The sequence below is a fragment of the Candidatus Viridilinea mediisalina genome (assembly GCF_002532535.1).
Classification (GTDB): Bacteria; Chloroflexota; Chloroflexia; order Chloroflexales; family Chloroflexaceae; genus Viridilinea; species Viridilinea mediisalina.
The window spans coordinates 11,525-69,195 of sequence record NZ_NQWI01000018.1; the positions used below are offsets into that span (position 1 = coordinate 11,525).

Here is a 57,671-nt window from a genome sequence, read left to right on the forward strand (position 1 = left end):
ACCGGCTTCAGCGTGACCGCGAGCAACGCGGGCGGCACGAGCCCGGCGGCCAGCGTCGAAGCCACCGTGGAGCACGCCCCTGAAGCGCCCACCGTCACCAGCCCGGCCCCCGGCAGCACCGTCGGCCCGCGCCCGACCTTCAGCGGCAGCGCTGAACCCGGCAGCACCGTGGTGGTCACCGACGCGGAGGGCAACGCGGTCTGTCGCGCCACCGCGAACGCTCAGGGGGCTTGGAGTTGTACCCCGGCGGACGATCTGCCCGAGGGGGCCACCAGCTTCAGCGTGACCGCGAGCAACGCGGGCGGCGAAAGCCCGGCGGCCAGCGTCGAAGCCACCGTGGAGCACGCCCCTGAAGCGCCCACCGTCACCAGCCCGGCCCCCGGCAGCACCGTCGGCCCGCGCCCGACCTTCAGCGGCAGCGCCGCCCCCGGCAGCACCGTGGTGGTCACGGATGCCGAGGGCAACGCGGTCTGTCGCGCCACCGCCGATGCCAATGGCAACTGGCGCTGTGCCCCCAGCAGCGATCTGCCGGAGGGAACCAACCGCTTCAGTGTCACCGCGACCGATCCGCAGGGCCGCACGAGTGAGGCGACCACCCACGAAATCACCGTGGATACGAGCGATCTGCCCAGTGCGCCCACGATTGAACGCCCAGCCGCAGGCGCGACCACCAGCCCGCAGCCGATCATGAGCGGCACGGCGGCCCCCGGTAGCACCGTGATCGTCGAAGATAGCGCTGGCAACGAGTTGTGCCGCGCCCGCGTCGGGGCCAACGACACATGGGCCTGTGGTTCCAACGTCGTCCTGCCCGACGGCCCGCAACGCATCCATGCCCGCCGCATCGATCCGCAGGGTGTCTCTAGCCCGCAGACCACCCGTGAACTCACGGTGGATGCGGATGCCGCGCCGGATCGCCCGCTGCTGCGCCAGCCCGCCGCTGACAGCACCGTCGGCCCGCGTCCGCGCTTCAGCGGCGTGGCCGCCCCTGGTACCACGGTGCGCGTGCGTGATGCCGAGGGCAATACACTCTGCAGCGCCTTCGTCGGCAGCCATGGCATCTGGAGTTGCACCGCCAGCCAAGATCTGCCCAACGGCCCACAGAGTCTTGCGGCGACCGTACATGATACGGCGGGCAAGACCAGCCCGGCCACATCCCGCGACGTGACCGTAGATGGCGTGCCCCCTGAGCCCCCCATTGTGACCCAGCCCGCCGCCGGGGCGACCGTGGGCGAGCGCCCGACCTTCAGCGGCACGGCAGAGCCGCAGAGCACGGTGGCAGTGCGTGATCGTGCAGGCAACCTGCTCTGCAGCGCAACCGCCGACGCAGACGGTGCCTGGGCCTGTGCCTCCAACCGCGACCTGCCAGCGGGCGAAGGTGGCGTCGAGGTCACCGCCACCGACCCAGTGGGCAATCGCAGCACGGCCAACACCCGCGATCTCGTCGTAGACCCCAGCCACGACCCGGATGCCGCCTGGCTCAACAGCCCCGCCAGTGACGGAACCGTCAGCCCCCGTCCAACCATCAACGGCGTCGCCGCACCGGGGAGTACGGTCACCGTGCAGGATGCGGCCGGCACTACGCTCTGCAGCACCACCGCAACCACCAACGGGGTCTGGGCCTGTGTGCCAAGCACACCGTTGCCCGAAGGCGAGCAGAGCCTGCGCGTCGTCGTGACCAGCCCCAGCGGCGCGACGAGTGCCGCCACGACCCGCAGCTTCACGGTGGATCCGACGGCTGGCCCCACAGCCCCCATGCTGATCAGCCCGAGCCCGGGCAGCAGCAACGCCCTCCGCCCGATCTTCAGCGGCAACGCCGAACCGGGCACCACCGCCAGCGTCGAGGATAGCCTGGGCAATCTGCTCTGCCGCAGCATCGTGGCGAACGATGGGACATGGAGTTGTCAGCCAAGCTACGACCTTGAGCTGGGCTTCACGCAGGTCATCATCAGCGTCAGCGATGCAGAGGGCCAGCACAGTCCCACGATCACCCGCAGCTTCATGACCTTCTTCCAGGTGATCCTGCCCATCGTTGTCGTCAGTTAGCTTGGATGGAGATGTGGCGGCAAGGCCGCCACATCCCAACCGGATGGGAACAAGGGGGTGTGGGACTTCGTCCCACACCCCCTTCGTAGTGCCGACGTTCGTCGGCATCCGGGGGTTAGCGACGACCTCAGCCGACTAACGTCGGCACTACCCTAATGGCGCACACCACAGGAAGATCCCGTTGTAAGCCCCTTCTCCAAGCTCCTTAAGTTTAACTTAAGGTTGAAGTGCTTGCGCTTAAGGTTGACTTAAGCTTGCCGATCCATACTGATGTGATTGAAGATTCTCTGTGAAGGAGTGAGTAGTTTATGAGTGAGGAACAGCATGACCGGCTCCATCCTGGTATTGTGCAGGCTCAGGAGCAATTGAGGCAGGGACGGATTAGTCGGCGTGAGTTTTTGCGCGTGGCTACCCTGTTGGGTGCAGGGCTTTCGACCGCTACGGTGCTTGCGGCCTGTGGCGGGCAAGAGGCAGCCCCGCCGCCGCCGCCCCCGCCAGGCGATGAGGAAGTACCCATCGATCCCGCGCCCGCCCCAGCGCCCGGCGCGATCCGCCGTGGCGGTACGCTGCGTGTCGGGGTGAAGACCCAAGCGGTTGACCATCCCGCCCGCTTTTCGTGGACGGAGTCTTCCAATGCCTTCCGTACCGCTTTTGAGTATCTGACCGAAACCGATGAGGAGAATATCACCCGCCCCCATCTGCTCGAAAGCTGGGAGGCTAGTGATGATCTGACGGTCTGGACGCTCAAACTGCGTGAGGGCATCTTCTGGTCTAATGGCGATGAACTGGTTGCCGACCATGTGATCTACAACTTTGGTGAGTGGCTCGACCCCGACGTTGGCTCTTCTATTCTGGGCCTCTGGGAGGGTTCACTGACCATTGATAGGGTCGAGAAGGTTGATGAGTATACGATACGCCTCAATCTCGATCAGCCCAAGCTGGATGTGCCAGAGAACCTCTACCACTATCCGGCGCTGATTATGCATCCGAGTTTCAATGGTGACATCAGTTCGGGGGCGAACCCCTTTACCGGCCCCTATCGCATTGTTGAGTACATTGTGAATGAGCGCGCCCGCTTCGAGCGCCAAGAGAACTATTGGCAGATGGGCGAAGACGGCGAACCCTTGCCCTATCTCGATGCGATTGAGCTGATTGGCCTAGGTGACGACCAGACCGCCTATGTTTCGGCGCTCCAGACGGGTGAAATCCACACCTTCTACGAGCCGAGTGCCACCAGCTTCCAGGCGTTGCGTAACGATACGCGCCTGAAGATTTACTCAGTGGACACCTCGCAGGCCCGTGTGTTGCGGATGCGCGTGGATCAGGCCCCCTACGATGATGAGCGGGTACGCAATGCGCTGCGCATGGCTCAGGATCGTGAGATGATCATGGATATTGCCGCCTTTGGTGAAGGCATGCTGGCCCATGATGTCCACGTTTCGCCGGTACAGCCTGAGTTCGCACCGATGGATCTGCCCCTCTACGATCCCGCTGGGGCCCGCGAACTGCTGGCCGAAGCCGGCTACGCCGATGGCATTGATATGAGCATCGCGGTGGGTACCGGCTGGAGCGATGTGGTGGCCTATGCCGAGAGTTTGCAGCAGACCGCTGAGGCCGCAGGCATTAACCTGACGCTCAACACCATGCCCAACACCTCCTATTGGGACATCTGGACCGAGACGCCCTTGGGGATTACGCCGTGGACCCATCGCCCACTGGCGGTAATGCTCTTGCCCCTCGCCTACACCGCCGATTCTGCGGGCGATCCCGTGCCCTGGAACGAGACCCGCTGGGTAGACGATGAGTTCAGTGAGCTCTTGAGCCAGGCCCAGGGAACCCTCGACATTGAGGCCCGCCGGGTGCTCATGGCCGACCTGCAGCGCATTATGCAGGAGCGCGGCCCCGTGGCGATTGCATGGTGGCAGCGCGTCTGGGAGGTCTACAACCCCGGCTTCCAAGGCGTCTATGCCCACCCGACCCTCCACACCATCTACTTCCGCGACATGTGGTACGACCCGGATCTAGACCCCTTTGTGTAAGCGTTGCAGCTATTGGGGCAGGCAAAACCTGCCCCAATCCTCACTTTAGTGCCTCTAGCGGGTTGTGCGGGCGGCTTGGCCGCCCGCACAACCCGCTAGAAAATGAAAACTATGATCGCCTTCTTGCTCCGCCGCGTTCTCTTGCTGATCGTGACCCTCTTCGTGGTCTCTGCGGTCATCTTTGCGATCTCGGAGCTGGCCCCAGGGAACATTGCGATCAACGTGCTGGGCAATACGATCACGCCTGAGCAAGAGGCTTCGTTCAATGCCCAACACGGCCTTGATCAGCCCGCCTTGGATCGCTATCTGCGCTGGATGATTGGTAGTGATTGGCAGGCCGCACGCTTGATTGGTGCCCCCCTCGACCGCATTGTTGAGAGTGCAGAACTCAACCGGACGGGCTGGTGGGCCATTGCTGAGGATGGAACGCCCTTCCGCCACCGTTCCGACGATGGCGAGACCATGCTCCGGCTTGACCGGCAACCCGATGGTACTACCGTGGAGGTGCCGCTTGGCCCGGAAGTGTGGCAGACCAACGAGGATGGGATTGATGTCTTTTGGGGCGTTGATACGGGAGGCCGCGCTGCCATGTGGGTGCGCGGCAGTGACCAAGCCTCGTGGGTCTTGACCATGGCGGGCTGGACATCGCAGGCTGGTGCGCCTCGGGCCTACATTCCGCTCCAAAAAGGTATTCTGCGTGGCGATTTTGGAGTCTCAATCATCACGAAACGCCCCGTCGCCGAAACGCTCATCCCCCGCTTGATCAACACGCTCTTCCTCGCCGGCATCGCTTTCGTCCTCATTATGCCCATCGCGCTCGCCGCTGGCATCATCGCCGGTTTGAACCAGGGCCGCCCCATTGATCGTGTCCTCTCAGTCTCAAGCTTGGTGGCAACCTCAACGCCCGAATTTGCCAGTGGAGTCTTCCTCATCCTGATCTTCGCGGTCTGGCTCGGCTGGTTCCCTGGCGCGGTTGTGCTACCTAGTGGAGTGAGTATCTTCGACCGGCCACAAGCCCTTGTGCTGCCCGTCCTAACCCTGACCCTGATTGAATTGGGCTATGTGCTGCGCGTCACGCGGGCCAGCATGGTTGAAGTGATGCAGACCAACTACATCCGCACCGCCATCCTCAAGGGCCTGCCCTACCGACGCATCGTCCTGCGCCACGCCCTGCGTAACGCCCTACTCGCCCCGATCACCGTCATTATGCTCCACGTCAACTGGCTGATTGGTGGCATCGTCGTGGTCGAAGCCCTCTTTGGTTTCCCCGGCTTGGGGCGCTTCATCCTCGATGCAGCACTGACCAAAGATGTCTTTGCGATTGAGGCCGCAGCAATGGTTCTTGTCGTCATTGCCGTTACGACACAGTTGATTGCGGATTTGATCTATGTCTATTTAAATCCAAGAATTCGGTTTACGTAAATATGGCAACAATCGATCAAGCAACAGAAGAGACCATTGTCGCACAGCCACCAGTGCAGAAACGACGCGAGGCGACCCTCTGGTCGGCCCTGGTACGCTCGCCGATCTTTGTCGTCGGCATGCTGCTCGTCAGCTTCTGGGTGGTGGTCGCCATCTTTGCCGATGACTGCCTCATCCGCCCAACCTGCTGGACTGGCGAGGCGCGGCCCCAGGATAGTACGCCATGGCTGGCCCGCTATTCACCCTACGAGCAGTTCCGTGGTCAGATCCGCCAGCCACCCTCAGCCGAGCATTGGCTTGGTACCGATTCACGCGGACGCGACATCTGGGCCCGTTTAGCCCATGGCGCTCGCCCCATCCTCACCCTCGCCCCCCTCTCTGTCCTCTTGGCCCTGATCATCGGCGGTAGCTTAGGGCTAATGGCCGGCTACTATGGTGGCATCGTTGATGAAGTGGTGATGCGCATTCTCGATGGGATGATCGCCTTCCCCCAAATCCTGATCTACCTGGTGATTATCGCCGCCTTAGGCGCCTCAGCGGTCAATGTCGTCCTGGCAATTACGATTGCCGGCGCCCCCGGCATTGCCCGCTTAGTCCGAAGTCTGGCCCTTGACATCAAGACCCGCGATTACATCGCGGCGGCACAGACACGGGGCGATCCATCCTGGTACATCATGTTGGTTGAAATCCTACCCAACGCCCGTGGGCCAATCATCGTCGACTCGATGCTGCGCGTGGGCTACGCCGTCTTTGCAATTGGCACCCTCGGCTTCTTGGGCCTGGGCCTGCCACCGCCCTCCCCCGACTGGGGCAGCATTGTCCAGGTTGGCCGCACCGCAATCCAAGCGGGCCACCCCTGGGAAGCCCTCTTCGGCTCAATGGCGATTGCCATGCTCGTGGTCGGGCTGAACCTCATTGCCGACGGCCTCTCGGAGGAATTGCAACGCTATCGGTAATATTTGGGGAACCATGTTCCCCAAACCCCTTGCGGGGGAACTCGGTTCCCTGCGACCCCGCCGAGATGGGGGTGCGGGGGAACTCGGTTCCCCCGCCCAACCTAAACACCAGGTGAAAGACGACATATGAGAGAAACTTCCCACCCTAAGCAGCCAGTTGTGCGCGTCGAAGAGCTGGCGATTGGCTATGATACCCGCCAAGGGCTTGTGCGTGCGGTGCGCGATGTCAGCTTTGAGATCCGCCGTGGCGAGACCCTGGGCATTGTGGGCGAGTCGGGCTGCGGGAAGAGTACCGTAGCCTATGGCTTGGTCAACTACCTGGGGAAGAATGGGCGTATTGTCCATGGCGATATTGTCTTCCAAGGCCAATCGCTCGTCGGACGTAGCCCCGAGGAGTTGCGCCGCTTGCGTGGCGACCAGATCTCGATGGTCTACCAAGACCCTATGACTTCGCTCAATCCGGTTATGTTGATTGGCGCTCAGATGACCGAGGTGTTGACCGTTCACCGCAAGATGGACAAGCAAGAGGCGCGTAAACGCTGCCTCGATATGCTCCACAAGGTCTCGATGCCCGATCCGGAATCGGTCTTTGAACGCTACCCCCACCAGATTTCGGGGGGCCAGCAGCAGCGTGTGGTCATCGCAATGGCACTGCTCAACGACCCGGCGCTGCTGATTATGGACGAGCCGACGACCGCTCTTGATGTCACCGTTGAGGCCGCAGTGCTCGATCTGGTGGTGAAACTCCGCAAAGAGTTTGACACCGCCATTCTCTTCATCAGCCACAATTTGGGTGTGGTGGCGCGTGTCTGCGACCGCGTGGCGGTGATGTATGCCGGCGAAGTGATCGAATTAGCACCCGTGCGCGAGATCTTTGCCAACCCACGCCATCCCTACACCCAAGGACTGATCCGCTGCGTCCCCAAGATTGCCCATACCAAAGGCGAGAGCGTCCTCTACCCGATTCCGGGCCGCGTACCTGCGCCGAGCAACCTGCCGCCCGGCTGCACCTTTGAACCGCGCTGCCAGTATGCGGTTGAAGCCTGCCACCAAAAGCGAGTGCTGCTCGAACCAATTGGCCCCAACCATGCCAGCCGCTGCCTACGCTCCCACGAGATCGATCCGCGTGAGTGGGTGCCCCCCGATGTGGACGTGCCCAGCCTCACCCCCGTGCAACTCAGCGAAGCCAACGGGCCCGTACTGAACGTCGAGACACTCAATACCCACTACCGGCAAGGCGGCGGCGGGTTTCTGGGCCTCATCAAACGCCAGCCGGTACGCGCCGTAGACGGCGTCAGCTTTCGTGTCAGCCGAGGTGTAACCCTGGGCATCGTAGGCGAATCGGGTTGTGGCAAAAGCACCTTGATCAAGACGGTCATTGGGCTTGAAGAGCGCACCTCTGGTGCGATTGAGCTCATGGGGGTAGACATCGGGCGCTTAGGCCAGCGCAGCCTCAATACCATCCGCGAAATGCAGATGGTCTTCCAAAACCCCGACTCGACGCTCAACCCGAGCTATGTCGTCGGCCAACAGATCGCCCGCCCCCTACGTCGCTTGGCGGGCGTACCCAGAGCAAAAGTACGCGAAGAGGTCATCAAACTACTCCGTGCGGTCAAGCTCGACGAACACTACTACGACCGCTTGCCGCGTCAGCTCAGTGGCGGCGAAAAGCAGCGCATCGGCATCGCGCGCGCCCTAGCCGGGCAACCCGACGTGATCCTCTGCGACGAGCCGGTCTCGGCACTCGATGTATCGGTGCAGGCCGCAGTCCTCAACCTGCTGGGCGAACTGCAACAGGCCAACCAGATGACCATGATCTTCATCGCCCACGACCTGAGCGTAGTTCGCACCATTACCGACTATGTTGCGGTGATGTACTTAGGGCGCATTGTAGAGATCGGCCCCTCAGCGGCCATCTACGCACCGCCCTTCCACCCCTACACCGAATCGCTGCTGGCAGCAGTGCCCGTGCCCGATCCCACCGTGAAACAGACCCACATCCGGCTTGGCGGATCGCCTCCAAGCCCCGCCAACCCACCCACAGGCTGCCGTTTCCACACCCGCTGCCCTCGTCGCGCCTTGTTACCCGAAGGTGGTAAAATCTGCACCGAGGAGGAGCCACCGTGGCGCAACCCCGCCAGCGATCACCAGATCGCCTGCCACCTCTCGCTGGAACAGCTTGAAGCGATTGAGCCCGTCTTCCGTTTTGGATCGGGATAACCTTTTGCGAGGACGCGAGGACGCGAAGACGCGAAGACGCGAAGACGCGAAGACGCGAAGACGCGAGGACGCGAGGACGCGAGGACGCGAAGACGCGAAGACGCGAAGACGCGAAGACGCGAAGACGCGAAGCCCTCGCCGCTGCGCCTCACGCATCCTCGCAAAGCAGAAGAAAACCATATGCTAGTAAAAGATTACATGCTACGCCATCCTGCCACGATCGAGCCGCACAAACGGGCGGTCGAAGCTCGCCGCATTATGACCGAGCAGGAGCTTGATTTCTTGCCGGTCGTAGGTGATGGCCGCCAACTCCAAGGGCTAATTACGCCCGCATGCCTCGAAATCTCACCTGAACGCCTTGCCAGCCTTGACGTTTGGGAGATTACGCGCTACCTCTCGAAGCTTACCGTGGAACGGGTGATGGTCAAGCGCCACGATTTGCACTACACCTACCCAGAGACAACGCTTGAGGACGCCGCATCGCTGATGATTCGCCACAAGATTGGTGGCTTGCCCGTAGTTGAAGGCAAAGACCTTGTGGTGGTCGGGATGATCACCAGTGCCGACCTGCTCACTGAGTTGCGCAACATTCTCGGCGCGGTTGAACCGGGCTGGCGGATCACCTTGCGCGTACCAGGCAACCACGGCGAGTTGGTGCAACTCACCCGCGAAATCTCGGAACGGGGCTGGAGCATTATGGCCATGGGCAACGTGCGCGCCCTACGCGCCCCCGACCACTGGGACATTGTGCTAAAAATCTGGGGCTGCACCCGCGAAGAGTTGCTCGCCGTGATTGCCAAGAATGATAGCCAAGAGCTGTTAGACATCCGCGAGACAACCTATGTGACGTAGGGGGCTTATACCATTTACGATTGTAGATTGCAGATTGCAGATTGCCGAACATAGCGTCCCAATGGGCGTTAGCGTTCTTGATCATGCGGCATGTTCAAGGGTAATTGGTATAACTGTTCAGACCTCTCCAGCTTTTGTTAGCGCGAAGAAGCCCTGGGCCGCGCCGCTTGGCTTCGACAGGCTCAGCCAGCGGCGCGGTGGATCGGGGGTTGAGCCTGCCGAAACCAGCGGCGCGGTGGATCGGGGGTTGAGCCTGCCGAAACCAGCGGCGCGGTGGCGCGGTTGGTGAGCCTGTCGAACCAGAGCTTGCCGAAGGGGGTAGGGGGTGAGGTGCCAGCCTGGGCATCCCAAAGCCCTAGCGGTCGCTCCTGAAGCAAATGTTCTGTCCGCCCTTAAACCCTTGTGGGGGGAGGGCTGGGGAGGGGGGAAATAGCGCAATACTTCGTTCACAGACTAATTACGTCTGCAAAAGGTTAGCTGTCGTTGGATCATACTGAAATTGATCAATGGTGTTGGTCTTTATTCTTTCAATAACCTCCTCGATCACATCTAAGGGTACCAGAAACCATTCGCGTGGTTTTACGGCGCTGCCGAAGCGATCCTGTAGTGCTAGATCCAAGCGTGCGCTACTAAAAAACTGCTGGAGCAAGGTTTCAAATTTCTTCCGGTTGATGTTTGCCAGCTTGAAGGTTGCAACGATCTCGACCTCTGCGAGGAGGTAGGTTGGATCTGTCCGGGCGTTGGCGATGCGGCTCTTTACGTCACCAGCAGTGACGCCGATTTTGTGAATGACCGCTCGGTTTTGCACAATGAAGGGGTCTGCTGAGTTGCTCCTGAGTACGTAGATGTAGCCGGTTGGCAGGTCGTCTTCTGTGGCAATCGCAGAGAATAAGGGGCCGTAATCGGCTTTGGTGATGCGGCGGCTGGCTTTGTCTTTATTCAAGGCGCGTTGCAGCGAGCGGAGCAGGATGTCGCTCTCTGTGGCGTTCTCGTATACCACGCGCAGGCGGCGATCAGGGCGGCCATGATCGCCAATAAAGAGCTCGCCCATTTCGGCGACAATCAGCTTTTGTCCACCAAGGATGAACATGTGGCCCGCTTCGACGAGCGCGTTGTCTTGGTATTTGACCGTTTCGCGTTCGCCGGTCGCTAATTGACGCTGTACGTTGTCGAAGATTGGTTTGAAGAGCGCAAAGTCTTTGCAGGCGCTCCGTTGCGCGATCTCTTCGGCAGCTTTGATCGCTGTGCGCGATCGTACATGCACCAGTCGGGTGATGTCATCTGCGGCGGAGGCTTCACTGCCCAGCGCGGCCAGTAGTGCTGCATCACTCAGCGCTGTCTCCGGTGGCGCGTCGCCAGCTAAGAGCCCGCGTGAGTCGCGGGGCATCAGGATGTGGCGACACTCCTCCGAGGCGCGTAGTCGTTCGAGACGTACCGCGTAGAGCCGCTCGAAGATGTCGTGCGCTTCGCCGTGCTGCGGAAGCCGCCCGTGTGTTTCGACAAAGCGCTCGATCTCCTCGAAGCCCGCGATGATCCGCTGCTCTCTGGCTGAGTGTGCGCTGGGCTGGTCGGGCGCAATCTCGACACCTAGTTCGCCCAGTAGCTCCAGATCATCATCGGTCAGCCGTTCAGCCACGGGCATCCTCCTTCGCCCTGCGCTGGAGCAAGGCGACCCCTTCGGCCATGCGGCGCTCCCAGGGATCGGCTGCCGTCAGCGAGGGTAGGCGACCACGCTCCTGCTTGAAGCGTAGCGCCCGCTGCGCTAATTCGCGCGCCTCTTCCAGCGTGAGCTTGATGCGTTTGGCGGCGATCACTTCGGCAACCTGCCTCAGCCGTTCTTCGCTCATGGCTTTGGCGAGGATGGCATAGGCTGCCCCGAATGGGTTAATACGGTCAATTAAATCAATGTCAATTTCGGTCACCGAGAGCGCAAACTTCCGCACGCCGTCGAGCAGCGCCGTGTTCTTCGCAGTCTCACCACTAGCTTCGTTGGCTTCACTCTTGGCTTGTTGCACAAAGGCGAGCGCGGCGACCGCGTGTTGGCGGATGGCTTCTTGATCTTCATTTTCAAGATGGGCATAGCGCTCTTTGATGATTTTGCCCATGCGTACCTGGGTGATCTCTTCTGGTACCAATTCTTCATCAAACAGGCCACGTTCGATGCTGGGCTTATCCTGCACAAACGCGGTGATCAACTCGGTCAGATCTTCACGACAGATGCGCGTCGCCTCGGGGCTTTTGGGTTCGACTAGGCCCTTGATCTCAACCTGGATCATGCCGTTCTGCGGATCGTAGCCAACATTGGTCTGCTGCGAGTCGTAGCCGCCCTCCCCATAGTCAAAACCGGGGCTCGGCTGGTTGTGCGGGTGCTTGGGCTTGAACGCGAAGCGCGGCGCGAGCACCTGCTCCATCAGCAGGCTGGCGGCAATCGCTTTGAGCGTATCATTCACCGCCTCGGTCACGGCAGACTCGCTGGCATCCGGCTCGGCAATCAGGTTGGTGAAGCGGGCGCGGGTCTTACCGGGTGCATCGCGGGTGGCGCGGCCAATGATCTGCACAATCTCGGTCAGGCTAGAGCGATAGCCAATGGTCAGGGCGTGTTCACACCAGATCCAGTCGAAGCCCTCTTTGGCCATGCCCAGGGCGATGATCATATCAACATGATCGCGGTTCTGCTTCTGGGCCGGGTCTTTGAGCGCGGCAGCGACCTTCTCGCGCCTGCTGGGATCGTCGTCTACCAGATCGGCAATCTTGAGGATTGCGCCTGAAGCCGTTTGCACCCGTTGAAAGCCGGTGCTTGGATCAACCCCCTGCCATTCACCCAGTTCGTTGATGATCTGCTCAACCTCGCGGATCTTATCCTTCGTACTCTCCCGCGAGTTGACGTTGGGGATATGCACGATAGTCTTCTCAGCAGGGTTCAACACCTGTAAAATCTGGTCGGTATAGCTACCTGCGTAGAAGCAGTAGCCAATCTCGAGCTGCTTAAGATACTGGTAGCCATTGAGTTGCTCGTAGTAGGTGTAGGTGACCGTCTCGAATTTGGCCTCATCTTCAGGATGCAGCACCGCCTCGGCATCGCCGCGAAAATAGGAGCCCGTCATGGCGACAATGTGGGTCTTATCGCGGGCGACGAGTTGGCGCACCTGATCGCCGAGCTTATTGTCGGGGTTAGCCGAAACATGGTGAAATTCGTCCACCGCAATCAGGCGCTCATCGAAGGCCGCGACGCCAAACTTGTCGAGGGCAAAGCGGAAGGTAGCGTGGGTGCAGACAAGGATACTAGCCGTACTCTGCAGAAAGGCGTTGACCGCATCCACCTTGCCACCGTTGTCGCCACCGGGGGCATCGCAGAGATTCCAGCGCGGCTCAACCTGCCAATCGGCCCAGAAGCCAAACTGGCTCAGTGGCTCATCGTGGAAACTAGCCCCAATAGCCTTCTCAGGCACCACAATGATCGCCTGCCTAAGCCCCTGATTGGCCAGCTTATCGAGGGCAATAAACATAAGCGCCCGGCTCTTACCAGAGGCAGGGGGCGACTTAATCAGCAGATACTGCTCACCACGCTTCTGGTAGGCCCGTTCCTGCATCGGGCGCATGCCGAGCGCATTGGGCCGGATGGAGGTGCCAGCCTGGGCGTAGGTCACCGTAACGGAAGGCATGGTGCTGGGGTTGCTCATCTGGTCATTTGTTCATGTGATCAGGCATTGATTCCGCGTCTGGTTCGGCGATTGTTCGCAAAAAAGTATCGGGCGACACTATGGGGATTCCCCGAAAGGGATGAAGCACCAGGAGATCAGGATCACCCGTAACAAGGTATGTGGCTGCACCATTAGCTGCAATCTCGAGGAACTTATCGTCTTTTGGGTCACGGCAAAGCTGAATGGTTTCGATGATGTCAATCATGGTTGAAGAACGCGTATATTGGTCAAGAAACTGATCACGCTCATCAATAGTAATATAGGTGTCAAACTTCTTGCGATGTAGAACCGTGCTCAGTTCATGCAGGGCAGCGAGCGATGTCAAGAGCGAACCCGCCCGGAGCGCCAGAAAGAATGCTTGGGCAGGTTTTGATTCGGCGAAGAGTAAGCTGCTTACTAGTACATTCGTATCAAAGACAAAGCGCTCATTCAGACTCATGGAGAATAGCCTCCAATAGCTCAGGAGTGAGACCACGTTGTTGTGCATTATGGCTGATGCGCCGCATGAGTTGCTCCAGCGACTCGGTTGATTGCGCGGCCTCCAGTAAACGCAAGCTCAGGAGTGCTTCAAGTTTCTGACGCTCCTCGTTGGACGCCGTTTTGAATGCTTGTGCAGCTCGTACATCAACGCGAATGGTAATTGTTTCGGTTGTCATCAGCTTTACCCCGCTTGCTTGCCCTAAGAGAATATACAATCTCTATTGTAACATTACCACGAACCATGTCTTAGCAAGTAGATCTCGACTCGTCGCTGTTGTAGCATGGCGGCTACATCCTGATCGGTGGGGGCAGGCTGATCTGTTTGGAGCAAGCCCCGCATTCTTTGAATAGCGTCGGAACGCTCAGATCTGGGTACCAGCGTGTCGTGCAGAGATTCTACGATTGTGGCGACAAGGACAAGCCGATCACGCGGTGGTAGCTTTAAGGCTTCCGCCTTGAGTTCTGACAATACCATAAGATGGTACTCCTTAATGTAACGGCTGATGCCCTTGAATACGAATGAGCGCGTCTCCTACTGGTATTATACCAGTTACCATATGACATTCAAGCTCATTGAGACGCCATGTCCGGCTTTCGGCTATCGGCTATCGGCTTTGGGTTGCGCCGCTGGTTGCTTCGTCATTTTGCTATACAGATCAAAGAGTTTCTCGAGGCGCTCGCTGTCGTTCTTGAAGCGGCGACCAATATAGATCCGTTCGATCACCTCGTCATTGCGCTCGTGAGCCTCGCGGACAAGCGGGAATTCGCTCGCCATGCGCTGCGGGTCGTACATGTCGGCGATGGTGGCCGGGAAGTAGTGCTCACGCGCCAGCAGAATCTCCTCAGCACAATAGGTCATGTCGGCCTGGTTCTGCGCCGTGAGCGTAGGCACCGGGAAGGTGTTCCAGCCGAGGGTGTTGGAGTAGGAAAAATCGGTGCGCATCCGCACGCACACGGTACCGATCCAGACCCAATGCAGGCGTGAGGCGATCAGCGCCATGTTCCAGAGTGGGGCGTCGTACATAGCAAACGCTTTTTCCTGGATAATGCAATCTGGCTCAAGCAAATCCACAGGCAAATAGGGGCGATTTTCTGAACTGACACGCGGAATAACTAAGGTGTGATAGCGTGCTGTCATCTGCTCCCGGAATCGGTAGGGCACGTCAGCAAGTTTTTGAGCACTAGCATCTTTAGATGCAGATATGCGGGCGCGTTTTACAGCCTGTACTTTGTGGGCGATAGCCTCGATTGACAAAGCACGTTTGGCTTTATCATCTGGAATCCAAAGACAAGCGCGTGGTGCAGCATCAATAAGTTCTTTTGATCCGTAGAGCGGACGGATGAATTCAGCCGCATCTGGCGCTATCCGCAAAAGCGATCGTGCCTCATCTCTAGAAAATATCAAAGCTGAACCATAATAGGGGTGGTTGCCAAATTGCATAGCATTAAGGCCATGCAAAGGCTCTGAAATGGGCCGTATTTCCACATTGGCAGCACCAACTAAATAAGCGTTTATTTGCTGAACCTCTTTAATCTCTACTATGCTTTCATTTTGAGTATACAAACGTCGTATTGAGGTTGTGGCAGTTGAGATACCCACAATCACCACCGTCACTCCTGCATTATGACTGGCTAAATTCGCCCATTTGAAACTGGTATGTGCAAAAGCAATCTCATTTCCGGTCTTAAAAATAAGCGGCCAAAGAATCGGCACCTGTTGCCCTTGGCATATCGAATTGGTAGACACAAATGCTGCGGCAGAGTTCGTTTTTGTGCCATAGTCGGCTGCTTTCATGAACCAGCCAGCGACATAGTCTAGTGATTTCCAGCTTTTAGTACGCCCATCAAAAATAGCTTTCAAATCTGCTTTCTGCTCGGACGTTTGCCATTTGCTCCCCCTATACGGCGGATTGCCACAAATATAGGTCTCGCCGCCCTCATTCTCAAAATCGATCTCGGTCTGGTCGTGGCTACTAAACATATCGCTGGCATAGACCTTGACATCGGTGCCGGTGGGTGGGCAGAGGCTGAGCCAATCGAGGCGCAGAGCGTTACCGCAGGTGATCCAGTTCTCTTTTTCCAACGGCAGCAGAATGAGTCTGGCCTCCTGTTGACCTAAGTACAAGACATCGCATTGAAACTTGGCAATCACAAGGGCGAGGCGGGCAATCTCGGCAGCGAAGTGACGCAGTTCAATCCCACGAAAATTGGTCAGCGGGATAGCAGAACGGCGCTCGGGCTCGCCCCGGCGGCGGTTGATCTCGGCCTCAATCGCGCGCAGCTCCTTGTAGGCAATCACCAGGAAATTACCCGAACCGCAGGCCGGATCAAAGACACGGATGCGGCTCATGCGCTGACGCAGATTCAGCAACTTACGCACATTCTGCCCGGCGGCGGCCAATTGCGCGCGCAGATCATCGAGGAAGAGCGGATTGAGCACCTTGAGAATATTGGGCACACTGGTATAGTGCATACCCAGGGCGCCACGCTCTTCATGATCGGCCACCGCCTGGATCATCGAGCCAAAAATATCGGGGTTGATCTTCGTCCAATCCAACGCACCGACATGCAGCAGATAGGAGCGCGCCATCTTGTTCAAGCGGGGCACCTCCACAGCACCAGAAAAGAGCCCGCCATTCACATAGGGGAACGCCTTGGCCCAAGGCCGGAAGGGAGCGTGCGCGCGCTCGGCAATTGGAGTACGCATCGCGCGGAACAACTCAGCCAAGACCGCAGCGGTATGCGAGGCATCGCTAGCACTCATCTGCTCAATCGTCTTGCTAAACATGCGCTCGCCGGGAAAGATACCCGTATTTTCGGCAAAAAAACAGAAGATCAGCCGCGCCATAAAGTGATTAAGATCTTCCTGGCGCTCAGGCGTATCCCAACCCGGATTCTGCTTAAGCAATTCGATATAGAGGCGATTGAGGCGGCCTGTAGCCTTAATATCAAAAGCATTCTCACGGATCTGCTTCACAGTAGTGATGCCCGCAAGCGGCAAAAAGAAGCCGAAATGCTCATGAAAATTGACATAATCACAAGCAACCGTCTCACCATCAAGCAGATTCTCGGCCTCGAAATCATGGCCATCGGTGGCAAGGATAAACTTCGCCTTATAGCGCAGCGTAGCCGGGCTCGCACGCAAAGCCGCGAGGGTGGCAGGCACCACACCTTCAGGGCAAACCTTCATATGAATATTATTACGCTGAAGCAGCCCCCCAGGCAGATCGGATTGATTCGAACTACCACTCTGGAGCTTCTTGATCGTCGTCGGCTTATTGCCAAAAGCCTCAAGGAAGGCAAACGGGAAGGTCTGCGGATCAAACGGCAACTCGGCAAGCCGCGCAACAGCCTCTTCGATCTCAACGGGATTCATAGGGTGTTCTACCAGTTACGAGTGATGAGTGGCGAGTGACAAGCAGGGTATACCTCATTGCAATGCGGTCTGATGTAATCTGCAATGCGGCCTGTTCAATGGTAATTGGTGTTATACCGCTGCACCTTGCCCCTTTATTTTAACATTTCGGCGACCCCAGCCGACGCAAGTCGGCACTCCCTCATGGCGCAAACAGGAACGTTCCTACGAACCTTTTGGGAAATTGAACGCCTCCCCTACCCGCGTGTCCGCACGCCCAGCACCAAGAGCAGCATAATCGTCTCGACCAATGAGCTGATCACATGGGCAATCGGAATCGCACTGGGGCCCAGTGGTTCAATCAGGATGGTCAGCAGCACAATGCGTAGCACCAGTTGCAGCATATTGGCCAGCATAGCCGTCAGGGTGTCGTAGCGGGCTACCAGGGCGCGGGCTGCCACTTCGGTAAGGACATAGGCAGGCAGGCCAATGGCGTAGAGCGCAAGCAGTTGGGTGGTCAAAGCCGCCGCCGCACTATCGAAAGCGCCCCGCTCAAAAAGCACTTGGATGACAGGTCGCCCCAGGCTAATCAGGACGAACATGGTTAAAATGGAAGCACTACTCACCACGAGCATGATGCGCCGCACTTCGCGCCGCATGGCACGCAGATCGCCCCGGTTGCTCAGGTGCGCGAGGCGCGGCAGGGCGGCCTGGCCGACCGCCACGCCCAGCAGGCGCACGGGTAAGCCGATCAGCAGCCAAGCGTTCGCCAACGCCCCCACCGCTGCGGTCAACTTGGTCAGGCTTACAAACGCGGTATCCACGATCCCGCCCGCCGAATTGCTGACCCCGCCAAGCGCATTGGGCCAAAGCAGCCGTCCAACCAACCAGAGGTCGCGGTCGTGGGGCTGCCAGACGATCTGCGGGCGAAAGTTGCGCTGACGCAACCCCGGCACCAATACCGCAATCTGCACCAGCGTATCCACAACCAGGCCCACTGCTGGCCCATAGATGCCCACCTCAGGCACGAGGAAGGCCACGCCTACCCCAGCAATTACCGTTACATTACGTAAACCAATTGCCAAAGCAGGCAGCAGCACCTGGTTACGGCTCATCAGCACCGCAATCAAGCCGGCCTCAACCACCAGCAGCAACACATCGAGCAGCATCAGCCGCGCCAGGTTGGTGGTGAGCGCTTGGAGCGGGCTATCGAAGCCGGGGGCCAGCAGCGTACTCACAAACCACGGCATGGCCAACGCAATCCCAAGCGTCAACGGGATCACCACCACCAGCAGCAGAGTGAGGGTACTGTTGACAAGCCGGTGGGCAGATGGGTCACCATCGCGGGAAGCAACGCGCAGCAACACCGGCAGCAGCGCGTTGGTCAAGGTACCGCCAGCAATCAGCACAGCGAGCGTATCGGGCAGGCGCACCGCAGCATAGTAGGCCGCCGCCTCCGGCCCCAGCCCAAAGCGCGCATTCAGCATCACCTGGCGCACCACACCCAACGAAGCCGAGAAGAGGAAGCTAAAGATATAGACCGCAGCCGCCTCGCGTACCGTCAATTCCAAGGTAGCCCAAGCACGCAGCGGCGTGCGGCGCAGACGTTGCAGCAAACTGAAGAAGGTGAGGAGTTGCACGAAATAAGAACAGAAGAGCAGAGGAACAGAGGAACAGAAGAACAGGGGAACAGATTCTACGTTATGTTCTCAGCACAAGCAAATCGGGGTACGGCGCTGCCGTACCCCGATTTGCGTAAATTTGCTGTCTGAAAAGTCTATGGTTTGGCGTTGGAGTGCCGGCTTTAGCCGGCTAAAGCCGGCACTCCAGCGTGTGCCCCCCGGCTTTTCAGACAACTTCTTAGAACAGGAGCCCACCATCCACCGAGAGGGTCACACCAGTGATGAAGCTGGCATCCTCGGAGGAGAGGAAGAGGTAGGCGTTGGCGATGTCTTCGGGGCGACCGAGGCGGCGCAGGGGCGTGCGTTCGCGGACGCTATCGAGTACCTTATCGGGCACCGTCGCAATCATCTCGGTCGAGGTAAAGCCGGGGGCCACCGCATTGACGCGGATATTGCTGGGGCCAAGCTCACGGGCCCAAGTCTTGGTCATACCAATTACACCAGCCTTCGCAGCGACATAGTTGGTCTGCCCAAAGTTCCCATAGAGGCCCACAACTGAAGCGGTATTGACAATCGCACCGCCGCCACGGGCGATCATGCTGGGCGCAGCAGCCTTGGCGCAGAGCCAGACACCCTTGAGGTTCACCGAGATGACCGAGTCAAATTGCTCTTCGCTCATCTTCTGCATACGGGCATCACGGGTAATCCCAGCGTTATTAATCAGAATATCAATCCCACCGGCCCAATTGGTCAGTGCTTGGAAGGCGGCCTCAACCGAATCGGCGCGGCTCACATCAAGGAAGACCGGCTTAGCTTGGCCATCGGCCTGTTCAATTTCCGCAGCAGTAGCTTGGGCCGCAGCCATATTAATATCCGCGATCACAACACGGGCACCCTCACGGGCAAAAGTCAGTGCGGTAAGCTTACCAATGCCCTGACCGCCGCCGGTTACCAGGGCTACTTTGTCTTTCAGACGCATAAGGACTCCTCTTCGTTGCGAACCTTTGGGTTGTATATAGTTTCCAAACCCCCACCTAAGGGCCATAAGGCGAAGGGGCGCAAACCCGCTGGTCACGCCTCTTCGCCTCACAAACGAGCGCCATGGCACTCAGAAACTGTAGCCTACTTGCTTTCACTGCGCTTTGCCAACCAACCATCAATCTGGGGCCAGGTGCGCTTGCTGGCACCACTACCGACCATCAGGCCAATATGGCCGCCGCGCATCTCAAGCAGCAACTTATCCTTCGAGCCAATCTTATCCATGGCGGTCGTAGACTGGCAATTGGGGACAATATGATCCTTATCGGCAATGACATTGAGCACACTCGCCTTGATATTCTTCATATCAACCGGGCGGCCCTCCATCATCAATGTCGCCTCCATCAAGCGGTTTTCACGGAAGAACTCCACAACCCACTGGCGGAACGCAGCACCGGGGAAATCAACCCCATCAGTAACCCAAGTATTCATCGCCAGCCAAGATTCAACCACAGCCTTATTGTCAAGATTATCCCAAAGCTTGAGGTAGTTCATCACGAAATTCTCGACCGGCTTGAGCATCTTCGCACCGTAGTCAATAATTTCGCCGGGAACGTTATCATACTGGCGTACAAGTTCGTCAATGTTATAGAACTCAGTATTGAGCCACTTGTTGTACGGCCCTGCCTCTTTGTCGGCAAAATCGAGTGGGGCAGTGAGCAGAATGAGGTTCCGCAAACCATCATCGGGACGCATAGCAGCGTAGATGGTAGTAATCGTGGCCCCGATGCACCAGCCACACATGCTGAACTCACGCGAACCAGAGTGGCGCTGCATCGCCCGCACGGCGCGGGGCAAGAACTTGATCGAGTAGTCCTCGAAATCGTAGTGCTTATCTTCAGGGCCAGGGCGCCCCCAGTCGAGCATGTAGATATCGTAACCTTGACGCACCATATGTTCGACAAAGCTATTGCCGGGGCGCAGGTCAAAGATGTCGGGGCGGTTAATCAACGCAAAGACAAGCAGCAGTGGAATCCCTTTGCGCTGCTCAGGCGGTGTTTGCGGATAAAAGTGAAACAGCCGCATCTTATTCAGCGCCCAGATCTGCTCCTTCGGCGTCTGACCGATGCGGACATTCATACGATTAGCTGCAAGATTCGCCATCGTCTCGGTACCTTTACCAAGACGCTGCAACTCTTCGTAGAGTTTTTGATTCATTGCCTCCACGTCAAACGACGCGGCGCTCGAAGTAGTCATGTGCGGCTCCCCTTAAGTGCCTGTCCTAATATAAGGTTATTGTTGCGTAAGGGCAGCGACTGCCCGCCCTACTCTCTCCGCCGCAACACCGGGCGCGACGGCCTGCGTCCGATTGAACGCTACTCAGTCGTCTTGCGGCTACGTCGTGGCGTTGCTGGCTTAGGCTCACCCGCTGCGGCTTCTTCAGCCTCAGGTGCCGCAGGTTGCGCCGCAGGTACCGGAGCGGGTGCAGCCGCGAGGCTCCGAATGGCCTCAAGCACCTCATCGAGTTGTGCCTGCATATCGTCGAGGCGCAGCTCAATATTGGTCAGGCGGCCAGCTAAACTGACCACTTCACCCCGCGAGGGCATGCTCATCTTTGCGAGATAGGTCTCCATGTGCTGGTTGACCATATCCTGAACCGGCGCTGATGCGGCCAGCAGCGTATCAAGCTGCAAACCGATGGCTTTTGCAAAGACCTCAGTATTGACGAGGGAGGTCATACCTTTGGCCCAAGCATCGAGGTTGGCGTCGCGGATGGTGCGCCAGTTGCCAAACGGGTCGTTTGGATCGAACCCGCCGGTCGTGTTCTGGCTCATATGTTACTCTCCTTATGGCGTCGTGCAAGAGACACGCGATCCCGGCCTATGATATGCAATTAAGGGTACTCAGGATAGTTACGTTTGGGTTACATGGCTCTAAACCACCTGCTGGGCCGCAAAGCGAACAATGGCGCTTGCCGCTGCGGGCCACGCCGGGTCGAGCATGATGTCGTGGGTTGCCTCCGGCACCACTACCAGTTCGGCATCGTAGATCGAGGCTGTTTCCTGCTGACATTCCAGATCGAAAATGGTGTCACGTTCAGCGGCAATTACCAGTACGGGGGTGCGATTGTGGGCCGGGCGGGGGCGCAGCAGCATACTACTCATGCTCACCAAGGGCGGCTCGGCCACCAGGCGCACGCGGTGGCGTTCCAGTTCTGTGGGGCTGATCTCAGGGCGAAAGAAGGCTTGGCGCACAACCTCCGGTTCGCGCCGCAACAGGGCACGAATGTCTACCATTGGGACGCCGCGCATGCCTCGGTCAATGAAATAGGCATTGATGGCCACCGGCGAGCTACAGAGCAGCACCGCGCCACTGAGCGGCGGGCGCGGCCCCACCGCCCCCGTCATAAGCAATTGGGTGACATAGCCACCCGAACTGTGGCCTACCACAATGGGGTTACCGCCAACCTCGGCAATGGCGCTTCGCAACACCCGCGCATAATTGAGCACGGTGGCATAACGATGCTGCGGCGGGGCGGGGCTATTCCCATGGCCCGGCAGACTAATGGCATGGACTTCAAAGCCCCGTGCGGCCAAATCGGGCATTGCCGCCTCCCAGGCCCACGCGCCGTGCCACGCACCGTGGAGCAGCAATAGCGGCTGGGGGAAACGACGCTGGGTGGGGAAGCTGGTAAGGTGTTCGATTTGCATAAGCTTTTCTTCTATTAGAGATGGTTCGTGGTGACGTTACAGTTTGCGAGGACGCGAGGACGCGAGGACGCGAAGCCCTCGCCTCTTCGCCTCACGCATCCTCGCAAGATTGTAAAGCAAACTTCGACTTTTCTGAAACCTTCCCTTAGCTATCATGCTCCTTGACACGTTGGGCACACAAAGCTACTGCGCTGGGCAATCACGGTGCGTTCGATGGGGCAACCGCAGCGGCTACAGGGTTGCCCGGCACGATCATAGACGAGAAAATGTTCCTGATTTTGGCCCCGCCGCCCGTAACTGTTGCGATAGTTGCGTAACGAACTGCCTTCATGAGCAATGGCTTGCTGCAGGACGGTGCGGATGGCGCTGTGCAATGCCGTAACGCCTTGAAAATCAACCTGTTCCGCTGGTAAGCGCGGGTGCAGCCGCGCCAGCCAGAGTGCTTCGCTCACGTAGATGTTGCCCAACCCCGCGATGCGCCGCTGGTCGAGTAGTAGCGATTTGAGGCGGGTTGAGCGCTTGGCAAGGATGCTGGCCAGCACAGCGGGGGTAAAGCTCTCAGCCAGCGGTTCGGGACCGTGGGCGGCATCAAGTGCCGCAAGCCCGGCAGCATCGAGCAGACGCACCCGCCCAAACTTGCGCTCATCATCAAAACAGAGCCGCCCACCATCACTGAGTTGCAGAATCAGGTGGACATGGTGGCGCACCTCAACCCCTGGCCCTTGCACAATCAGATGGCCCGACATCCGCAAATGGATGGCCAGAGTCCAGCCCGCATCAAGCTCAAGCAATACCCACTTGGCCCGGCGGTACACACGGCGAAACTCACGCCCAACCACCAGCATGCGAAAACGCTCATGGTCGGGCGTTTCAACCATACGCTCCCACGTGAGCCGTTCAAGGGCAACAATTGTACGCCCCTCAACTTGGGGCGCAAGCGAACGAGCCGCAATTTCAACTTCAGGAAGTTCTGGCATTGCTTGGCTATCGAAATGGCCTCTGAGATGCCATATTCGGCAATCTCCAATCTCCCATCTGAAATAACCTCTGAGAAGCCATGTTCGGCAATCTACAATCTACAATCTACAATCTACAATCTACAATCTACAATCTACAATGGCCCTACTCACGCCACTCGGCTATCCCATCGGCCCAATGCTCTTTTTTCCAGATCGGCGCAATCTCTTTGATCCGATCCATCACATAGGTAGCAGCATTGAAGGCGGCAGCGCGGTGGGGGGCCGCCACTACCACAAGTACCGCTGTCTCACCAATGGACAATCTACCAACCCGGTGGTGGATGGCGACACGCCCAATTGCCCAGCGGAGCCGGGCTTCATCGGCGATCTGGGCAAAGACCATTTCTACCATCTCGGCATAGGCTTCGTAGCTCAGGTAAGCCGTAGCGCGCCCAGCAACATGGTTGCGGGCCACCCCGGCAAAGGTCACAACTGCCCCATCTTCGGGGCTAAGAACGTGCGCGACAAGAGGTGCAGGATCAAGAGGCAGAGCAGTAATGCAGAAGGGCTGATTCATCACCTACCCCCCACTCACTGGAGGAATGAACGCGACCTCATCGTCATCAGCCAGTACAGTCGTTGCAGCAGCAAACTGCTGGTTCACCGTAAAGAGTACCCGTCCGCTATAGCCACACAGACGTGGATAACGTTCACAGAGCAACGCCCATAGGTTATCCATGGTACTACCGGGTGGCAATGCAAGACTCATGGTGGCTTGACCAACAATATCCCGGTGGTTGGCAAAAAAGCGGATGTGTACAGCAGGCATAGGCAAACTCTCTAGGTTACGGTTTGCACGGGCGCGAGGATGCGGTGGCTTCGCGTTACCGTCTCCTCGCCTCACGCATCCTCTGAACATCTGAAATGGCATCATGTATGATAGCGTTCACGCCACCACCAGCGCATGCGACGATACTGGCGTGACATCTGTTGCGAAACGCGCAAAGCAATCTGCCCCAGATAGCCAATGATCGGCGTTGGCAAAGCGGCCCAACGGGCCAGCATGATTTTGATATGAACCCGTGTCCAGCGCACCACCTTATTGCGCTGGCCAACCAGCATCAGGCCGATGACAAGGAAGATCGTACCATTGATCAACGGCAACGGCATGCCAATGATCCCAAACAGGATGAAGAACCATCCCAGGATGGGGCGGAAGATAAACCAAGCCCCCCAGAGCAGTGTCCGGGTTACGCTGATGAGCAGTGCAGGCAGCATAGGGTAATACCATTTACGATTGGAGATTGGAGATTGCAGATTGGAGATTGCAGATTGGAGATTGGAGATTGGAGATTGCAGATTGCAGATTGCAGATTGCAGATTGCAGATTGCAGATTGCAGATTGTAGATTGCCGAACATGGTCCTATCTCCTATCTCCTATCTCCTATCTCCTATCTCCTATCTCCTATCTCCTATCTAGTGTAGCTCCAACACTACCACCGTCTCAATATGGGGCGTCTGTGGGAAGAAGTCAAAGGGCTGAAGCAATGCTACGTGGTAGCCCGCCTGCAACAATGGCGGAAGGTCGCGGGCTAGGATCGCCGGATGGCACGAGATATAGACCAAACGCGGTACACGTAGGCGTACCAATTCTTGCAGTACAACCGGGTGACAACCGCGCCGGGGTGGGTCGAGAATCACACCCGTATAGGTCTCATCGAGTGCGGGCAGTGCCCGTTCGACCGGCGCATGGATCCAGCGCACATTCGTTATACCATGCATCTCCGCCGAGCGTCGTCCATCCATAATGGCATCACGCCCAGACTCAATGGCGGTCACTGCGGCCCCTGCGGCGGCTAGGGGCAGCGCGAAGGCCCCTGCACCGCTGTAGAGATCGAGGATGCGTTGGCCTGCAAGCGGCTGCAATGTGGACAGCACCAAAGCCACCATGCGCTCTGCTTGGGCCAGATTGACCTGGAAGAAACTGGTTGGACTCAGGCTAAAGGTCAGCCCTGCCAACTCCTCGTGTAAGGTGCTGGCCCCCATTGCGGCAGTAGCGCCATTGCTCACGACGCCCGCCAGGCTTGGCACTGCTGCCCGCCATGTACTCACGAAACGCTCTAGTTCCGCTGGTTGCACGGCGGGGTGCGGTTCCAATTGGGCTAACGCATAGCCAAACGCCCGACTCCCACGCAGCGTCACCCCCTGCACCATGTTGGGCGGCAACTGCCGGGTGAGTACACCCAAGGCTTCATTGAGTACGGGGAGCAGCAAGGGATCGTGAGTCAACGGCACGACGGTGCGACTCGCGCTAGCGTGATAGCCCAACGCAGCCCCATCACCATGCAAACGAACGCTATTGCGGTAGCCCCACGGCTGAGGGGCCGCAATGATTGGTTCTAGCGGCAGATCAGCCAAGCCGGCCAAACGCTCAAGCTGTTCGCGTAGAATAGTCTGCTTGAAGCGCAACTGAGCCGGGTAGGCAATCTGCTGCCAAGGTGCGTGATCACCTGCCGCTATGGTTGGCGCAACCCGATCGGGCGACGCCTCAAGCACTGCGCTCACAACCCCACGCATGTAACTCGACTTGCGCTCATACAAGCGCACGCGCACCAACTCGCCCGGCAGCCCGCCAGTGGCAAAGACCACCAAGCCATCGTGGCGTCCCACCCCGGCCCCACCTTGGGCTATGCCGTCGAGCCGCAGCTCTAGTTGATCGTGTAGCGTCATACCATTTCAGATTGTAGATGGCAGATGGCAGATTGCCGAACATGGCGTCCCAATGGGCGTTAGCGTCATTGATAAAGCGGCATGTTCAACGATATATTGGTATCACTTGATCTCAAAGACCTCTTTATCAACCAATTCAACATCCACCGGATAACGTCCGCTAAAACAGCCCTTACAGAAGGTGTCACCCTCGTGGCGACACGCGCGAATCAGCCCTTCAAGGCTCAGGTAGGCAAGGCTATCAGCCCCTAAGTGTTTGCAGATCTCATCAATCGTGAGCCGATAGGCAATCAACTCAGGGTAGGTTGCCATATCCACCCCCAAAAAGCAGGGGTGGCGAATAGGCGGTGACGAGACGCGCACATGCACCTCGCGGGCCCCCGCTTCGCGCAGCAGGCGTACAATCGGCCCAGAGGTGTTGCCGCGCACGATGCTATCGTCAATCAGCACTACGCGCTTGTCTACCAAATTATCGCCTAGTGCATTAAACTTGAGCGAAATACCAACTTTACGCAGTTGATCATCAGGTTGAATAAAAGTACGCCCGATATAACGATTCTTGATCAACCCCTCGGAATAGGGCAAGCCTGAGCCTTGAGCATAGCCAATCGCGGCAGGGGTAGCACTATCGGGTACCGGAATAACCAGATCGGCCTCGGCTGGGGACTCGCGCGCCAACTCGCGCCCCTGTGCGACACGCATTGCATGGAGGGTGCGCCCGTGGAGCATGCTATCGGGGCGCGCAAAATAGATATACTCAAAGAGGCACTCGGCTGGCCGTGCCGTTGGCATATGGGCCAGGGTTTGCGGCCCCTCCTCGGTGAGCATCACAATCTCACCTGGCTCAACCGCACGCACAAACTCCGCCCCAATTGGCCCAAAGGCGCAACTCTCCGAAGCCAACAGCCAATTGCGTTCACCCAGCCGCCCCACGCAGAGCGGGTGCAACCCCAAGGGATCACGCACCCCAAAGACCGCATCGCGGGTCAAGACGGTCAAACAGTAAGCGCCTTGGGCGCGCACCATAAAGACCTTGAGTTTCTCCTCCCAGGTACGGCCCTCACCTCCCGCCAACATCTGGGTAATCACCTCAGAATCGCTCGATCCGGTCAACCCAACCCCACGCAAGAGCAGTTCACGCCGCAACGTTGCTGCATTGGTCAGATTTCCATTATGGCCCACCGCCAGCGGCCCCAAGGCGCTCTCAACCACAAAAGGCTGGGCATTTTCGAGCTTTGAAGAGCCGGTGGTTGAGTAGCGGGTATGACCAATCGCCACATAGCCTGCCAGCGGGCGCAAATTCTCCTCATTAAAGACCTGTGAAACCAAACCCATTGCTTTATGGTAGCGAATAGCACGACCATTAGCCACCGCGATCCCAGCACTCTCCTGGCCGCGGTGTTGCAGCGCATAGAGGCCAAAGAAGGTCAAGCGGGCCACATCTAACTCGGGCGCGACAATAGCAAATACGCCGCACTCGTGAGCGGGTTTATCTTCGCAAAGCATCGCATCGGCGTCCTTCCACGTTCACTAGTACCCTTTCAGTATAGCACAGGGCTTAACCTATGGTATACTATTGCGGCTTGCGGGAGGGCTGCTGGCCCAAACCCGCCCTTGATTAGATGCATCCATACGCATACAGAGTTTTGTTAGCGCGAAAAAGTTCTGGGCCGCGACGTTGGCTGAGCCTGTCGAAGCCACCGTCGCGGTGGCTGAGCCTGTCGAAGCCACCGTCGCGGTGGCTGAGCCTGTCGAAGCCACCGTCGCGGTGGCTGAGCCTGTCGAAGCCACCGTCGCGGTGGCTGAGCCTGTCGAAGCCACCGCGACACCCCTCCACGAGCCCAAGGCTTTTTCGCGCTAACAGAGTTTTTAAGGAGTCACTCCGTGGAATATACCCTCTATATTGCCATTCTCCTGATTAGTTTCGTCCTGATTGTCCTCGTCGTTATCCAATCGCGCTCGCCGGGCATGGCCAACCGTGATGCCAGTTCGATCTATCGTACCCGCCGTGGCCTTGAAAAGACCATGCATCAGGCAACGATTGCCCTTGGGGTCTCTTTTCTGTTGCTGGCACTGATCACCAGTTTGCCTATCTTCTAAATCATGGCTCGTCGTATTCGTTGGCAAATTGTCATTGCAAGCCTCAGCACGCTGCTCATAGCGCTGTTGCTGGGGCGTTTGGCGTTGAGTAGTGCTTCGGTGGCGAGCCCACTGGCTGGCGGTTCCTATGTTGAGGTTGTAGTGGGGGAACCACAGATTCCACTGCCACTGCTCAATGATCCTACGGGCGACCCCGTGGGCCGCGATATGATTGCGCTGATCTACGATGGGCTCATGCGTATCGGTGCCGATGGCTTGCTCGAGCCGGCCCTCGCCCTCGACTATGAGGTTGATCCGAGTGGCACGAGCTACCTCTTTCACCTGCGGCGCAATGTCTTCTGGCACGATGGTCAACGCTTCAGCGCCGATGATGTGGTCTTTACCCTACGAACCCTGCAAGTCCTCGATCAGCCGGGTGAGCCTGCGCTGGCTGCGTTTTGGCAGGATCTCTTAGTAGACCGCATTGATGACTATACGGTACGGGTAACCCTGAATGATCCCTTGGCGGCCTTTCCGAGCCTTGCGCGGATACCGATACTCCCGGCCCACCTGCTGATTGGCCAAGCGCCTGCAACCTGGGCCACCAGTGCCTACGCGACCCGTTTGATTGGGACGGGGCCCTATGCGCTCGAAGAGTTGCGGGGCGATGGCGCAAGCTTTGAGGCCAATCCCGCCTATTTTGGTGGTCGCCCCTACATTCAGCGGATCGAATTGCGCTTTGCGCCCACGCGAGAAGCCGCCCTTGCCGCGCTGAGCCGGGGTGAAGTGACCGCCTTTGGTGAGCGAGGCCGTCATGATCGCTCGATCCCAGGGCCGTTGGCTGGCTTTCGCACGCGCACTGTGCCGCTCGATGAGTACGCTATTCTCACCTTCAACCTGCGCGACGACCTGCTCGACCAAGTCCCACTCCGCCGCGCCTTGGCCCATGGTCTCGATAAAGCAGCGCTGATTGAAGCGGCACTCAATGGCCTCGCTGCCCCCCTTGACACACCGATCCTGCCTGGTTCGTGGGCCTTCAACCCCGAAATCCCTTGGCATGAACCCGATCCCGTGCGGGCCGAAGCACTGCTTGAGGAGTTGGGCTATCAGCGTGAGGGCGAGGAGTTGCGCGGACACAATGGGCAACCGCTTGCGTTTGAACTGCTGGTGGATGGCGAACCGCGGCGGCGTGCCGCTGCGGGCGAGATTGCACGCCAATGGGAAACATTAGGGATTGGCATTACGATTGTTGAAGTCGAGAGTAGTGAACTGCTCAATCGCCTACGCAGTGGCGATTTTCGTATGGCTATCCATAGTTGGGCGCGGCTTGGCCCCGACCCCGACCCCTTCCCGCTCTGGCATTCGGCCAGTAGCCTCAACTACGCAGGCTTGCAGGATGACCAAATTGATCTGCTGCTGCAAAGTGCCCACCGCGAGAGCGAACTGGCCGCCCGGAGTGCCGACTATACCGCCTTCCAAGAGCGCTGGATCGAACTCACGCCCAGCATCACCCTCTATCAGCCAATCTATCGCTTCATTGCCGACGAAGAACTGGGTGGCACCGGCCTCGACGATCCCCAAAGCGCCCTCACAACCCTGCTCTTTGGCCCTGAAGATCGCTTTCGTACTGTGACACGCTGGTTTACCACGAGTTACCGCGAGATTCAGGGGGAGATTCGTTAAAAAATCTTTTGTTCCGTATTGGCGACTTTGTCGCCAATACGGAACAAAAGATGAGGTTTGGGGCGCAGCCCCAGAGCGGGTATGTAGGGCAGCAGTTCTCCCAGCAACCACCACACTGTGGCTACTGGGAGCGTTCGTGTCGCCATTGACACTTCTTAGCTATAGTTACCCCAGAGCGAAGCGGCTAACCTAGCAGCCTCTAGTCGGCACAGGCACAGGCACGCGCTTGTGCGATCTCAATGGGGAGAAAGGTGATGGGGGGGGCTGCGCTATTGGAAGGCTGGATGGGCAGCGCTTCGGAACACCAATCCATGCCGTCAACGAGGTAAGCGTAGTAGTAACGCCCGCCGGAACTCAATGAGAGCTTGACTTCCCAGTAGTGTTCGCCACGCTTCATCGGGGTAGCTCGCGTACTCCACGCATTAAAATCACCCACGAGGTAGACACTATCGGCCCAGATAGAAGTAGGTAAGCGGAATACGACCGTCACCGAGTCATCGTTTTGCGGGATTTGGATAATCATTGTACGCTTCCTTCCAACAGAGTTGTTGGGTTATTTATGTAAAGTTGGTCGCCGGAAGAGGCGGGCCTTGCGATACACAGGGTTAGGTTGGGTGAACGATGTGGCGTAGCAAGGGGATCAATTCCGTACTAAGCGCCTCTTTAGCGACAAAACCAGCGGCACCGGCGGCGAGGGCGGCCTGACGATAGGCTGGTTCTTTCAGATGACCAAGGACAATCACTGGAACTCCGGGGAGTAGATCGTGGATTGAGGCAATGAGTTGCGGGTCGGTCAAACCCGCCCCCCCAAGGCCAAGCAGTACCGCTTTTGGGGTTATGGGGGGCAGTTGTGGGGGAGGCCAGTGCTCACATTCGGCTACGAGCGTAACCTCAGCAGCGAAATAGCGTTCAAGTAGGCGTACAACTAGGCGACGAAACGGTGGGCTTGCATCAACAAAAAGAACTGGTATCGGACTCATTAGGTTCGGTGAGGGTTCTTCTCTATATAGGCAAGTAGAAACGGAAGATTGCGTTTGCTCACCCAGTACATTGGTTGTTTCTAGGTTACGTGTGCTAGTATAGTCTACGGAAGGCTCTTCGGTCTATCAGGGATCGGCGGAAGCTTGAGCTGGACTTTTCTACGGGATGGCTACGGGAGACCTACGGGATGCCTACGGTGGGAGGACGCGATGACGCAAAGCCCGCGCCGCTTCGCCTCACGCATCCTCGCAAGATAGTAAAGTAACCTTCAGCTTTTCTGAAACCTTCCCTAATCAATCAAGCCATGCTCTTGGGCAAAGCGATCCAGTTCGCTTGGGGTCTTGAGGCCCAACTTGCGCATCAGGTTGGCGCGGTGGGTTTCGGCGGTGCGCGGACTGATATTGAGCCGGTCGCCGATCTCGTTGTTGCCTAAGCCCTGCGCCGCCAGCAAGAGCACCTGGCGTTCGCGGGCGGTGAGCATCTCGATCCAGTTGACCGAGAGGTCGGCTGAGGGTTGGTGCAGGTAGGCGTTGATGGTGCGTTCGGTGAGGCTAGGGCTGAGGTAGCGTCCCCCCTGAAGTGCCACACGAATGGCGTGGATCAACTCGGCAGCATCGGCCTCTTTGAGGACGTAGCCCGCTGCGCCACTGGCCAAGGCTTCACGCACATAGGCATCTTCGCTGTGCATCGAGAAGAGAATAACATGCATGTCGGGGAGCAGCGGGCGCACGCGGCGCAACACCTCGAGGCCATTCATGCCGGGCATCTGCATATCTACCACCAGAATCGCAGGGCGCAGCTCTTGGGCTATTGCGATCCCGGCCATGCCATCGGCTGCCTCACCAATCACTTTCCAGCCCACTTCGGCACTCAGCGCGGCCCGTAGCCCGCCACGCACCATGGGATGGTCGTCTACAAGCACAATAGTTGTCACTGTTGATGTTCCTTCCTCCACTCAGAGGCTGTCTGAAAAGTCTATAAACTGACGTTGGAGTGCCGGCTTCAGCCGGCTAAAGCCGGCATTCCAACGCGTGCCCACTAGCTTTTCAGGCTCACAAGGCAATAAAATCTCGCAGCATTGCTTTTGCGCTCTATCCTCTTTTCTCTAGGTATAATAACTACATAGACTAAACTGCGGCGGCCTGCGCCGCAAGGCGTTTCCTTCGATTGTACTCTGCCGTGCATACTTGGACAAGTCTGCTATGAAAGACCGTAACTCCGACAAGATTCTTGCCTTGGCCCGCGAGCGGATTGCCGAGCGCCAAGCAGCCGAGCATGCGGCCAAACAGTTGGCATTAGTCAACGAGCGCCCTTGGCAATTTATCTTCTTGGGCCTACTCACGGCTCTGCTGCTGACCTTTTTCTTCTGGCCGGGCTATGCGCTCGATTGGAAGCTCTATGCCACGGTGCATGGCCTCGTGGCCCAGAAGCACAACGTGAGTTTGGGCGGCAACGAGTTGCCTGTCTGTGCGCGCAATCTTGGCATCTATAGCAGCTTTGTACTGAGTGTTGCCTACCTCTTTGCCCGCGGGCGCGGGCGCGCCGCCGCATTTCCCCCACGCCCCATAGTGCTCTTGCTTGGCCTCTTTGTCTTGAGCATGGCCTTCGATGGGGTCAATTCGCTGTTGGAAGATACTGGGCGCACCTACCTGTACGAGCCGCGCAATGATCTGCGTACCATCACGGGGGTTCTCTTTGGGATTGCGATGACGAGCATTATCATGGTGATCTTCAACCAGTCGTTGCGTGCCGATGCTGAACGCGAGAGCCCCATCCTTACGTGGGACGACCTGGGCGGGCTGTTGTTGCTCAATGCACTCTTTGTGGGTGTGGCCCATAGCAACATGGGGTTCTTCTACTGGCCTTTGGCCTTCTTTAGCGTTGGCAGCCTCGTAGCGGAACTCTTTGTGGTCTTCACCATGGCCATCGCTACCGCTATGGGTTACATGGGGCGGATTACCAGCCTAACCCAATTGGCTCGCCCAGCCTGCCTTGGCTTGGGCATCACCGTGCTCTTTGTGGGCGGCTTGGCAGCATTGCGCTTTGCCACGGGTGAAGCCATCTAGCTTATCCCAATGCCCTAGATGTGCTTGCGGAAGCTACTGTTTTGTCCGTCCTTCAACCAGAAGCGAGGTACTCCTTCCATGATTACGGTCTTGCATGGCTCGTGGCTGCCTGAACGCTCCGCGCTTTTTCTTTGGGGCGAGGCAGCAACACGCAGCGGGCGGCGGCGGCAGGCGAAGTTGCCGCTCCATCCGGCCCATTTGGAGGTTGCTAACCTGCGCGAGCGCGTGGCAGCATTGGGACTTGCTGTCTCCGCGTTGTCTGAAATGACCCAGGTGATCTGGTTGCCTTCGGCTGATGGTTTGCCGCTACCGCTGCGTGAGCAGCGTGAGGCTGGGGCCGATCTGCCAGCCGGTGAGGTGGCCTTGGCCCCGTGGCGTGTGCCTGGCTTGCTGTTGACGATTTCCGATGCGTTGGCGTTGCTGATGGCACTACGTGAGCAGCGGGATGTTGGTGCTGATCTGCATGCTTGGCATCTGGCTACGCTGCTCAACCTTGAGTTGGTTGCGGGTCAACACTATATCCCGGCTTTGCGCCGCGATGTCCGCAACCTTCTGGCCTATTGGCAGCCGCGCCCGCCGCCTGCGCTGGCCCAGAAGTTTGCGCTGCTGGCCCGTAGTATGCCGCCGCTCTGCCGGGCTTTGAGTGCGAATGTTGAGGATGCCCCACTGCCTCGGGGCTTGCTCGATGACTTTTTGGCCGCTGCTACCGATGCGCTGGTGCGTACATTGGCCCAAGCCGAGCCTGAGCTAACCGAACGCTTGAAGCGCTGGCAGCAGCCCAAAGCTGCGCCGGGGGCCCGCTGGTTGGCGGCGCTCTTTGGTTCAGAGCCGAGCTTGGGGCTGGAGGGCCCTGCCGCCAATGAACTCTTCCGCACCTGGCAGCAGTGGGCCGGGCAAGAGCATGTTGCCGGTGATGAGCATTTCCGCATCACGTTTCGGCTGGAAGCGCCAGAGCATGAGCAGCAAGCATGGCAGTTGAGCTACCTGCTGCAAGCCCACGACGATCCTAGTCTACTGGTGCCCGCCACCCAACTCTGGCGCGAAAAGGGCCAGTTTTTTAGCTATCTTGACCGCCGTTTTGCCCATCCGCAAGAGCGGCTGCTGCGTGGCTTGGGCTTTGCCTCGCGCCTCTGCCCACCGATTGAGCGTAGTCTGCACAGTAAAGCACCGGAACATGCCAGCCTTGATGTGCATGAAGCGTTCCAGTTTCTCAAAGAGGCAGCACCGTTGCTCGAACAGAGTGGCTTTGGGGTCTTGGTGCCCGCTTGGTGGGGAAGTAGTGGCCAACTGCGGGCGCAGATGCGCACCGGAACCAAGAAGAAGCAGAAGGGCAAGACGAAGGATAGTGAGGGACGCCTCAGTTTCCACGATCTCATCCGCTTCGATTGGGCGTTGAGCATCGGTGATGAGCCGCTCGAGCGCGCTGAGTTTGAGCGCCTCGTGGCGCTGAAGCAGCCACTCGTGCGTGTGCGTGGCCAGTGGGTCGCCCTTGATCCTACGCAGATGCAGCGGGCGATGGCGCTCTTTACCCACGGCGGCGAGATGCCGCTCTTTGAGGCGTTACGCATCGGGCTAGGCGGCAGCGATCCGACCCTGCCCGAAGGGGTGGCCTTCAGTGGAGTTGTCGCTGAGGGCCCATTGGGTGAACTGCTGAATAACCTCGCGGCTTGCCAACAGATCGAGGCCATTGCCCAACCCGACAGCTTTGTTGGCCAATTGCGGCCCTACCAACAACGCGGACTAGCCTGGCTCCATTTTATGCAGCGCATTGGCCTTGGCGCTTGTTTGGCCGACGACATGGGCTTGGGCAAGAGTCCCCAGACGATTGCCCTGCTGCTGCACGATAATGCCCAACGCCCCAACGCTGGGCCCACGCTGCTGATCTGCCCCACCTCGGTGATGGGCAACTGGCAACGTGAATTGGCCCGCTTCGCGCCCACACTACGCGTCCTCGTGCATCAGGGTACCGAGCGCTACCGTGGGACGGCGTTGGCTGAAGCGATTGCACGCCACGATGTGATCATCAGTAGCTACCCCTTGCTCGCCCGCGACCGTGAGGATTTGACTGCCCACACATGGCGCACGGTGGTTCTCGATGAGGCGCAGAATATCAAGAATAGCGAGACGCGCCAGGCCCAGGCGGCCCGGGCTTTGCAGGCTGAGGGGCGCGTGGCGCTGACCGGCACGCCGGTTGAGAATCGCCTCACGGAACTCTGGAGCATCATGAGCTTTCTCAATCCCGGCTACCTGGGCGGCGAAACGGAGTTTCGGCGTAGCTTTGCGCGCCCAATTGAGCGCGCCGGTGATCCGCAGGCAGCCGAACGCTTGCGGCGGCTCACGGCCCCCTTTGTCTTACGGCGGCTCAAGACCGACAGCACGATCATTAGCGACCTGCCGCCCAAGCATGAGATGAAGGTCTTTGTGCCACTCACCAAAGAGCAGGCGACGCTCTATCAGGCGACGGTGAGCGAGGCGCTGCAAAAGGTTGAGGAGGCCAGCGAGCTAGGCGATGAGATCAAGCGGCGCGGGCTGGTATTGGCCATGCTCACGCGGCTCAAACAGATCTGCAACCACCCGGCCAACTTCCTGCAGGATGGCTCGACGCTGTTGGGGCGCTCAGGCAAACTGAACCGCCTCGAAGAGATGTTGGAAGAGTTGCTCGCTGCGGGCGACCGAGCGCTCATCTTTACCCAATTTAGCGCAATGGGCACCATGCTCCAAACCTACCTTCAACAGCAACTTGCCAACGACATACTCTTTCTGCATGGTGGCACCCCGGCGAAGCAGCGCGACGCGATGGTGCGCCAATTTCAAGCCCCCCATGGCCCCAACATCTTCATCCTCTCGCTGAAAGCGGGCGGGGTTGGGCTCAATCTGACCCGCGCGAACCACGTCTTCCACTTTGACCGCTGGTGGAATCCAGCGGTTGAAGACCAAGCCACCGACCGGGCTTTTCGCATCGGCCAAACCCAGCGCGTCCAAGTCCACAAGTTTGTCTGCGGAGGCACGCTTGAGGAGCAGATTGACACCATGATCGAAAGCAAACGCGCCCTAGCCGCGCAAGTGCTGGGCAGCGGCGAAAACTGGCTCACCGAGCTCAACACCAACCAACTGCGCGAACTAGTGGCCCTGCGCGACAGTGCCCTGGAAGATGGTTCATAGCTACTTTACCGCTTGCAAGGACGCGAAGACGCGAAGACGCGAAGACGCGAAAACGCGAAGACGCGAAGACGCGAAAACGCGAAGACGCGAAGTCCTCGCATCTTCGCCTCACGCATCCCCTCGCAAGATGGTAAAGCAACCTTTCGCTTTTCTGAAACCTTCTCATGGGAGAAGAATAGGAGCAAAGCATGCCTCGACGCAAATACGATTACAGTGATCACTGGTCCTACTACGAGCGGCGTTCGCGCATACCTGCCGACGGCATCAAGGCCAAAAACAAGCAGGGAGCCTTTGGCACATCTTGGTGGGCCAAACGCTGGATCGGGGCGCTCGAAAGCTTCGGCTATGGCAGTCGGCTTACGCGGGGGCGCACCTATGCCCGTAGCGGTGCGGTACTCAACATTGACGTAGCGGCGGGCCAGGTGAACGCCAAAGTCCAGGGCTCGCGCTCGACGCCCTACAAGGTAAAGCTAGAACTAGCGGTTCTCGACGCAACCCAGTGGGCGCAAGCGCTCGACGCGATTGCAGAGCAAGCCATCTTTGCCGCCAAGCTCTTAGCGGGCGAAATGCCACAAAACATCGAAGAGGCTTTTGAGATAGCGCAGGTGCCACTCTTCCCGCGCAAGGCCGACGATCTCAAAACCAACTGCTCTTGCCCCGACTTTGCCAATCCGTGCAAACACATTGCTGCCGTCCACTACCTCTTGGGGGAGCGCTTCGACGAAGACCCCTTCCTGCTCTTTGAGCTACGAGGGCGTACCCAAGCGCAGATCATTGCGGCCCTACGCGAACGTCGCTCCGAGGGGCAATATCTTGCGGAAGAGGCCAGCGTGCCCGCGCCGGAATCTGCGCCACCGCTGCACGAACTAGTCGCAAATTTCGACCACTTCGGCCCCGATGCAGCCCAACTCACCGCCCAGATCGCCCCGCCCGCCATCGAAGCCGCGCTCCTACGCCGCCTTGGTGAACCACCTGGCGAAATTGGCAACGAACTCCGCATGGCCTATGGTGCGATCACACGGATGGCGGTGGAGAGTTAGGGAAGTGGCATCAAATACTTGACAAACGACCAATCATTAGGTAAGCTAACCACGTCTGAGAACTCGTTGCGACGCTCCTTCGTTAGGCGCGGCGCGCTCACGAACATAGGTCATTGCCTCGGCCCGTCGAAAGACGCTCAGGGGTATACAGCATTCCTCGGCTTAAGGGGTATGCCAAGATGACTGCGACGTTGTCGCTACGTTGTGGGCGGGCTTAAGCTCAACTAGGGGGGATGCGTACAAGCATACCTTCATGATTGCTTGCTGCCGCCCCTCTGCTTGCCGCCGAGGGGCGTTTTGTATGGAGCATGGATTGGCATGGACGATCATCAACCGGGTCGGCGGCGCACTGGTGCGCTGACAATCTGCACCTCTGTTGGCCCCTCCGGGAGCATCCATGCCAGCGCGTAGGCTTGGCTTGTCGCTGCATGCACCCCGGTGAGGCTTGGCCCACCGGGGTTTTCGTTTCTCCTCTTGGTGCAGGTTGTCAGCCCTCATACCATTTACGATTGCAGATTGCAGATTGCAGATTGTAGATTGCAGATTGCAGATTGTAGATTGCAGATTGCAGAACATGGCGTCCCAATGGGTGTTAGCGTTCTTGATCATGCGGCATGTTCAAGGGTAATTGGTATCATAGCCCGCCGATCCTCCTGACCTAAAGTGTAGACCATTGGCCCATCCCAAGCTTGATGGGTTCGCTTTGGCGTGCCTTACAACCTGTAAGGGACGGTTCGTGGCGACTTTACAGTTTTGCGAGGGCGCGAGGAGGCGATGACGCGAAGCTCACGCATCCTCGCCTCACGCATCCTCGCAAAACTGTAGTTAAGGAGGAGACATCATGACAACCTTTCCCAGCACCAACCTGCACGATGTTCAGCACTTGCTAAAGGCCCAGCGCTGGGCCGAATTGCGGGCTGTACTTGCCCAGTGGCCCGATCCAGAGCTTGCCGATCTGTTGGCTGCCCTCAATCCTGTTGAGCGCGTGCTGGTGTTTCGCCTCTTGCCCCGCTCGATTTCGAATACGGTCTTTGCCTACCTCAATCACGATGAGCAGTATGAGCTGTTGAGCCAACTGAACAACGATGAGACGCGCCAGGTTCTTGCCGATCTGAACCCTGATGACCGCACGCAGCTCTTTGAAGAATTGCCCGGTCAGGTCACCCAGAAGCTGCTCAATCTGCTTGGCCCTGAAGACCTCCGCGAGGCGCGACAGTTGCTGGGCTACCCTGAAGAGAGCGTTGGGCGGCTCATGACGCCCGATTATATTGCGATACGCCCGGATTGGACAGTGGCACAGGCACTTGAACATATTCGGAGCCGAGGTAGTGATAGCGAGACGATCAACCTCATCTATGTGACCGATGCCAACTGGCGCTTTTTGGATGCACTCGAGTTGCGCCGTTTCATCCTGGCCGATCCGCAGCAGCCGGTTGAGGCATTGATGGACAATGCCTATGTGGTACTCTCGGCCTTTGATGACCGCGAGCGGGCGGTGAATGCGATGCGCCGCTACGATCTACCCGCCCTGCCGGTGGTTGATTCCGATGGCATCTTGGTGGGCATTGTGACCTTCGATGATCTCTTTGATGTGGCCGACGAAGAGACGACCGAGGATTTCCACAAGGGGGCTGCAGTTGCGCCGCTCCGTGGGAGTTATGTCGAAACGGGGGTTGCAGAATTGGTACGCAAGCGCGTGCCTTGGCTCTTGGCCCTTGTCTTTGTCAATATCTTTTCAGGGGCCGCCATTGCTGCCTACGAGGACACGATTGCCGCTGTGGTTGCCCTGGTCTTCTTCCTGCCGCTCCTGATTGACAGCTCGGGCAACGCGGGGTCGCAGGCCGCGACCCTCACGGTACGTGCCTTAGCCATGGGCGAAGTACGTGCCCGCGATTGGCACCGCCTCTTAAGCAAAGAGTTGATCGTCTCGCTGCTCCTTGGCCTTGCCATGGCCGCTGCCGTCGCCCTGCTCGCCTTCTTTCGGGCTGGCCCAGAGGTAGCAATGGTTGTCGCGCTCACCATGTCGCTCGTTGTTATTGTCGGCAGCTCGATTGGCACCATCCTGCCCCTGATCCTCCAGCGCATCGGCTTCGATCCAGCCACCGCAAGCGGCCCACTGATCACATCGCTCGCCGACATCACCGGCGTGCTGATCTACTTCTCGTTGGCCACATGGCTGCTGGGGCTTGGATGAAGGATTTGGTGTATCATGCTCCTGCTTACATTCAGCCTAGCGGCGGAAGTTCGGGAGCGGCAAAGCCGCCCCGAAGAACTTTTATGCGTTCGTGTTGGCGGCGCAGCCACCAACACGAACGCATAAAATGAGCAAGGAGTAGACCAGATGCTCAACTTACCCTACGGGATCAGCGATTTCTACAAAATCCGCACCGAAGGCTACCACTACATTGACCGCACATCCTGCATTCCGCTAGTCGAAGCGGCTGGGATGCACCTAGTCTTCCTGCGCCCACGGCGCTTCGGCAAGAGCCTCTGGCTCTCGACGCTCGAAAACTACTACGATGTGGCCAAAGCACCAGCCTTTGAGCAGTTGTTTGGTGATCTGGCGATTGGTCAAAATCCGACGCCGCGCCGCAACAGCTACTTCATTCTGCGCTGGGACTTCTCGCTGGTCAGTCCGCAAGGTGAGGTTGAGCAGATTAGTCAAGCGCTGCATGCTCATATGAATACCCGCATTCAGGCTTTTGCACAGACCTACCAAGCATGGCTCAACCATCCGATTACCATCCTGCCCGAGAACGCCATTGCCTCGTTCGAGTCATTGGTGGCTGCGGTCGCAGGCACCCCGCAGCGCCTCTACCTGCTGATTGACGAGTATGACAACTTCGCCAACGAGGTACTCATGAGCCGCACGCGGGCCGGGAGCGACCGCTACGAGACGTTGCTCTATGGCGAAGGGCTGCTCAAAACGGTCTTCAAGGCGGTCAAAGGGGCGGGCAGCGGCATGGGCCTTGATCGCGTCTTCACCACCGGCGTGGCCCCGATTGTACTCAGTGATCTGAGTAGTGGCTACAATGTGGCCGAAAATATCACCATGCTGCCTGATTACACCACGTTGTGTGGCTTCACCCAGGATGAAGTGAAGACCTTGTGGGCGCAGATAGCCGAACATTGCGGCGTGAGTGCAGCGGCCCGCGATGAGACGTTGGAACTGATGCGTACCTATTACAACGGCTATCGCTTTGATCCGCGTAGCTCTGCGTTGATCTACAATCCTACCTTAACCTTCTACTTTCTCAAAGCCTTCCAGCGCGATGGTTCACCGCCCCAGAACCTGCTCGACACCAATTTAGCGATGGATCGGGGCAAGATCGCCTACATTGCCGCCCTGCCCAACAGTGCGCCCGTGCTGGCTGCGGCACTCGATGAGGCCAACCCGCCGGTGATTGATATGCTGGCGCAGAGCTTTGGTGTGGCCGATGTGCTCGATCAGGCCAAAGACGCGACCTTTATGGTCTCGCTGCTCTACTACTTCGGTGTGCTCACCCTTGACGGCTATACCGAGATGGTGCAGTTGCGCTTTCGTGTGCCCAACTTGGTGGTACGCAGCCTCTACGCCGAACAGTTACGCACACGGGTCTTGCCAGCCCACGAGCAGCAGACGGCCAGCGCAGCGGCCCAGGCGCTCTTCCACCGGGGCGAACTCCAACCCTTGTGTGAGTTTATCGAAACAACCTACTTCCGCGCACTCGACAACCGCGACTACCGCTGGGCCAACGAACTCACGGTCAAGATGGCCTTCCTAACCCTCCTCTTCAACGACCGGCTCTATGTGGTCGATTCCGAACCGGCCCTCGAGCGCAGTTATGCCGATCTGACCCTGCTGGTACGCCCGGATCTGCGTAGCTCTGCGTTGCAAGACGCCCTGCTAGAGTTCAAATACCTGCCACTGAGCGAGTTGCGCCTGAGTAGCGAAGCGGCAAAAACCACGCCCCGCGAGGAGTTGGCGGCTCTACCGTTGGTACAGACCCGCCTAGCGGAAGCAACCCAGAAGGCCGAAGCGTACCGCGCCATCCTGCAGAACGTCTATGGGGCCAGCCTGCGCCTACACACCTACGCGATTGTTGCACTCGGATTTGATCGGCTTGTGTGGGTGAAGTTGTGAGGAAAGAGGAGAGAGGAAATATGGAATATGGTCTCTATTCCCCCATCCGCTCCCGTATAGCCGCCAGATCCCGGCGCGAACTCTGCGTATTGGGATGATCAGAGCCAAGCCGGGCTTCGCAGATCTGTAGCGCCCGGCTCATCAACCGCTCGGCAGTAACCAGATTACCTTGAGGGAGGGCTAGAGGAGCTAGAAAATAGGAAATAGGGGTAGGCGTCTAGCTTCTTTGCGTTCCTTTGTGTTCTTTTGCGGCAATGCACTCGTCACTCCGTATCATCCGGGTGATGCTCAGCAGGCGCACCGAGCGCCGCTAGGGCTGCTTTCGCCCGTGCAATCCCCGCCCGCGCATCACGGATGCCGTGGGTTACCTCCGGGCGGGCGTGGGCCGATCCTGTGATAGCAAGTTGATTGAGGTAGTGGGCCAAGGTTGCACGATGGGTTTCGAGGCGCTGACGTTGGGTGGTGATCAGGTCGGAACTGCCGCCAGCCGGAGCGGGCGAAGTGTCGTGGGTATTGACCTGCTGCCCAATAATGCTGCCTACACTTCCGCCACTCACGTTGATCTGCTGTATTGTGCCAACATTGCCACCAATGTGGAGACCAGGACTGGTTGGTGGCACCACCTGCTCACGCCACAGCGCCCCGCTGCGTGTGCGCAGCCACAGGGCGGGTGTGGCCCATTCGCTGCCCTCGCGCAAGGCGCTGCGTGCTACTGCTACCGCCCGATCAATCTGCCCGTCGCGCAGCAGTTCGCGGAAGAGCGCGGGCAGAAATTCACGGGCCGCACCGAGCGAGAGCCGATCCTGCATGGCCACCACCGCCCCTACGCCCGCCTGAGCCAGCAGTGGGCCGAGCGCGGCGAGCGCCGCAGTCGCGTAGCCGTTGCCGCCCCCTTCGCAGGCCATTAGCACCACCAAGAGCGGCGGCTGCGCCAACTGGTTAAGCATCTGCGCGAACTCCGCGCCAGCGGTTGGTGCCACTTGGCCCGCCGTATCCTCAAGGTAGAGCAGCGTCCCCTCGTCGCCATGCATGGCGTGGGCCACCAGCGCAAAGATCGCCGGGCCATCACGCAGCGCCGCTTGGATCGTCGTGAGCGTCGCAACTTGCGCGAGCGCGCCGCTCATGTTGCCCACCAGTGTGAGCGGAAGATCCCCCAGAGCGCGGCGGGCGCGCGCTGCCTCGCCATCCCCATCAAGCTCAGCGAGACCATACTGCTTGCCATTGCGCGGATTGGCCACGGCAAGGAGCGCCCGCAGCGTCGGCTTGGGTGCCAAGGTCAACGGGCGTGTCTCGGCGCTCGCCAGTTCACGCACGAGGCGCAGCCGCTCATCGAGCGCCAGCGGCGCATCGGTCAACGGATCGTGCAGCGCCTCCCAGCGTAGCGCATGCAACTCCGGCGCATTGAGCGCCAAGCGCAGGCGCAAGCGCAACGGCGCATTGAGGCCATCGGCCAGCGCCAGCGCCCGCTGCCACGCCGCCCGCAACGCGGGGGAATGGAACAGTTGGCTGGTAAGCGCCTTGCCATAGCTACTATGATCAAGGCGCAAGGCCAACAAACCCTGAAGATCAAAGGCGAGCGCCACCTCAGCCACCAGCGTAACCGGCGCCTCACTCTGCGGATTGATCAGGTGCGCCTCAGCGAAATAGCCACCGGCACCTGAGCGTATGGCGAGCGTGAGATCAACGGCGTCGGGGGGCATGGGGGAGGCTTTCTGGGTGTGTGTTAGGGAAGCAGAAATTGTTAGGTACCCCAGCAGCCTGTCATGCTGAATAGCACATATTCGCAGGCATCGTAGTGCCGACTTTAGTCGGCTGAGGTCTTTGGCAGCGATGGGAGCCGACTAAAGTCGGCACTACCTACGGCGCAAACAGGAATGTTCCTACGAACCTTTGCTCAGGGTGGCCAAGCAACGGGGCAATCAACAACATCCGCTTCCCTTAGTTTACCGTCCGCTTATTTTGTTGACCGTTTGTGGAAATGGAGAAACATCCGCTTCTCGCTTGACACTCTTGGGATACCTTATTCCTTACGCACGGCGTTGAACGGTAATGTGCCTAGATTGACAACACTACTCGTGTACGCTACCCTATCGCAAGATGAGGTAGGGAACTATGCGCATCTTTTTTGTTACAGAAGCATACCAGTACTATAACCAACATATCAATCGTCAGGATCGTTTCCGATTGCTAATAGAACACAATTTCTCTATTGTAGGCAGCATACATCCAATAGATTGGGAACTCTTTGGTTCAATCCTTACTGGAGAGCCGAGAAATCCCGGCTACGGATCGGATCTAGGACGTTATGAGATCAAATCTGCAGTTGAGGGATCAAGTTTTGAATACCAGTACCATTTACACAGTGGACAGAAAAAGTTAGAAGATGACATGGAAATTGATCATATTTTCATATCTTACTCCAAAGATTATTCGAGAGTATCTGTGAAAATGATTCAAGGTGCTAAACTGAAGCCCTACTTTGAACAATGGAAAGAGGGGTTGATTGCCAACTATCAAGGTGATAATCGAAAACAGCGTTTTCGAAAGAACATCTCGTATGGCGTTGTCGTCAAAAAAGCAGAGATGATAATGATGATTGACAACTATCGTCTAGTGCAATTGTAAGTTCATCTTCCAGCTTCTAGGGCAACAATACCATTCGAATAGGCCAATGGGCGAAGTAGATGCTTTTCAAGCCACGAGACAACCGAAACCACTACCGCATCACCCATGACGTGGTAGCCATCGTTGTAACGAGCCGGTAGCCAGTAGCTATCTGGCAGTCCCATGAGACGGGCGGCTTCACGCACCGAGATGAGGCGTGAACGAATCGTCTGTCCCTCAACAACCATGAGAATCTGACGGCTTGAGCCGCCCACGGGAGTCCGTAGGCAACCGCTGATGTTATCAAAACGCACCTCGGCACGCTGTCTTCTTACGCCATTCTCGACGCGAACACGCTTATATATTGTTCCCACTTGCCTTCTACCACACTGCTGTGCTGCATGAACTTTCGCAAGGTGCGTTGGTGACATAAGAGCCAATAAGCGGTTGGTCTCATCCGCTGAATGCCATGAGACATCTGTGGGATTCTCTTCGATTAATTCGCGTAACTGCGCCCGTGTACTGGTCGGCGCAGGGAGAGACCACCAGATCCAAGCAGCTTGTACAGCCTCTGGCAAACGCGCAAAGGCTTGATGGATCGGTTTCGGATGCCATAGACTGCCGGTAGCCATAGCCTGATTTATGGCAAGGGGTTCATGCAAGCCATGTTTAAGTGCAACGATAAAGAGCCTTGGCCGTGAATGGGGTAAAAAGTGGACGGCATCAATCATCATAGCCCCCGGACGATAGCCAGCCTCAACCAGCGTGAGGAGCAATTGTTCAAAATCCTTACCACCATTGGCCGTTAAGAGGCCAACAACATTTTCAAGCACAATCAGTGGAACAGGCCGCCCAGCCTGTGCTAACGCATTGATGAGTTGCCAGAAAGGCCAAAAAGTCCCGCTGCGCTTGGCTTGTAGCCCCTTGCCATTGCCAGCAACCGAGAGATCTTGGCAGGGAAAGGATGCCCACGCCATCGATACCGCATCTGGAATCTGCGCTACGGTAACCTGTGCAATATCCAGCACGCATAACTCATCTGCCGGTGGGAAGTTCTGGCGGTAGACCTGTGCCTTCTTCTCTGAAATATCGTTGGCAAATAGGCATGACCAATCTGGCCCAAGCCCCATACGGGCAAGGCCACCGCCAGCAAAGAATTCGAGAAAGGTAAGAGGGGATCGCATAGTAGACCTTATGAAGTTTATCTTTGCTGAGATTATCTTATCACAGCAGAACAGGTTTTTCAAATGGGCGGCGATGTTGGAACGCAACGGTGCGATGCCACCCGATGCGACGCTGGCGGAGTTTGATCCGCTGCTGGCCCCGGAGTAGCCCGATGAGGTGTGCCCCTACTTGGGGCTTGAGGCTTTTCATGAGCAGCAGGCGCAGCGCTTCTTTGGGCGGCGGCGGGTGGTGGCGGAATTACTGGAGCGTCTAAATCAACGGCGTCTCGTTGCTATTATTGGCCCCTCGGGCAGCGGCAAGTCGAGGCGGGGGTGGTTGATGCGCTGCTCGGCGAGATTCTGGGCGAACCCGCTGCGCTGCCACTGCTGCAATATAGCCTGCTCAAACTGTGGGAGGCGCGTGAGCGCAATCGCGTCACCTGGGCGGCCTATCAGCAGGTTGGCGGCGGGCGCTTGGCCCTCGGACGCGGGGCCGATGCGGTCTACCAGCAACTCATTCCCGAAGATCAGAAGACCGCAGAGCGCATCTTCCTGCGCCTCGTGCGCCCCAGCGAAGGCATTGAGATGACGAGCATGCGCGTGCGCCGCGCAGAGCTTGTGCAAGGCGGCGAAGATCCCTCACGGGTGGAACGGGTACTTACCCGCCTCATTGATGCACGCCTGTTGCGCCTCACGAGTGGCGAAAGCAGCAGCGACACCCAGGTTGAAATTGCCCACGAAGCGTTGATCCGCAACTGGCCCACTCTCAGCAACTGGCTCGAAGATGAGCGCCACAACCTCCGCCAGCGCCAACGCCTCACCGAACGGGCCGAGCAGTGGCAGCGCCTGGGCCAAACCAGAGAAGATCTGCTGCAAGGCCAACTCCTCGAAGAGGCGCAGCGCTACCCCGATCTCAACCAATTGGAACGTGATTTTGTTCAGGCGAGCAGTGCCGCCGTCACCGCCCGGCTGTGGAACAGTGAGGGCCAAGCACTCGCTGTGCTGCGCGGGCATAGTGGTGATGTCTACAGCGCCGTCTTTAGCCCCGACGGCACACGTATGTTGACCGCCTCGGCGGACGGGACGGCGCGACAGTATATGGTTAGCACCGAAGATCTGCGCCGCGCCGCCGTCTGCCGCGTCAACCGCGAACTGACGCCGGAGGAGGTGCAGGGCTTTGAAGTAGATTTGCCCTTGGCCTTTACCTTGGAACAGCGTCAGTGCCCGCCGGTCTATTCGTGGCAGCGGTGAGGATGGGGGCGGGGGTGCTTTCAACGATAGAGTTTTTGGGAAGCTTTGGATGCGGTGTCAGGAGTTTTCTCATGCAACGCGAACCAACGACCTGCTAGGTGGGCGCCGTGCAGTCGCCATGCGTAGCCCCACAGACCCAACGGCGCACACCTGGTAGGTCTGAGGTAGCAACGGCCCATGAGACCTAGCAGGTAAGGAATGCACAAAAACCGCACTGCCTGCGCCCCTCTCCCACAACGTGGGAGAGGGGTAGGGGGTAATGGAGCAAAACTCACCCGGTTGACCGTTGACCGTAGGGGCACGGCAGCGCCGTGCCCTCCCTATGGAGCAAAACTCACCCGGTTGACCGTTGACCGTAGGGGCACGGCAGCGCCGTGCCCCTACACAGGGCGACTTTTGCGCTATTGCGGTAGGGGGTAAGGGAAGCGGATGTTGTTGATTGCCCCGTTGCGTTGCTTCCATGAGAGGCCGTAGGTAGTACCGACGTTAGTCGGCTTCCCATCGCTGCCAAAGACCTCAGCCGACTAACGTCGGCACTACGATGCCTGTCGGCTTCCCATCGCTGCCAAAGACCTCAGCCGACTAACGTCGGCACTACGATGCCCGCCCATGGATTATTCAGCATGACAGGCCGCTGGGATACGTAACAATTTCTGCTTCCCGCTCCCTATCCCCTACACCACAGCCGCTGCCGCATTGAGCTTCTTCATCAGCCGCGACTTACGGCGGGCCGCGTTATTCTTGTGGATAATGCCCTTCACCGCAGCCTTATCGAGGGTGCTAATGGCTTCACGAATAGTGGCCTCATCGGGCGTCCCACTAAAGATGCTTTGCTCAGCCTTCTTTACCATCGTCTTCACACGAGAACGATAGACGGTATTGCGCTGATGCTTGCGTTCGTTGCTCCGAATGCGCTTCTTTGCCGACGATGTGTTCGCCAAGGGTCTCTACCTCCAGTATAATCGTATGCTGTCTGTAATCGCACAAATATCTAACGCCAGAGTATAGCAGAAGGACGCTAGGCGTGCAACTCTCTTCGCTGCTGCGACGCGCCCGCACGGGTGCGCTGGGTAGTAGCCTCATTGTGATGGGTGGCTTCGTGCTGAGCCGGGTGACTGGCCTGCTGCGCGATGTGGTCGCAACCTATGTCTATGGTACTTCAGTTGAAGCTGCGGCCTACCGGGCTGCGTTCTCGGTGGTTGATCTGCTCTATTTGGTGATTATCGGGGGGGCGTTGGGCAGCAGCTTTATCCCGGTCTTTATTGAGGTCTGGGAGCGTGATGGTCAAGCTCGCGCTTGGCGTTTGGCGAGTGCGGTGGTTACGTGGGCGCTGGTGGCTTTGAGTGTGGCGAGTGCGCTGCTCTTTGTTGCTGCCCCTTGGTTGGTGCAACTGATCTATGGCGGGCGTGGCTTCGATGCGGCTACGCTGACGCTCACGGTGCAACTCACGCGGCTCTTTCTGCTCTCGCCATTGCTCTTGGGCCTCGGCGGGTTGGCGATGGCGGCGCTCAATGCGCGTGAACATTTTACCCTGCCTGCCCTTGCGCCAACTATTTACAATCTGGGGATTATTGGCGGGGCGCTGTTGGGGCCGCCGCTTGGCTTGGGTATTTGGGGCATGGCTTGGGGGGTGGTGCTGGGTGCCCTTGGCTACCTGCTGGTGCAAATTCCGGGGCTGCGCGGCTTGGGCATGCACCTGCGGCTTCAACTGGGGCGCGGGATACGCGAAGTGGGGCGCATCGCCCGCCAGATGGGGCCGCGGGTGGTGGGCCAAGCGGCTGCCCATATCAGTATTGTCGTGACCCTGGCGCTCACTGCGCGCCTCGACGATGGCGCGGCCAAGTTGGCGGGCTTGGGCTATGCCTACCAACTGATGCTGCTGCCCTTCGGTATCTTTTCGCTCAGTCTGAGCCAAGTGGCCTTCCCGCGCCTCGCACGCCTCGTGGCCGAAGGGCGGCAGAGCGAACTCGCTGCCGATCTGCGCCGCACCCTGGGGATGATCCTCTGGCTGACCCTGCCGGCCAGTGCGATGCTGCTGAGTCTCGGCATGCCTTTGGCGCGGGTTCTCTTTGAACGCGGCGCCTATGATGCCATATCGCTGCAATACACCGTGAGCGCCTTGCTGGGCTATAGCCTGGCCCTACCCGCCTTTGCCGCCTCCGAGATTCTGATTCGCGGCTTCTACGCCATGCAACGCACATGGATCCCCGTGATCGTCGGGTTGCTCCAGGTTGGCCTTAACCTTGGGCTTGGCCTGCTGCTGCTCAACGCTGGCGGCGATGTTGGAAGCCTTGCGCTGGCGTTTAGTATTGCCAACAACCTCGAAGCACTCCTGCTGATCGCATTGATGGGCCGCGCCCTCCCCGGCATCTGGCGCGACCCAGGCCATTGGCGTACAGTTAGCGTTGCGCTGCTAGGAGCCACCGTGGTGGGCCTGGGGCTCAGCGCGCTCCGCAGCGCCTCAACCCAACTCGTGCCCGCCTTGAGCCTCAGCCATAGCTACCAATGGACAGACGAGATCATTGGTCTGCTGCTCTGGCTCAGTGCTGCGGGCAGTCTTGGGGCTATCGCGTACCTTATGGTGAGCATCTGGCTTGGTGCTGCCCCAGCCCGTGTACTCATTGCACGCTGGCGCATACGTGGAGGCTAAAAGATGGTTCGTGGCGACTTTACAGTTTGCGAGGATGCGAGGATGCGAGGACGCGAAGCCCGCGCCTCTTCGCCTCACGCATCCTCGCAAGATGGTAAAGCAAACTTCGACTTTTCTGAAATCTTCCCTAACTATTCCCTTTGTGTTGGGTTGTGGCGGCTACGCCGCCACAACGCAACACAAAATAGAAATCTATGGTAGCCAATAGATCATATAGAGCATACGCTCTTCAAGCGGCGAAGCCACCACCTCAACCCTCCCATCGGGAAAGGTCTCACGAATGTAGGCCAATTCGTGTTCGCGTTCCGGCAGGATGACGAAGAGGGTTGGGTAGATCGGCGAACGTAGATCGGGTGCGGGTGGGGCGCTGATTGGTTCCAAAATGTCAATCCGCTCGACGTGAGGGGCGAGGTAGGGAAAACTACCAAAGTTGATGCTCATGCGTGGCCAGCCCATGAAGAGGACGCGTGTGTTGGGCTCAAAGGCGGCATTGGCATGGTGAGCTAGTTCGGTGGCGACCACTGCGTTGGGATTGCCATAAATGCGCCGAGGGGTGTAGTCCATGAAGTAGTAGTGGATGCTTGTGGCCATCAGCCCCAGGGTGATGAGGGTGAGGGTGGGCACCAAGATCCGTTGGCGCAATGGGCCCAAAAAGGCTCCGAGCCCTTGGGCCACCAGGACGAGTCCCAAGGCGACAAAGATGATCGCTGGGATTGCGGTGGTGATCAGACGTTGACTCGAGGGGGTTGTATCGGTGAGCATGCCGCCCATAAGTATCGCGCCGCCCCACCAAGCCACCAACGGAAAGATGCGCCGATCCAACAACCGTGTACCGGCAAAGCCAATCCCTAGCAAAAAGAGCGTCCCATAGGCCCAATCAAAGAGCGGATCGGGAATGCCATACCATGCAATCCGGTCGGGATAGGCGTTATAGGCCAGCACCGCCCGTTGAAATTGTTGGAAGATGATCTCCAGTTGGCTGCTGTCGGTTAGCTCCTGCTCCCGTTCGAGCCAGCCACTCTGGAAGATACCCACTGCATTCACGCGCGCATTGTAGTCGTCGGGGAAGCGGAAGGCGTACTGGATCATGGGCGCAGCCGTAAGGAGTGCTACGGCCAGCAGGGTGGCGACTCCCCACCCATGCTGCCGCAAGAAGCTGCGGCCATCTCGCAGCAGCAGCAGCAGAATCACCGCACCGCTCAGAATGATCGTAAAGCGCGCCCCAGCATAGAAGAATTGCGCGACGCCAATCACCAGGCCGCAGAGCGCCCAATCGAACTGGGTGCGCCGGTCGTAGCCCCGGTAGAGGAAAAGCAGCGCGAGGCTGGCGAAGAGGCCATCGGCAATCTGGTTCGAGCCGAGGCGCGAGAAGTGGATGTGGTAGTGGTACGCTGCCAGCAGGGCCGCACTCAGCAGCGCCAAACCACGCCCGTAGAGCCGAGCGACAAGGAAGTAGCTGACCAGAACCGTAAGCGAACCAATGATAGCCCACGGCAGGCGTAGGGCGGTCGCATTCTGGCCCAAGAGCGCAATCGTCGGCGCATTGAAATAGAAGCTCATGGTGGGCACGCCGAGCCAGCCGGTGGTGAAGGGGTTGTTGATGCGCCCTTCCAGCACCGCGACCGCCTCCAACCCCTGGGAGCCCTCGTCGCCACCGAGGGTTGGCGGCAGATGCCCCACGTTCCAGAGGCGTAGCACCAGGGTGAGCAGCGCCAACCCAAGGCCAAGCAGTAACACCTTGGTGGGGGGGCGGGCGAGGGAGGGTAATTGCCAGCCACCCACCGCCGCAAAGAGGCAACCAATCGAAAGCAGCCACGGAATGAAGGTCCAGTTCAAGTGTGGTCGCGGCTCGCCAATGCGGTCGTAGCCGAGCGCCACTAGCACCAGCAGCATGAGCATAAGCGCCGCCGCGATCCAGCCTGCACGCCCAGCAACCGGCTGGGGGATAAGCTCGGCTTGGTGTTGCTCCGGGGGCGGCCCGTCACGCAGCAACCAGATCGGCTGACGCCAAAAGGCCCCGGCTAGGAGCAACGCCGCAGCCACCGCCATACCCACCGCCGTCCAATCCCACTGGCGGACGGTGAGGAATTGCTGTTGGGCCAAGCCAGCAAGCATCAGTGCTACCAAGGAGAGCACGAGCATGCGCCAGCGTGTATGGCGCAGAAGGGCAGGCGCAATCGGGGCAGGCGCTTCCACCGCCTCCACGTGCAAATGCACGCGCGAACCTTCAGGGAGGTCAAGCGGCTTCATAGGGTGCAACACCCCGCGCGCATAGAGCGTTTCAAGCTGCTGGCCCTGGAGGGGGTGCGCGGTAGCACTTGGGGCTTGGGGAGAATCTTCGTGTTGCTTCACGTTCGGGTGCGTTTTTTTGTTTGGTTTTAGAGGTTGTCTGAAAAGTCTATGAACTGGCGTTGGAGTGCCGGCTTCAGCCGGCTAAAGCCGGCACTCCAACGTGTGCCCACTAGCTTTTCAGACAGCTTCTTAAAGCCAGTTTGCCGAAACTGTCATCCTCTGCCACTCAGTATAACCGATGGTACAATAATCGCTATGTGTGTACCAATTGCCATTGATATCAGCCGCCTCGGAGCGCGTGAATACACGGGCACCGAGCGTTACACCTACGAACTGCTTGCGGCCTTGGCCAAACTTGATCGCTTTCGCCCTTACACGCTCTACAGCAATGGCTTACCAGCGCGGCTACCGTTGCTTGGCCCTAATGTTAGCCTGCGGAATATTCCCGCGCCACGCCTCTGGACCCACATGCGCTTAGGGCCAACGGCCTTGCGCGAGCGGCCAGCCTTACTTTTCATTCCGGCCCATGTGGTGCCACTCATCCACCCGCCCAGTGTGGTAACCATCCACGATCTGGGCTACCACATGTTTCCAGAGGCGCACACTGCACGACGGCGGCTCGAATTGGAGTTGACGACGCGCTGGAGCCTGCGGGCGGCACGCCATGTGATTGCGATCTCGCAGACAACCAAAGCAGACTTAGTACACCATTATAGGGCCGATCCAGCACGCATCAGTGTCGTATACCATGGAGTACAAGACCATTTTACCCCAACTGAACATGGCCAGCACCTCGCCCCTCAACTACGCCAGCGCTACCACTTGGCGCAACGGCCCTACCTGCTCTATGTAGGCACTATTCAGCCGCGGAAGAACTTGGTACGCCTGCTGGAAGCCTTCGCCCAAGCCCTGCCCCACTTGGAAGAACCGCCGCTCCTCGTTCTTGCCGGGCGCGAGGGCTGGCTCAGTAGCGCCATCGTTGCCCGCACTCGCGCCTTGGGCCTTGAACATCATGTCCGTTTTCCTGGGTACATCCCCGATGCTGATCTGCCGGCCCTGCTGCGAGGCGCACTCGCCTTTGTCTTCCCTTCACTCTACGAGGGCTTTGGGATGCCGGTGTTGGAAGCTATGGCCTGTGGCACTCCGGTACTCACCGCCAACGGCTCGGCGCTGCGCGAAGTGGCCGACACGGCGGCCCTCTTGGTTGATCCGACCAATACCGATGCAATCGCAGCGGGTCTGTTGCGCCTCATCAGTGACGCGCACCTACGTGAGGCCCTACGCGAACGGGGTCTCGCCCGTGCCGCCATGTTTACCTGGGAGCGTTGTGCCCAGTTGACCCTTGCGGTGCTGCTGGAGAACATCCAATTGGCATCATTTGCTTGAACGGGCTATACTAGAGTTAGGATGATTGTGGAGGTTGAGGAGGTTAGGCGTGTTACAGCCCGACGAGCTGCCCGTTACGACCAAGAGCAGCGCCGAGTGCGAAACTGAATTGCTCCGGCGTGAACTGGCCGAGACCCAGCAGCTTGTGCGTGGGCTGCGACGCCAATTGGAAAAGGCGCACGATGCGGCCAATGAAGCCAAGCGCGCCCATGCCAAGATGGTCAATACCCTGACCGAAACGATGCGCGAGAATACCACCCTCGTACACGAGCGCGACTTCTGGCGCACCCGCGCCCAACGCCTCGAAGCGGGCCTCAGTACCGAGCTAGAGCTAGAGCATCCGGTGGTTGATATGAGTGCGCTGAGCAATCAGATCAGCGAAGAGGAGGCCAACGCCATCCGCAAAGCTATGGCGCGCCTGCACCATCCCGATGTGGGCGGCAATCCCGACCGCATGAAGGCGTGGAATGCTGCCCTTGATCGCTTGGGCCGGGGCTAGGCGTAATATTTTTAGGGTAATGTACACTCGTATGCGTAGCATTGCTTTCGGCTATCTGGTTCTCTGTCTGCTGGCATGGGGCCTCAAGACGGTGGTGGCACTGCCGGGGTTTTGGGGCTATGCGCCGATCAATCTGGGGATTGGGCCGGGGAGCCAGCCGATTGAACTGGTTGTCTGGTTCGATGATGAGCAGCAGCCGTGGATGTATGCGGCGGCGCAAAACTTCCACGCTCGCCGCCCGAGCGTCAGTGGGCGTCCAATTACCATGCGGCTGGTTGCCATGGATTCATGGGAGATGGTTGATCGCGTCGCTCGCCAAGATTGGGGCGAATATCCCCCGCCTACGGCACTTAGTCCCGCTAGTAGCTTCTGGCTCGATGAGTTGCAGATTGCGTGGGCGGGCCTCAATGCGGGCGATCCGCTTGTACGCAACAGTGTGACTCCCATGGTCTTGTCGCCGCTGGTGCTGGTGGCCTGGGAAGATCGGGCGCGCCGCCTCTGGCCTGATGGGATGCAGCGCTTCTGGTGGGACATCCATGCAGCCGCGAGTGATCCGGAGGGTTGGGCCGGGGTGACGCAGCGGGCCGGGTTTGCCCAAGATGCACCACAGGTTGCTGAGGCTGAAGCCTGGGGCCAACTCAAGCTGGGTTTGGCCGATCCGCTGGAGAGTACGAGTGGCATGCAGACGCTCGTGTTGATGGCGTATGGCTTCTATGAGCGTACCAGTGGCCTAGAACTTGCAGATGTGCGTAACCCAGAGTTGCGCCAATGGCTTGATGAGATCCGGCAAGCGGTGCCTCAAGCTGATCGTAGTAGCGCCGATGTGATGCGTAGTTTGGTGCAGTTTGGGCCGAGCCGCTATGATCTGGCTCTGGTCTATGAACATGTGGCGATCCAGCATTTGAGTGAGGCCCAAGAGCGTTGGGATGCGACGCTGCGGGTCTACTATCCACCCAAAACGATCTTTAGTGATTACCCCTATGCCATTCTGAACGCCCCGCTGACCAGTTCCGATGAGCGCGCAGCCGCCGAGCGTCTGCGGAGCTTCCTGCGCGACCGTCCGCAACAGCAGTTGGCCCGTCAACACGGCTTCCGCCCCGCCGATGCGGCGGTGCCGATTATGAGCGAGGAATTGAGTAATCCCTTCTACTTCTACAGTAGCTATGGCATCCAAGCCCAACTTGGGCAACAGGTTGAACGTCTTTCACGCGAGGAGCTTGATACCCTGTTGATCCTCTGGGCCAATCGCTAAAAGGAGTCCCTTGATGCCCAACCCCTATCTGTACGCGGCGCGGCGTCCGTTGGCGGTGGTGGTCTTGGTCGTGGCAATCCTCGCTGGGCTTAACATTTACCTCTGGTTATTGCCACTGGGCTTGATGGTCTATGGCCTCATGGTTGTTACCGGCGGACGCGATCCCGAACTGATCGCCGCTAGTCAGCGCCCGCCGCGTCCGCGCCTGACCAGTGGTACCTTTCGTAGCAACATTGCCTCAATTGAGCGCACGCAGCGCGAAATCCGGCGCGCAGCGACCCAAGCGAGCGGCGGGTTGCAGCGGCTCTTGGAGCGGATCACCAGCCAAACCCATGAATTGGTTGATGAAGCCTACAAGTTGGCCGATAAGGGCCAGTTGATTGAACGCTACCTGCGCCAGATCAACCTTGCCCACCTGCAAGAGCGCATCAATACTACCGACCGCCAAATTGCCGCGAGTGCCGATGCCTATACGATCCAGCAACTCCAAGAGACGCGCCGTGCGCTCGCCGAGAAGCAGCGCAATGCCGCCGACCTGACTACCTACATCGGGCGTATTCAGGCGCAACTCCAGAGTATTCAGGCCAACCTCGATAATGTCCTAGCCGAAACAGTGCGCCTCCGCACCTCCGATGTGGTCAGTGCCGATGTGCTTACCAACCAAGTCGCCCAGCGGCTCACAGACCTGCAGAGTGATATGCAGGCGTTCCAGCGGGTGCTGGATAATGCTATGTCCGGCGCGCAACCGTGATGGAGAGGGAGGGAGAATAAGAGGTACAGAGGGTTGAACCACAGAGGCACAGAGGACACAGAGGAAGGGAAAGAAATGGAAATAGAAATTGCCATATCCTAAAATAAAACAACCCCTGTATCGCTACCCTCTGTGTTCTCTGTGCCTCTGTGGTTCAAATTCTCTGTGTTCTCTGTGCCTCTGTGGTTCAAATTCTCTGTGTTCTCTGTGCCCTCTACTCCCTCTGGTTCTCAAGCCAGCAAAGCTACCCGATAACCCGCCGCTTCAAGCGCCCGCACGATGGCCGCGAGGCTCGCCGTCGGGCTGCGCTCAAGCTGCAATGTGCCTGTGGCAGCGTTGGCATGAGCACGTTGGACGCCTGGGATCCGTGCTACTGCCGCCAAGACCGCTTGGCGGTCGCGTTCGCCGTGCATGTTTTCGATGCGAATGATTTCGAGGATCATGTTTGACGCCCCCCTATTTTGCTGGTATGATCGCTCCGCCTATTTCCCGCTACTTGATCCCTAATGTGAAGGAGGGTCACATGCCCGATTCCGGCCAGACCGAAGGGCGAAAGCTGGATCATATCAGAATCGTCCTGGGTGAGGATGTTGACGCGAAGGGTGTGGCAAGCGGTTTTGCTGCCTATCGGCTGCCCCATACTGCCCTCCCTGAAATCGATCTGGCTGACGTCAATACGCAGATGACCTTTCTTGGCAAACCGATTGGTGCGCCGCTGTTGATCAGTTCGATGACGGGTGGCGCTGCTGAGGCGCAGAAGATCAATCTGGCCCTGGCCGAGGCGGCTGAAGCCTTGGGGTTGCCGATGGGCGTTGGTTCGCAACGCGCCGCGGTGGTGGACGGACGGCTCGCTGCGACCTACCAGGTGCGCCAGGTGGCCCCCCGGATTCCGCTTTTGGCTAATCTGGGGGCTGTGCAACTCAACTATGGCTTTGGGGTGGATCATTGTCGCCGGGCGGTGGAGATGATTGAGGCCGATGCGCTCATTTTACACCTCAATCCGCTACAAGAGGCTGTCCAGCCTGAGGGTAACACCAATTTTAAGGGTCTGCTCAGTAAGATTGAACAGATCTGCCGCGCTCTGGAAGTTCCTGTGGTGATCAAAGAGGTGGGCAATGGCATTAGTGCCGATAATGCCTACGATCTCTATATGTGCGGTGTGAAGATTATTGATATTGCGGGGGCCGGGGGCACGAGTTGGAGCGAGGTTGAACGCTTCCGCCAGCCTCATGAGCAGGGCCGCCGGGTTGCTGGTGCGTTTGCCGATTGGGGTCTGCCTACGCTTGAGGCGCTTCAGGAGGTGCGTTCGACTCTGCCCAGTGCTACGCTGATTGCCTCTGGTGGGGTGCGTAGTGGCGTTGATGTGGCGAAGGCGATCGCCTTGGGTGCCGATCTTGCCGGTACCGCGAAACCTGCCCTCTTTAGCGCCATTGATGAACGCGGTGCCGAAGCGGTTGTGGAAGGGCTCTCTGCTTTTATCCATGAACTGCGTGTGGCGATGTTCTGTACTGGCTGCGCTGATTTGACAGCGCTACGTGAGTTGCCTATCCGACGCTAGTGGATGTCTCCCACCTGACGCTGCGCGATTTCCGTAATTATCAGCGCCTCGAACTTGGGCTTACTCCCGCTATTACGCTGCTCTATGGCCCAAATGCTGCGGGAAAGACGAGTATCCTTGAGGCGCTCTTCTTTTTGGCTACCACGCGCTCGACGCGGGTGAGCGCCGACCGTGATCTGGTGCGTTGGGATGCCCTTGGTGAAGCGGGAGTGCCGCCCTTTGCCCGTATGCTGGCTGAGGTGCAGCGTAAGAGCGGCCCACTGCGCCTTGAGGTGCTGGTGCAGCGGCGTACCGATGAGGATGGCCAGTTGACCGCTGCGTCCAGTAAGTTGGTGCGGATTGATCGCCGACCCGCCCGCGCCATTGATCTCGTGGGTCAACTGCGTGTCGTACTCTTCACCCCTGCCGATCTGGTCTTGGTTGATGGCCCGCCCAACGAGCGCCGCCGCTACCTCGATATTACCCTCTCGCAACTCGATCCCCACTATGTCCGCACGCTCGCCCACTACCAGAAGATCGCGCAGCAGCGCAATAGCCTACTGCGTGCCTGGCGCGAGCGGCGCCGCCCGCTGCGTGCCGTGGATGATGAGTTGGCCTACTGGGACCAAGAGTTAACTGCGGCGGGTGGCTATCTGTTGGCTGAACGACTGCGGGCGGTGCATGAACTCAATGCACTCGTTGGCCCGCTCTACCAGCAGATTAGTGGCGGGAGTGCGCCGCTGCTGGTGGCCTATCAGCCCAGCCTTGAACTGGAGACCAACCAGAATGCCGGGGGTCTCGCCAACCAACTGGCAGCCGGGCTACGCGCCGCCCGCCGCGATGAAGTGGCCCGTGGCCAGACGCTGCTGGGGCCGCACCGCGACGACCTCGTCTTTCGTGTGGATGGGGTCAACCTGGGGCGCTACGGCTCACGCGGGCAGCAGCGCAGCGTCGCCCTGGCGCTCAAACTGGGCGAAGCGGAACTCATGCGCCAACGGGCGGGCGATGCGCCCGTGCTGCTGCTCGACGACATGTTGAGCGAACTGGACGCCCAGCGGCGCGCCCACCTACTCGAAACCATCC

Annotated in this window: 51 protein-coding genes, 1 pseudogene and 1 riboswitch (1 of these 53 cut by a window edge); of the genes and pseudogenes, 25 read left to right on the forward strand and 27 right to left on the reverse strand. The window is 58.7% G+C overall.

The window, feature by feature from the left end:
• From CJ255_RS23365 to CJ255_RS06100, 6 genes are all read left to right on the forward strand, one after another.
• A partial coding sequence (locus CJ255_RS23365) for an Ig-like domain-containing protein (RefSeq protein ID WP_245863217.1) occupies positions 1-2,043 on the forward strand: 2,043 nt, incomplete at its 5' end.
• 308 nt (positions 2,044-2,351) lie between these two features.
• On the forward strand, positions 2,352-4,082 hold the full coding sequence (locus CJ255_RS06080; protein ID WP_097643200.1) for an ABC transporter substrate-binding protein: 1,731 nt from the start codon (positions 2,352-2,354) through the stop codon (positions 4,080-4,082).
• Positions 4,083-4,193: 111 nt separating this feature from the next.
• Positions 4,194-5,504: an ABC transporter permease gene (locus CJ255_RS06085; protein WP_097643201.1), complete on the forward strand. Its 1,311-nt coding sequence runs from the start codon at positions 4,194-4,196 to the stop codon at positions 5,502-5,504.
• A gap of 2 nt (positions 5,505-5,506) precedes the next feature.
• The gene (locus tag CJ255_RS06090) at positions 5,507-6,460 is read left to right on the forward strand and encodes an ABC transporter permease (RefSeq protein ID WP_217352413.1); all 954 of its coding nucleotides are present in this window, start codon (positions 5,507-5,509) and stop codon (positions 6,458-6,460) included.
• Between the two features lie 126 nt (positions 6,461-6,586).
• Positions 6,587-8,680 carry a dipeptide ABC transporter ATP-binding protein gene (locus CJ255_RS06095; protein WP_097643202.1) on the forward strand — a complete coding sequence of 698 codons (2,094 nt, stop codon included), beginning with the start codon at positions 6,587-6,589 and terminating at the stop codon, positions 8,678-8,680.
• A 180-nt stretch (positions 8,681-8,860) separates the two neighbouring features.
• Entirely contained in the window at positions 8,861-9,532 is a 672-nt protein-coding gene (locus tag CJ255_RS06100) for a CBS domain-containing protein (RefSeq protein ID WP_097643203.1), read from the forward strand.
• A 182-nt stretch (positions 9,533-9,714) separates the two neighbouring features.
• Here the strand turns inward: CJ255_RS06100 and CJ255_RS22525 are convergent, their stop codons facing one another.
• From CJ255_RS22525 to purF, 18 genes are all read right to left on the reverse strand, one after another.
• Positions 9,715-9,909 (reverse strand): hypothetical protein, encoded by a 195-nt coding sequence (locus tag CJ255_RS22525; RefSeq protein WP_124681835.1) that lies wholly within the window; start codon positions 9,907-9,909, stop codon positions 9,715-9,717.
• Between the two features lie 80 nt (positions 9,910-9,989).
• Positions 9,990-11,168 (reverse strand): GIY-YIG nuclease family protein, encoded by a 1,179-nt coding sequence (locus tag CJ255_RS06105; RefSeq protein WP_217352415.1) that lies wholly within the window; start codon positions 11,166-11,168, stop codon positions 9,990-9,992.
• Complete coding sequence (locus tag CJ255_RS06110; RefSeq protein ID WP_097643205.1) at positions 11,161-13,212, reverse strand: DEAD/DEAH box helicase; 2,052 nt, start codon at positions 13,210-13,212, stop codon at positions 11,161-11,163. Before CJ255_RS06110 ends, CJ255_RS06105 begins: the two co-directional genes overlap by 8 nt.
• Before the next feature lie 4 nt (positions 13,213-13,216).
• Positions 13,217-13,672, reverse strand: a complete 456-nt coding sequence (locus CJ255_RS06115; protein WP_097643206.1) for a putative toxin-antitoxin system toxin component, PIN family — start codon at positions 13,670-13,672, stop codon at positions 13,217-13,219.
• Complete coding sequence (locus tag CJ255_RS06120; RefSeq protein ID WP_097643207.1) at positions 13,659-13,889, reverse strand: hypothetical protein; 231 nt, start codon at positions 13,887-13,889, stop codon at positions 13,659-13,661. Before CJ255_RS06120 ends, CJ255_RS06115 begins: the two co-directional genes overlap by 14 nt.
• 422 nt (positions 13,890-14,311) lie before the next feature.
• Complete coding sequence (locus tag CJ255_RS06130; RefSeq protein ID WP_097643209.1) at positions 14,312-17,089, reverse strand: class I SAM-dependent DNA methyltransferase; 2,778 nt, start codon at positions 17,087-17,089, stop codon at positions 14,312-14,314.
• Positions 17,090-17,325: 236 nt separating this feature from the next.
• The gene (locus tag CJ255_RS06135) at positions 17,326-18,708 is read right to left on the reverse strand and encodes a lipid II flippase MurJ (RefSeq protein ID WP_097643210.1); all 1,383 of its coding nucleotides are present in this window, start codon (positions 18,706-18,708) and stop codon (positions 17,326-17,328) included.
• Positions 18,709-18,928: 220 nt separating this feature from the next.
• The gene (gene fabG, locus CJ255_RS06140; RefSeq protein ID WP_097643211.1) at positions 18,929-19,669 is read right to left on the reverse strand and encodes a 3-oxoacyl-ACP reductase FabG; all 741 of its coding nucleotides are present in this window, start codon (positions 19,667-19,669) and stop codon (positions 18,929-18,931) included.
• 143 nt (positions 19,670-19,812) lie between these two features.
• Complete coding sequence (locus CJ255_RS06145) at positions 19,813-20,925, reverse strand: PHA/PHB synthase family protein (protein WP_097643212.1); 1,113 nt, start codon at positions 20,923-20,925, stop codon at positions 19,813-19,815.
• 119 nt (positions 20,926-21,044) lie between these two features.
• Positions 21,045-21,503, reverse strand: a complete 459-nt coding sequence (locus tag CJ255_RS06150) for a hypothetical protein (protein WP_097643213.1) — start codon at positions 21,501-21,503, stop codon at positions 21,045-21,047.
• A 99-nt stretch (positions 21,504-21,602) separates the two neighbouring features.
• Positions 21,603-22,379: an alpha/beta hydrolase gene (locus CJ255_RS06155; RefSeq protein WP_097643214.1), complete on the reverse strand. Its 777-nt coding sequence runs from the start codon at positions 22,377-22,379 to the stop codon at positions 21,603-21,605.
• Positions 22,380-22,531: 152 nt separating this feature from the next.
• Positions 22,532-23,356 carry a bifunctional DNA-formamidopyrimidine glycosylase/DNA-(apurinic or apyrimidinic site) lyase gene (gene mutM, locus CJ255_RS06160; protein WP_097643215.1) on the reverse strand — a complete coding sequence of 275 codons (825 nt, stop codon included), beginning with the start codon at positions 23,354-23,356 and terminating at the stop codon, positions 22,532-22,534.
• Positions 23,357-23,501: 145 nt separating this feature from the next.
• Complete coding sequence (locus CJ255_RS24370; RefSeq protein ID WP_245863218.1) at positions 23,502-23,915, reverse strand: molybdenum cofactor biosynthesis protein MoaE; 414 nt, start codon at positions 23,913-23,915, stop codon at positions 23,502-23,504.
• Positions 23,916-23,918: 3 nt separating this feature from the next.
• Entirely contained in the window at positions 23,919-24,167 is a 249-nt protein-coding gene (moaD, locus tag CJ255_RS24375) for a molybdopterin converting factor subunit 1 (RefSeq protein ID WP_245863219.1), read from the reverse strand.
• Positions 24,168-24,268: 101 nt separating this feature from the next.
• Positions 24,269-24,616 carry a hypothetical protein gene (locus CJ255_RS06170; RefSeq protein WP_097643216.1) on the reverse strand — a complete coding sequence of 116 codons (348 nt, stop codon included), beginning with the start codon at positions 24,614-24,616 and terminating at the stop codon, positions 24,269-24,271.
• Between the two features lie 13 nt (positions 24,617-24,629).
• On the reverse strand, positions 24,630-24,758 hold the full coding sequence (locus CJ255_RS24625; RefSeq protein WP_281257186.1) for a hypothetical protein: 129 nt from the start codon (positions 24,756-24,758) through the stop codon (positions 24,630-24,632).
• Positions 24,759-24,815: 57 nt separating this feature from the next.
• Positions 24,816-26,069, reverse strand: a complete 1,254-nt coding sequence (locus CJ255_RS06175; RefSeq protein WP_097643217.1) for a class I SAM-dependent RNA methyltransferase — start codon at positions 26,067-26,069, stop codon at positions 24,816-24,818.
• A gap of 102 nt (positions 26,070-26,171) precedes the next feature.
• Positions 26,172-27,575, reverse strand: coding sequence for an amidophosphoribosyltransferase (gene purF, locus CJ255_RS06180; RefSeq protein ID WP_097643218.1), 1,404 nt, complete (start codon positions 27,573-27,575; stop codon positions 26,172-26,174).
• 172 nt (positions 27,576-27,747) lie between these two features.
• Here purF and CJ255_RS06185 point away from each other — a divergent pair, with 172 nt between their 5' ends.
• The 3 genes from CJ255_RS06185 to CJ255_RS06195 are packed head-to-tail and all read left to right on the forward strand — an operon-like array spanning position 27,748 to position 29,831.
• Positions 27,748-27,930 (forward strand): hypothetical protein, encoded by a 183-nt coding sequence (locus CJ255_RS06185; protein ID WP_097643219.1) that lies wholly within the window; start codon positions 27,748-27,750, stop codon positions 27,928-27,930.
• Between the two features lie 23 nt (positions 27,931-27,953).
• Positions 27,954-28,169, forward strand: a complete 216-nt coding sequence (gene secG, locus CJ255_RS06190; protein ID WP_097643220.1) for a preprotein translocase subunit SecG — start codon at positions 27,954-27,956, stop codon at positions 28,167-28,169.
• A gap of 3 nt (positions 28,170-28,172) precedes the next feature.
• Entirely contained in the window at positions 28,173-29,831 is a 1,659-nt protein-coding gene (locus CJ255_RS06195) for a peptide ABC transporter substrate-binding protein (protein ID WP_097643221.1), read from the forward strand.
• A 199-nt stretch (positions 29,832-30,030) separates the two neighbouring features.
• Here CJ255_RS06195 and CJ255_RS06200 read toward each other — a convergent pair whose 3' ends face one another.
• The 3 genes from CJ255_RS06200 to CJ255_RS06210 form a co-directional block, all read right to left on the reverse strand.
• Complete coding sequence (locus CJ255_RS06200) at positions 30,031-30,354, reverse strand: isoamylase early set domain-containing protein (protein WP_097643222.1); 324 nt, start codon at positions 30,352-30,354, stop codon at positions 30,031-30,033.
• An 82-nt stretch (positions 30,355-30,436) separates the two neighbouring features.
• Positions 30,437-30,811: a response regulator gene (locus CJ255_RS06205; protein ID WP_097643223.1), complete on the reverse strand. Its 375-nt coding sequence runs from the start codon at positions 30,809-30,811 to the stop codon at positions 30,437-30,439.
• Between the two features lie 290 nt (positions 30,812-31,101).
• A complete protein-coding gene (locus CJ255_RS06210) occupies positions 31,102-31,746 on the reverse strand; it encodes a response regulator (RefSeq protein WP_097643224.1) in 645 nt (214 codons plus the stop codon).
• Positions 31,747-32,014: 268 nt separating this feature from the next.
• Between CJ255_RS06210 and CJ255_RS06215 the strand changes: the two genes are divergently transcribed.
• From CJ255_RS06215 to CJ255_RS06235, 5 genes are all read left to right on the forward strand, one after another.
• Entirely contained in the window at positions 32,015-32,878 is an 864-nt protein-coding gene (locus CJ255_RS06215; protein WP_097643225.1) for a DUF2085 domain-containing protein, read from the forward strand.
• 78 nt (positions 32,879-32,956) lie between these two features.
• Positions 32,957-36,040, forward strand: coding sequence for a DEAD/DEAH box helicase (locus CJ255_RS06220; protein ID WP_217352416.1), 3,084 nt, complete (start codon positions 32,957-32,959; stop codon positions 36,038-36,040).
• 188 nt (positions 36,041-36,228) lie between these two features.
• Complete coding sequence (locus CJ255_RS06225) at positions 36,229-37,080, forward strand: SWIM zinc finger family protein (protein ID WP_097643226.1); 852 nt, start codon at positions 36,229-36,231, stop codon at positions 37,078-37,080.
• A 71-nt stretch (positions 37,081-37,151) separates the two neighbouring features.
• Positions 37,152-37,318, forward strand: a riboswitch (M-box (ykoK) riboswitch).
• Between the two features lie 603 nt (positions 37,319-37,921).
• Complete coding sequence (mgtE, locus tag CJ255_RS06230) at positions 37,922-39,274, forward strand: magnesium transporter (protein WP_097643227.1); 1,353 nt, start codon at positions 37,922-37,924, stop codon at positions 39,272-39,274.
• A gap of 147 nt (positions 39,275-39,421) precedes the next feature.
• On the forward strand, positions 39,422-41,203 hold the full coding sequence (locus CJ255_RS06235; protein ID WP_097643228.1) for an AAA family ATPase: 1,782 nt from the start codon (positions 39,422-39,424) through the stop codon (positions 41,201-41,203).
• Between the two features lie 34 nt (positions 41,204-41,237).
• On the opposite strand, the gene CJ255_RS24830 is transcribed toward CJ255_RS06235, so the two are convergent.
• Together CJ255_RS24830 and CJ255_RS06240 are read right to left on the reverse strand one after the other, a co-directional pair.
• Positions 41,238-41,408: a tetratricopeptide repeat protein gene (locus CJ255_RS24830; RefSeq protein ID WP_369127666.1), complete on the reverse strand. Its 171-nt coding sequence runs from the start codon at positions 41,406-41,408 to the stop codon at positions 41,238-41,240.
• A gap of 58 nt (positions 41,409-41,466) precedes the next feature.
• The gene (locus CJ255_RS06240; protein ID WP_097643229.1) at positions 41,467-42,903 is read right to left on the reverse strand and encodes a CHAT domain-containing protein; all 1,437 of its coding nucleotides are present in this window, start codon (positions 42,901-42,903) and stop codon (positions 41,467-41,469) included.
• A gap of 412 nt (positions 42,904-43,315) precedes the next feature.
• On the opposite strand from CJ255_RS06240, the gene CJ255_RS06245 reads away from it, so the two are divergent.
• A complete protein-coding gene (locus tag CJ255_RS06245) occupies positions 43,316-43,828 on the forward strand; it encodes a hypothetical protein (RefSeq protein WP_097643230.1) in 513 nt (170 codons plus the stop codon).
• Between the two features lie 2 nt (positions 43,829-43,830).
• Here the strand turns inward: CJ255_RS06245 and CJ255_RS06250 are convergent, their stop codons facing one another.
• A complete protein-coding gene (locus tag CJ255_RS06250; protein ID WP_097643231.1) occupies positions 43,831-44,991 on the reverse strand; it encodes a DNA cytosine methyltransferase in 1,161 nt (386 codons plus the stop codon).
• A 10-nt stretch (positions 44,992-45,001) separates the two neighbouring features.
• Between CJ255_RS06250 and CJ255_RS23370 the strand changes: the two genes are divergently transcribed.
• The 3 genes and pseudogenes from CJ255_RS23370 (at position 45,002) to CJ255_RS06255 (ending at position 46,221) form a co-directional block, all read left to right on the forward strand.
• Complete coding sequence (locus CJ255_RS23370; protein WP_165774587.1) at positions 45,002-45,139, forward strand: hypothetical protein; 138 nt, start codon at positions 45,002-45,004, stop codon at positions 45,137-45,139.
• Between the two features lie 9 nt (positions 45,140-45,148).
• Positions 45,149-45,276: pseudogene (locus CJ255_RS24785) on the forward strand (nSTAND1 domain-containing NTPase); the annotation flags it as partial.
• The gene (locus CJ255_RS06255; protein ID WP_439100140.1) at positions 45,229-46,221 is read left to right on the forward strand and encodes a WD40 repeat domain-containing protein; all 993 of its coding nucleotides are present in this window, start codon (positions 45,229-45,231) and stop codon (positions 46,219-46,221) included. The pseudogene CJ255_RS24785 and the gene CJ255_RS06255, both read left to right, overlap by 48 nt.
• Positions 46,222-46,895: 674 nt before the next feature.
• On the opposite strand, the gene rpsT is transcribed toward CJ255_RS06255, so the two are convergent.
• Entirely contained in the window at positions 46,896-47,162 is a 267-nt protein-coding gene (gene rpsT, locus CJ255_RS06260) for a 30S ribosomal protein S20 (RefSeq protein WP_097643233.1), read from the reverse strand.
• 83 nt (positions 47,163-47,245) lie between these two features.
• On the opposite strand from rpsT, the gene murJ reads away from it, so the two are divergent.
• A complete protein-coding gene (gene murJ, locus CJ255_RS06265) occupies positions 47,246-48,871 on the forward strand; it encodes a murein biosynthesis integral membrane protein MurJ (RefSeq protein ID WP_097643234.1) in 1,626 nt (541 codons plus the stop codon).
• A 192-nt stretch (positions 48,872-49,063) separates the two neighbouring features.
• Here murJ and CJ255_RS06270 read toward each other — a convergent pair whose 3' ends face one another.
• On the reverse strand, positions 49,064-51,223 hold the full coding sequence (locus CJ255_RS06270; RefSeq protein WP_097643235.1) for a glycosyltransferase family 39 protein: 2,160 nt from the start codon (positions 51,221-51,223) through the stop codon (positions 49,064-49,066).
• Between the two features lie 195 nt (positions 51,224-51,418).
• On the opposite strand from CJ255_RS06270, the gene CJ255_RS06275 reads away from it, so the two are divergent.
• Genes CJ255_RS06275 through CJ255_RS06290 form a run of 4 tightly spaced genes read left to right on the forward strand, consistent with a single transcriptional unit; the run spans position 51,419 to position 55,051 of the window.
• Entirely contained in the window at positions 51,419-52,549 is a 1,131-nt protein-coding gene (locus CJ255_RS06275; protein WP_097643236.1) for a glycosyltransferase family 4 protein, read from the forward strand.
• A gap of 49 nt (positions 52,550-52,598) precedes the next feature.
• Positions 52,599-53,048, forward strand: a complete 450-nt coding sequence (locus CJ255_RS06280) for a hypothetical protein (protein WP_097643237.1) — start codon at positions 52,599-52,601, stop codon at positions 53,046-53,048.
• Between the two features lie 31 nt (positions 53,049-53,079).
• Complete coding sequence (locus CJ255_RS06285) at positions 53,080-54,300, forward strand: substrate-binding domain-containing protein (RefSeq protein ID WP_165774588.1); 1,221 nt, start codon at positions 53,080-53,082, stop codon at positions 54,298-54,300.
• 13 nt (positions 54,301-54,313) lie between these two features.
• Complete coding sequence (locus tag CJ255_RS06290; RefSeq protein ID WP_097643239.1) at positions 54,314-55,051, forward strand: hypothetical protein; 738 nt, start codon at positions 54,314-54,316, stop codon at positions 55,049-55,051.
• Between the two features lie 230 nt (positions 55,052-55,281).
• On the opposite strand, the gene CJ255_RS06295 is transcribed toward CJ255_RS06290, so the two are convergent.
• Positions 55,282-55,494 carry a heavy-metal-associated domain-containing protein gene (locus tag CJ255_RS06295; RefSeq protein WP_097643240.1) on the reverse strand — a complete coding sequence of 71 codons (213 nt, stop codon included), beginning with the start codon at positions 55,492-55,494 and terminating at the stop codon, positions 55,282-55,284.
• A gap of 80 nt (positions 55,495-55,574) precedes the next feature.
• Here CJ255_RS06295 and fni point away from each other — a divergent pair, with 80 nt between their 5' ends.
• Both fni and recF read left to right on the forward strand, forming a co-directional pair.
• Positions 55,575-56,609 carry a type 2 isopentenyl-diphosphate Delta-isomerase gene (gene fni / locus CJ255_RS06300; protein ID WP_097643241.1) on the forward strand — a complete coding sequence of 345 codons (1,035 nt, stop codon included), beginning with the start codon at positions 55,575-55,577 and terminating at the stop codon, positions 56,607-56,609.
• Positions 56,609-57,671: the 5' portion of a DNA replication/repair protein RecF gene (gene recF, locus CJ255_RS06305; protein ID WP_097643242.1), read on the forward strand. It continues 116 nt past the right edge of the window; only the first 1,063 of its 1,179 coding nucleotides appear in the window; it begins with the start codon at positions 56,609-56,611; the stop codon falls past the right edge of the window. The genes fni and recF overlap by 1 nt, the downstream gene beginning before the upstream one ends.

Coding starts and splice junctions, on each gene's coding strand:
- moaD (WP_245863219.1), bottom strand. CDS start 24,167: ATGCCTGCTGTACACATCCGCTTTTTTGCCAACCACCGGGATATTGTT.
- CJ255_RS06245 (WP_097643230.1), top strand. CDS start 43,316: ATGCGCATCTTTTTTGTTACAGAAGCATACCAGTACTATAACCAACAT.
- CJ255_RS06235 (WP_097643228.1), top strand. CDS start 39,422: ATGCTCAACTTACCCTACGGGATCAGCGATTTCTACAAAATCCGCACC.
- CJ255_RS06095 (WP_097643202.1), top strand. CDS start 6,587: ATGAGAGAAACTTCCCACCCTAAGCAGCCAGTTGTGCGCGTCGAAGAG.
- CJ255_RS24370 (WP_245863218.1), bottom strand. CDS start 23,915: ATGAATCAGCCCTTCTGCATTACTGCTCTGCCTCTTGATCCTGCACCT.
- CJ255_RS06150 (WP_097643213.1), bottom strand. CDS start 21,503: ATGAGCCAGAACACGACCGGCGGGTTCGATCCAAACGACCCGTTTGGC.
- fabG (WP_097643211.1), bottom strand. CDS start 19,669: ATGCGTCTGAAAGACAAAGTAGCCCTGGTAACCGGCGGCGGTCAGGGC.
- CJ255_RS06080 (WP_097643200.1), top strand. CDS start 2,352: ATGAGTGAGGAACAGCATGACCGGCTCCATCCTGGTATTGTGCAGGCT.
- CJ255_RS06220 (WP_217352416.1), top strand. CDS start 32,957: ATGATTACGGTCTTGCATGGCTCGTGGCTGCCTGAACGCTCCGCGCTT.
- CJ255_RS06290 (WP_097643239.1), top strand. CDS start 54,314: ATGCCCAACCCCTATCTGTACGCGGCGCGGCGTCCGTTGGCGGTGGTG.
- CJ255_RS06090 (WP_217352413.1), top strand. CDS start 5,507: ATGGCAACAATCGATCAAGCAACAGAAGAGACCATTGTCGCACAGCCA.
- CJ255_RS06100 (WP_097643203.1), top strand. CDS start 8,861: ATGCTAGTAAAAGATTACATGCTACGCCATCCTGCCACGATCGAGCCG.
- CJ255_RS06175 (WP_097643217.1), bottom strand. CDS start 26,069: ATGACGCTACACGATCAACTAGAGCTGCGGCTCGACGGCATAGCCCAA.
- CJ255_RS06250 (WP_097643231.1), bottom strand. CDS start 44,991: ATGCGATCCCCTCTTACCTTTCTCGAATTCTTTGCTGGCGGTGGCCTT.
- CJ255_RS06215 (WP_097643225.1), top strand. CDS start 32,015: ATGAAAGACCGTAACTCCGACAAGATTCTTGCCTTGGCCCGCGAGCGG.
- CJ255_RS23370 (WP_165774587.1), top strand. CDS start 45,002: ATGAAGTTTATCTTTGCTGAGATTATCTTATCACAGCAGAACAGGTTT.
- CJ255_RS24625 (WP_281257186.1), bottom strand. CDS start 24,758: ATGTTCGGCAATCTACAATCTGCAATCTGCAATCTGCAATCTGCAATC.
- CJ255_RS06120 (WP_097643207.1), bottom strand. CDS start 13,889: ATGACAACCGAAACAATTACCATTCGCGTTGATGTACGAGCTGCACAA.
- CJ255_RS06200 (WP_097643222.1), bottom strand. CDS start 30,354: ATGATTATCCAAATCCCGCAAAACGATGACTCGGTGACGGTCGTATTC.
- CJ255_RS06195 (WP_097643221.1), top strand. CDS start 28,173: ATGGCTCGTCGTATTCGTTGGCAAATTGTCATTGCAAGCCTCAGCACG.
- CJ255_RS06145 (WP_097643212.1), bottom strand. CDS start 20,925: ATGACTACTTCGAGCGCCGCGTCGTTTGACGTGGAGGCAATGAATCAA.
- CJ255_RS06225 (WP_097643226.1), top strand. CDS start 36,229: ATGCCTCGACGCAAATACGATTACAGTGATCACTGGTCCTACTACGAG.
- CJ255_RS06295 (WP_097643240.1), bottom strand. CDS start 55,494: ATGATCCTCGAAATCATTCGCATCGAAAACATGCACGGCGAACGCGAC.
- CJ255_RS06170 (WP_097643216.1), bottom strand. CDS start 24,616: ATGCTGCCTGCACTGCTCATCAGCGTAACCCGGACACTGCTCTGGGGG.
- mutM (WP_097643215.1), bottom strand. CDS start 23,356: ATGCCAGAACTTCCTGAAGTTGAAATTGCGGCTCGTTCGCTTGCGCCC.
- CJ255_RS06085 (WP_097643201.1), top strand. CDS start 4,194: ATGATCGCCTTCTTGCTCCGCCGCGTTCTCTTGCTGATCGTGACCCTC.
- CJ255_RS06205 (WP_097643223.1), bottom strand. CDS start 30,811: ATGAGTCCGATACCAGTTCTTTTTGTTGATGCAAGCCCACCGTTTCGT.
- purF (WP_097643218.1), bottom strand. CDS start 27,575: ATGCTTTGCGAAGATAAACCCGCTCACGAGTGCGGCGTATTTGCTATT.
- CJ255_RS06110 (WP_097643205.1), bottom strand. CDS start 13,212: ATGAGCAACCCCAGCACCATGCCTTCCGTTACGGTGACCTACGCCCAG.
- CJ255_RS06130 (WP_097643209.1), bottom strand. CDS start 17,089: ATGAATCCCGTTGAGATCGAAGAGGCTGTTGCGCGGCTTGCCGAGTTG.
- mgtE (WP_097643227.1), top strand. CDS start 37,922: ATGACAACCTTTCCCAGCACCAACCTGCACGATGTTCAGCACTTGCTA.
- CJ255_RS06285 (WP_165774588.1), top strand. CDS start 53,080: ATGCGTAGCATTGCTTTCGGCTATCTGGTTCTCTGTCTGCTGGCATGG.
- fni (WP_097643241.1), top strand. CDS start 55,575: ATGCCCGATTCCGGCCAGACCGAAGGGCGAAAGCTGGATCATATCAGA.
- CJ255_RS06115 (WP_097643206.1), bottom strand. CDS start 13,672: ATGAGTCTGAATGAGCGCTTTGTCTTTGATACGAATGTACTAGTAAGC.
- CJ255_RS06275 (WP_097643236.1), top strand. CDS start 51,419: ATGTGTGTACCAATTGCCATTGATATCAGCCGCCTCGGAGCGCGTGAA.
- CJ255_RS06155 (WP_097643214.1), bottom strand. CDS start 22,379: ATGCAAATCGAACACCTTACCAGCTTCCCCACCCAGCGTCGTTTCCCC.
- CJ255_RS06240 (WP_097643229.1), bottom strand. CDS start 42,903: ATGCCCCCCGACGCCGTTGATCTCACGCTCGCCATACGCTCAGGTGCC.